This window comes from Enterobacter huaxiensis, assembly GCF_003594935.2.
Classification (GTDB): domain Bacteria; phylum Pseudomonadota; class Gammaproteobacteria; order Enterobacterales; family Enterobacteriaceae; genus Enterobacter; species Enterobacter huaxiensis.
The window spans coordinates 1,948,726-2,005,408 of record NZ_CP043342.1; the positions used below are offsets into that span (position 1 = coordinate 1,948,726).

General features: G+C 55.5%; 58 protein-coding genes, 1 pseudogene and 1 riboswitch (2 of these 60 running past the window's edge). Of the genes and pseudogenes, 31 read left to right on the forward strand and 28 right to left on the reverse strand.

What is annotated here, in order from left to right; translation table 11 throughout:
* Positions 1–108, reverse strand: partial view of a formate-dependent phosphoribosylglycinamide formyltransferase gene (gene purT / locus D5067_RS09275; protein ID WP_119937236.1) — the 5' portion only. It extends 1,071 nt beyond the left edge of the window; 108 of the gene's 1,179 nt are visible here — the first part of the coding sequence; the start codon lies at positions 106–108; its stop codon lies beyond the left edge, outside the window.
* A 171-nt stretch (positions 109–279) separates the two neighbouring features.
* On the opposite strand from purT, the gene D5067_RS09280 reads away from it, so the two are divergent.
* Entirely contained in the window at positions 280–933 is a 654-nt protein-coding gene (locus tag D5067_RS09280; RefSeq protein WP_119937237.1) for a tellurite resistance TerB family protein, read from the forward strand.
* A gap of 83 nt (positions 934–1,016) precedes the next feature.
* Entirely contained in the window at positions 1,017–3,077 is a 2,061-nt protein-coding gene (ptrB, locus tag D5067_RS09285; protein WP_119937238.1) for an oligopeptidase B, read from the forward strand.
* Here ptrB and exoX read toward each other — a convergent pair.
* From exoX to D5067_RS09300, 3 genes are all read right to left on the reverse strand, one after another.
* Complete coding sequence (gene exoX / locus D5067_RS09290; protein WP_119937239.1) at positions 3,074–3,736, reverse strand: exodeoxyribonuclease X; 663 nt, start codon at positions 3,734–3,736, stop codon at positions 3,074–3,076. The genes ptrB and exoX overlap by 4 nt on opposite strands.
* Positions 3,737–3,760: 24 nt before the next feature.
* On the reverse strand, positions 3,761–4,411 hold the full coding sequence (locus tag D5067_RS09295; RefSeq protein ID WP_119937240.1) for a carbon-nitrogen hydrolase family protein: 651 nt from the start codon (positions 4,409–4,411) through the stop codon (positions 3,761–3,763).
* 110 nt (positions 4,412–4,521) lie between these two features.
* On the reverse strand, positions 4,522–4,752 hold the full coding sequence (locus D5067_RS09300) for a DNA polymerase III subunit theta (protein WP_013096102.1): 231 nt from the start codon (positions 4,750–4,752) through the stop codon (positions 4,522–4,524).
* Positions 4,753–4,889: 137 nt separating this feature from the next.
* Here D5067_RS09300 and yobA point away from each other — a divergent pair, with 137 nt between their 5' ends.
* Genes yobA through D5067_RS09315 form a run of 3 tightly spaced genes read left to right on the forward strand, consistent with a single transcriptional unit; the run spans position 4,890 to position 6,487 of the window.
* The gene (gene yobA, locus D5067_RS09305) at positions 4,890–5,261 is read left to right on the forward strand and encodes a CopC domain-containing protein YobA (RefSeq protein WP_119937241.1); all 372 of its coding nucleotides are present in this window, start codon (positions 4,890–4,892) and stop codon (positions 5,259–5,261) included.
* 1 nt (position 5,262) lies between these two features.
* On the forward strand, positions 5,263–6,132 hold the full coding sequence (copD, locus tag D5067_RS09310; protein WP_119937242.1) for a copper homeostasis membrane protein CopD: 870 nt from the start codon (positions 5,263–5,265) through the stop codon (positions 6,130–6,132).
* Positions 6,133–6,148: 16 nt separating this feature from the next.
* A complete protein-coding gene (locus D5067_RS09315; RefSeq protein ID WP_119937243.1) occupies positions 6,149–6,487 on the forward strand; it encodes a YebY family protein in 339 nt (112 codons plus the stop codon).
* Positions 6,488–6,894: 407 nt separating this feature from the next.
* On the opposite strand, the gene D5067_RS09320 is transcribed toward D5067_RS09315, so the two are convergent.
* Positions 6,895–7,836: a VirK/YbjX family protein gene (locus tag D5067_RS09320; RefSeq protein ID WP_119937244.1), complete on the reverse strand. Its 942-nt coding sequence runs from the start codon at positions 7,834–7,836 to the stop codon at positions 6,895–6,897.
* Positions 7,837–8,005: 169 nt separating this feature from the next.
* Here D5067_RS09320 and pphA point away from each other — a divergent pair, with 169 nt between their 5' ends.
* Positions 8,006–8,650, forward strand: coding sequence for a protein-serine/threonine phosphatase (gene pphA, locus D5067_RS09325; RefSeq protein WP_119937245.1), 645 nt, complete (start codon positions 8,006–8,008; stop codon positions 8,648–8,650).
* A 34-nt stretch (positions 8,651–8,684) separates the two neighbouring features.
* On the opposite strand, the gene D5067_RS09330 is transcribed toward pphA, so the two are convergent.
* From D5067_RS09330 to yebS, 4 genes are all read right to left on the reverse strand, one after another.
* On the reverse strand, positions 8,685–8,924 hold the full coding sequence (locus tag D5067_RS09330) for a YebV family protein (RefSeq protein ID WP_119937246.1): 240 nt from the start codon (positions 8,922–8,924) through the stop codon (positions 8,685–8,687).
* Positions 8,925–9,028: 104 nt separating this feature from the next.
* A complete protein-coding gene (gene rsmF, locus D5067_RS09335) occupies positions 9,029–10,471 on the reverse strand; it encodes a 16S rRNA (cytosine(1407)-C(5))-methyltransferase RsmF (protein ID WP_210433801.1) in 1,443 nt (480 codons plus the stop codon).
* Positions 10,472–10,548: 77 nt separating this feature from the next.
* Positions 10,549–13,182, reverse strand: coding sequence for a PqiB family protein (locus D5067_RS09340; RefSeq protein WP_119937248.1), 2,634 nt, complete (start codon positions 13,180–13,182; stop codon positions 10,549–10,551).
* The gene (gene yebS / locus D5067_RS09345; protein ID WP_119937249.1) at positions 13,151–14,434 is read right to left on the reverse strand and encodes a membrane integrity lipid transport subunit YebS; all 1,284 of its coding nucleotides are present in this window, start codon (positions 14,432–14,434) and stop codon (positions 13,151–13,153) included. Before yebS ends, D5067_RS09340 begins: the two co-directional genes overlap by 32 nt.
* Positions 14,435–14,566: 132 nt before the next feature.
* On the opposite strand from yebS, the gene msrC reads away from it, so the two are divergent.
* From msrC to htpX, 4 genes are all read left to right on the forward strand, one after another.
* Positions 14,567–15,064: a free L-methionine (R)-S-oxide reductase MsrC gene (gene msrC, locus D5067_RS09350; RefSeq protein ID WP_119937250.1), complete on the forward strand. Its 498-nt coding sequence runs from the start codon at positions 14,567–14,569 to the stop codon at positions 15,062–15,064.
* 96 nt (positions 15,065–15,160) lie between these two features.
* Positions 15,161–15,847 carry an RNA chaperone ProQ gene (gene proQ / locus D5067_RS09355; RefSeq protein WP_119937251.1) on the forward strand — a complete coding sequence of 229 codons (687 nt, stop codon included), beginning with the start codon at positions 15,161–15,163 and terminating at the stop codon, positions 15,845–15,847.
* A gap of 19 nt (positions 15,848–15,866) precedes the next feature.
* Positions 15,867–17,915, forward strand: a complete 2,049-nt coding sequence (gene prc / locus D5067_RS09360; protein WP_119937252.1) for a carboxy terminal-processing peptidase — start codon at positions 15,867–15,869, stop codon at positions 17,913–17,915.
* Positions 17,916–18,108: 193 nt separating this feature from the next.
* On the forward strand, positions 18,109–18,990 hold the full coding sequence (gene htpX / locus D5067_RS09365; RefSeq protein ID WP_119937253.1) for a protease HtpX: 882 nt from the start codon (positions 18,109–18,111) through the stop codon (positions 18,988–18,990).
* A gap of 50 nt (positions 18,991–19,040) precedes the next feature.
* On the opposite strand, the gene D5067_RS09370 is transcribed toward htpX, so the two are convergent.
* Positions 19,041–20,414 carry an MFS transporter gene (locus D5067_RS09370; protein WP_119937254.1) on the reverse strand — a complete coding sequence of 458 codons (1,374 nt, stop codon included), beginning with the start codon at positions 20,412–20,414 and terminating at the stop codon, positions 19,041–19,043.
* Between the two features lie 178 nt (positions 20,415–20,592).
* Here D5067_RS09370 and kdgR point away from each other — a divergent pair, with 178 nt between their 5' ends.
* On the forward strand, positions 20,593–21,384 hold the full coding sequence (gene kdgR, locus D5067_RS09375; protein ID WP_119937255.1) for a DNA-binding transcriptional regulator KdgR: 792 nt from the start codon (positions 20,593–20,595) through the stop codon (positions 21,382–21,384).
* Between the two features lie 67 nt (positions 21,385–21,451).
* Here the strand turns inward: kdgR and D5067_RS09380 are convergent, their stop codons facing one another.
* Positions 21,452–21,691 (reverse strand): YobH family protein, encoded by a 240-nt coding sequence (locus D5067_RS09380; RefSeq protein ID WP_119937339.1) that lies wholly within the window; start codon positions 21,689–21,691, stop codon positions 21,452–21,454.
* 159 nt (positions 21,692–21,850) lie between these two features.
* Here D5067_RS09380 and mgrB point away from each other — a divergent pair, with 159 nt between their 5' ends.
* The 6 genes from mgrB (at position 21,851) to rlmA (ending at position 26,244) form a co-directional block, all read left to right on the forward strand.
* Positions 21,851–21,994: a PhoP/PhoQ regulatory lipoprotein MgrB gene (gene mgrB / locus D5067_RS09385; protein ID WP_119937256.1), complete on the forward strand. Its 144-nt coding sequence runs from the start codon at positions 21,851–21,853 to the stop codon at positions 21,992–21,994.
* A gap of 73 nt (positions 21,995–22,067) precedes the next feature.
* Complete coding sequence (locus D5067_RS09390) at positions 22,068–22,358, forward strand: YebO family protein (RefSeq protein WP_119937257.1); 291 nt, start codon at positions 22,068–22,070, stop codon at positions 22,356–22,358.
* A 701-nt stretch (positions 22,359–23,059) separates the two neighbouring features.
* Positions 23,060–23,203 (forward strand): DUF2627 domain-containing protein, encoded by a 144-nt coding sequence (locus D5067_RS09395; RefSeq protein WP_052302290.1) that lies wholly within the window; start codon positions 23,060–23,062, stop codon positions 23,201–23,203.
* A 12-nt stretch (positions 23,204–23,215) separates the two neighbouring features.
* Positions 23,216–23,425, forward strand: coding sequence for a transcription antiterminator/RNA stability regulator CspE (cspE, locus tag D5067_RS09400; RefSeq protein WP_001062678.1), 210 nt, complete (start codon positions 23,216–23,218; stop codon positions 23,423–23,425).
* 235 nt (positions 23,426–23,660) lie between these two features.
* The gene (gene ftsI2 / locus D5067_RS09405) at positions 23,661–25,361 is read left to right on the forward strand and encodes a peptidoglycan DD-transpeptidase FtsI2/PBP3(PARA) (protein ID WP_374208603.1); all 1,701 of its coding nucleotides are present in this window, start codon (positions 23,661–23,663) and stop codon (positions 25,359–25,361) included.
* Positions 25,362–25,428: 67 nt separating this feature from the next.
* Positions 25,429–26,244: a 23S rRNA (guanine(745)-N(1))-methyltransferase gene (rlmA, locus tag D5067_RS09410; RefSeq protein WP_119937259.1), complete on the forward strand. Its 816-nt coding sequence runs from the start codon at positions 25,429–25,431 to the stop codon at positions 26,242–26,244.
* On the opposite strand, the gene mntP is transcribed toward rlmA, so the two are convergent.
* The 5 genes from mntP to manX all read right to left on the reverse strand — a co-directional run bounded on the left by mntP (position 26,241) and on the right by manX (position 30,392).
* Positions 26,241–26,807: a manganese efflux pump MntP gene (mntP, locus tag D5067_RS09415; protein ID WP_133302823.1), complete on the reverse strand. Its 567-nt coding sequence runs from the start codon at positions 26,805–26,807 to the stop codon at positions 26,241–26,243. The two genes, rlmA and mntP, sit on opposite strands and share 4 nt — an antisense overlap.
* A 10-nt stretch (positions 26,808–26,817) precedes the next feature.
* Positions 26,818–27,007: riboswitch (yybP-ykoY riboswitch) on the reverse strand.
* A 197-nt stretch (positions 27,008–27,204) separates the two neighbouring features.
* A complete protein-coding gene (locus D5067_RS09420; protein WP_119937261.1) occupies positions 27,205–27,663 on the reverse strand; it encodes a DUF986 family protein in 459 nt (152 codons plus the stop codon).
* Between the two features lie 54 nt (positions 27,664–27,717).
* On the reverse strand, positions 27,718–28,569 hold the full coding sequence (locus tag D5067_RS09425; protein WP_119937262.1) for a PTS mannose transporter subunit IID: 852 nt from the start codon (positions 28,567–28,569) through the stop codon (positions 27,718–27,720).
* Between the two features lie 12 nt (positions 28,570–28,581).
* The gene (locus D5067_RS09430) at positions 28,582–29,382 is read right to left on the reverse strand and encodes a PTS mannose/fructose/sorbose transporter subunit IIC (RefSeq protein ID WP_119937263.1); all 801 of its coding nucleotides are present in this window, start codon (positions 29,380–29,382) and stop codon (positions 28,582–28,584) included.
* A 47-nt stretch (positions 29,383–29,429) separates the two neighbouring features.
* Entirely contained in the window at positions 29,430–30,392 is a 963-nt protein-coding gene (manX, locus tag D5067_RS09435; protein WP_119937264.1) for a PTS mannose transporter subunit IIAB, read from the reverse strand.
* A 462-nt stretch (positions 30,393–30,854) separates the two neighbouring features.
* Between manX and yoaE the strand changes: the two genes are divergently transcribed.
* The gene (gene yoaE, locus D5067_RS09440; protein WP_119937265.1) at positions 30,855–32,414 is read left to right on the forward strand and encodes a CNNM family cation transport protein YoaE; all 1,560 of its coding nucleotides are present in this window, start codon (positions 30,855–30,857) and stop codon (positions 32,412–32,414) included.
* 6 nt (positions 32,415–32,420) lie between these two features.
* Here the strand turns inward: yoaE and pdeD are convergent, their stop codons facing one another.
* The 4 genes from pdeD to pabB all read right to left on the reverse strand — a co-directional run bounded on the left by pdeD (position 32,421) and on the right by pabB (position 37,608).
* Complete coding sequence (gene pdeD, locus D5067_RS09445; RefSeq protein WP_119937266.1) at positions 32,421–34,019, reverse strand: cyclic di-3',5'-guanosine monophosphate phosphodiesterase PdeD; 1,599 nt, start codon at positions 34,017–34,019, stop codon at positions 32,421–32,423.
* A 129-nt stretch (positions 34,020–34,148) separates the two neighbouring features.
* On the reverse strand, positions 34,149–35,513 hold the full coding sequence (gene sdaA / locus D5067_RS09450; RefSeq protein WP_119937267.1) for an L-serine ammonia-lyase: 1,365 nt from the start codon (positions 35,511–35,513) through the stop codon (positions 34,149–34,151).
* A 184-nt stretch (positions 35,514–35,697) separates the two neighbouring features.
* Positions 35,698–36,276: a CoA pyrophosphatase gene (locus D5067_RS09455; protein ID WP_119937268.1), complete on the reverse strand. Its 579-nt coding sequence runs from the start codon at positions 36,274–36,276 to the stop codon at positions 35,698–35,700.
* A gap of 3 nt (positions 36,277–36,279) precedes the next feature.
* Positions 36,280–37,608, reverse strand: a complete 1,329-nt coding sequence (gene pabB / locus D5067_RS09460; RefSeq protein ID WP_119937269.1) for an aminodeoxychorismate synthase component 1 — start codon at positions 37,606–37,608, stop codon at positions 36,280–36,282.
* Positions 37,609–37,668: 60 nt separating this feature from the next.
* On the opposite strand from pabB, the gene D5067_RS09465 reads away from it, so the two are divergent.
* Positions 37,669–37,854 (forward strand): YoaH family protein, encoded by a 186-nt coding sequence (locus D5067_RS09465; protein WP_119937270.1) that lies wholly within the window; start codon positions 37,669–37,671, stop codon positions 37,852–37,854.
* A 6-nt stretch (positions 37,855–37,860) separates the two neighbouring features.
* Here the strand turns inward: D5067_RS09465 and D5067_RS09470 are convergent, their stop codons facing one another.
* Positions 37,861–38,205, reverse strand: a complete 345-nt coding sequence (locus D5067_RS09470; RefSeq protein ID WP_119937271.1) for a RidA family protein — start codon at positions 38,203–38,205, stop codon at positions 37,861–37,863.
* A 132-nt stretch (positions 38,206–38,337) separates the two neighbouring features.
* Here D5067_RS09470 and yoaA point away from each other — a divergent pair, with 132 nt between their 5' ends.
* The 5 genes from yoaA to rnd all read left to right on the forward strand — a co-directional run bounded on the left by yoaA (position 38,338) and on the right by rnd (position 44,717).
* On the forward strand, positions 38,338–40,248 hold the full coding sequence (yoaA, locus tag D5067_RS09475) for a DNA repair helicase YoaA (protein WP_119937272.1): 1,911 nt from the start codon (positions 38,338–38,340) through the stop codon (positions 40,246–40,248).
* Positions 40,249–40,314: 66 nt separating this feature from the next.
* Positions 40,315–41,010, forward strand: coding sequence for a tRNA (adenosine(37)-N6)-threonylcarbamoyltransferase complex dimerization subunit type 1 TsaB (gene tsaB / locus D5067_RS09480; protein WP_119937273.1), 696 nt, complete (start codon positions 40,315–40,317; stop codon positions 41,008–41,010).
* 37 nt (positions 41,011–41,047) lie between these two features.
* Positions 41,048–41,629, forward strand: coding sequence for a Slp family lipoprotein (locus D5067_RS09485; RefSeq protein ID WP_119937274.1), 582 nt, complete (start codon positions 41,048–41,050; stop codon positions 41,627–41,629).
* A gap of 203 nt (positions 41,630–41,832) precedes the next feature.
* The gene (gene fadD, locus D5067_RS09490; protein WP_125913490.1) at positions 41,833–43,518 is read left to right on the forward strand and encodes a long-chain-fatty-acid--CoA ligase FadD; all 1,686 of its coding nucleotides are present in this window, start codon (positions 41,833–41,835) and stop codon (positions 43,516–43,518) included.
* 71 nt (positions 43,519–43,589) lie between these two features.
* Positions 43,590–44,717, forward strand: a complete 1,128-nt coding sequence (gene rnd, locus D5067_RS09495) for a ribonuclease D (RefSeq protein ID WP_119937340.1) — start codon at positions 43,590–43,592, stop codon at positions 44,715–44,717.
* A gap of 74 nt (positions 44,718–44,791) precedes the next feature.
* Here the strand turns inward: rnd and minE are convergent, their stop codons facing one another.
* Genes minE through minC form a run of 3 tightly spaced genes read right to left on the reverse strand, consistent with a single transcriptional unit; the run spans position 44,792 to position 46,608 of the window.
* A complete protein-coding gene (gene minE, locus D5067_RS09500; RefSeq protein WP_010432714.1) occupies positions 44,792–45,061 on the reverse strand; it encodes a cell division topological specificity factor MinE in 270 nt (89 codons plus the stop codon).
* A 3-nt stretch (positions 45,062–45,064) separates the two neighbouring features.
* Positions 45,065–45,877, reverse strand: coding sequence for a septum site-determining protein MinD (minD, locus tag D5067_RS09505; RefSeq protein WP_089598218.1), 813 nt, complete (start codon positions 45,875–45,877; stop codon positions 45,065–45,067).
* A gap of 23 nt (positions 45,878–45,900) precedes the next feature.
* Positions 45,901–46,608, reverse strand: a complete 708-nt coding sequence (gene minC / locus D5067_RS09510; RefSeq protein ID WP_119937276.1) for a septum site-determining protein MinC — start codon at positions 46,606–46,608, stop codon at positions 45,901–45,903.
* A gap of 123 nt (positions 46,609–46,731) precedes the next feature.
* On the opposite strand from minC, the gene D5067_RS09515 reads away from it, so the two are divergent.
* The 3 genes from D5067_RS09515 to ycgN all read left to right on the forward strand — a co-directional run bounded on the left by D5067_RS09515 (position 46,732) and on the right by ycgN (position 48,247).
* Positions 46,732–47,007 carry a YcgL domain-containing protein gene (locus tag D5067_RS09515; RefSeq protein ID WP_119937277.1) on the forward strand — a complete coding sequence of 92 codons (276 nt, stop codon included), beginning with the start codon at positions 46,732–46,734 and terminating at the stop codon, positions 47,005–47,007.
* Positions 47,008–47,053: 46 nt separating this feature from the next.
* Positions 47,054–47,713 (forward strand): fumarylacetoacetate hydrolase family protein, encoded by a 660-nt coding sequence (locus D5067_RS09520; protein ID WP_119937278.1) that lies wholly within the window; start codon positions 47,054–47,056, stop codon positions 47,711–47,713.
* 93 nt (positions 47,714–47,806) lie between these two features.
* The gene (ycgN, locus tag D5067_RS09525) at positions 47,807–48,247 is read left to right on the forward strand and encodes a cysteine cluster protein YcgN (protein ID WP_119937341.1); all 441 of its coding nucleotides are present in this window, start codon (positions 47,807–47,809) and stop codon (positions 48,245–48,247) included.
* A gap of 125 nt (positions 48,248–48,372) precedes the next feature.
* On the opposite strand, the gene dsbB is transcribed toward ycgN, so the two are convergent.
* Together dsbB and nhaB are read right to left on the reverse strand one after the other, a co-directional pair.
* Entirely contained in the window at positions 48,373–48,903 is a 531-nt protein-coding gene (dsbB, locus tag D5067_RS09530) for a disulfide bond formation protein DsbB (RefSeq protein ID WP_119937279.1), read from the reverse strand.
* Between the two features lie 143 nt (positions 48,904–49,046).
* Complete coding sequence (gene nhaB / locus D5067_RS09535; RefSeq protein ID WP_119937280.1) at positions 49,047–50,585, reverse strand: Na(+)/H(+) antiporter NhaB; 1,539 nt, start codon at positions 50,583–50,585, stop codon at positions 49,047–49,049.
* A gap of 201 nt (positions 50,586–50,786) precedes the next feature.
* Here nhaB and fadR point away from each other — a divergent pair, with 201 nt between their 5' ends.
* Positions 50,787–51,506, forward strand: a complete 720-nt coding sequence (fadR, locus tag D5067_RS09540) for a fatty acid metabolism transcriptional regulator FadR (RefSeq protein WP_119937281.1) — start codon at positions 50,787–50,789, stop codon at positions 51,504–51,506.
* A gap of 110 nt (positions 51,507–51,616) precedes the next feature.
* Here fadR and D5067_RS09545 read toward each other — a convergent pair whose 3' ends face one another.
* On the reverse strand, positions 51,617–53,149 hold the full coding sequence (locus D5067_RS09545; protein WP_119937282.1) for a SpoVR family protein: 1,533 nt from the start codon (positions 53,147–53,149) through the stop codon (positions 51,617–51,619).
* Positions 53,150–53,470: 321 nt separating this feature from the next.
* On the opposite strand from D5067_RS09545, the gene D5067_RS09550 reads away from it, so the two are divergent.
* From D5067_RS09550 to D5067_RS24210, 3 genes and pseudogenes are all read left to right on the forward strand, one after another.
* On the forward strand, positions 53,471–54,769 hold the full coding sequence (locus tag D5067_RS09550) for a D-amino acid dehydrogenase (protein ID WP_119937283.1): 1,299 nt from the start codon (positions 53,471–53,473) through the stop codon (positions 54,767–54,769).
* A 9-nt stretch (positions 54,770–54,778) separates the two neighbouring features.
* Positions 54,779–55,849 carry a catabolic alanine racemase DadX gene (dadX, locus tag D5067_RS09555; protein ID WP_119937284.1) on the forward strand — a complete coding sequence of 357 codons (1,071 nt, stop codon included), beginning with the start codon at positions 54,779–54,781 and terminating at the stop codon, positions 55,847–55,849.
* A gap of 14 nt (positions 55,850–55,863) precedes the next feature.
* Positions 55,864–56,007 (forward strand): annotated as a pseudogene (locus tag D5067_RS24210) (hypothetical protein); the annotation flags it as partial.
* Here D5067_RS24210 and D5067_RS09560 read toward each other — a convergent pair.
* Positions 55,945–56,683 carry the 3' portion of a potassium/proton antiporter gene (locus tag D5067_RS09560; RefSeq protein WP_119937285.1) on the reverse strand. Its footprint extends 995 nt past the window's final position, so the window shows 739 of its 1,734 coding nt (coding positions 996–1,734); its start codon lies beyond the right edge, outside the window; the stop codon is at positions 55,945–55,947. The pseudogene D5067_RS24210 and the gene D5067_RS09560 sit on opposite strands and share 63 nt — an antisense overlap.

Here is a 56,683-nt window from a genome sequence, read left to right on the forward strand (position 1 = left end):
AACGCCTAAACGCTGGCACTCAATGGCGACCTCTTTTCCCAGCTCTCCCGATCCCAACAGCATTACGCGCGTCGCTGCAGGTCGCAGCGCGGTTCCTAAACGAGTCATAACAATCCCCCTGAAAAAGTTGCGCGCAGTATAAACGAAAACGTTTGCGTCTGTCTTGCCACGGGAGAAGGAGACCGGCAAGAAATTTGCGCTTCTTTAGTGCAGCCAGACATTTCCTGACGTCCGCTCGCTTAGGCTGTGAAGCATACGCACTGTTAAGTGAGGGAAATCATGTCAGGTTGGTTGAATCAATTGCAATCCATGCTGGGCCAGAAAGCCGGTTCGACAGGCGAACAAGGCCTGAGCAAGCTGCTGGTGCCGGGCGCGCTCGGCGGGCTGGCAGGCCTGCTGGTAGCGAATAAATCATCCCGGAAGCTGCTGGCAAAATACGGTACCGGCGCGCTGCTGGCGGGCGGAGGGGCCATTGCGGGTACGGTTCTGTGGAACAAATATAAGGACAAAGTGCGCACCGCGCATCAGGATGAACCCCAGTATGGACAGCACGTCTCGCCGCTGGATATCCGCACGGAGCGGCTTATTCTGGCGCTGGTGTTTGCCGCGAAAAGCGATGGTCATATCGACGATAAAGAGCGGTCGGCAATTGAACAGCAGCTGCGCGAAGCGGGTGTGGAAGCGCAGGGCAGAACGCTGGTTGCGCAGGCTATCGAGCAGCCGCTCGATCCCCAGCGTCTGGCGCTCAGCGTCAAGAACGAGGAGGAGGCGCTTGAGCTCTACTTCCTGAGCTGTGCCGCCGTTGATGTCGATCACTTTATGGAGCGCAGCTACCTCAACGCGCTGGGCGATGCGCTGAAAATTCCTCAGGATGTCCGGGAGGGCATTGAAAAGGATATTCAGCAGCAAAAACAGACGTTACAGGGCGTGTAATTACGCCGGGTTGCCACGTTTCGCTTGCATCATGCGTGGGTTTTGCCAACCTTATAGGGTGTAAAACTCAAAAGAAAAGTGACATGCCACCGAAAGCCCGACGTACTCCTTATGCGATCACCACGCATGGCGATACGCGTATAGACAACTATTACTGGCTGCGGGACGATTCTCGTTCCCGGCCAGACGTGCTCGACTATCTGAACCAGGAAAACGACTATGGTCGTAAGGTCATGTCCAGCCAGCAGGCGCTGCAGGATCGGCTGCTGAACGAGATGGTACAGCGTGTTCCCCAGCGCGATGTCTCCGCGCCCTGGACCAAAAATGGTTACCGCTATCGCCATATCTATGAACCAGGCAATGAATATCCTGTCTATCAGCGACAGTCGGTGCTAAGCGCCGAATGGGATGACTGGGATGTTCTGCTTGATGCCAACCAGCGTGCTGCCCACAGCGAGTTTTATACGCTCGGCGGAATGTCCATCGCCCCGGACAACGCCATTATGGCGCTGGCGGAAGATTATCTCTCACGTCGCCAGTACGGCCTGCGTTTCCGCAATCTGGACACGGGGAACTGGTATCCGGAGATGCTGGAGAATGTTTCTCCGGACTTTGTCTGGGCAAATGATTCCGAAACGGTTTACTACGTCAAAAAGCACGCCTCCACGCTGCTGCCGTATCAGGTCTGGCGGCATACGGTGGGTACAGCATCGGCCGACGATGAACTGGTTTATGAAGAGAAGGACGAGACGTTTTACGTCAGCCTGCACAAAACGTCATCACGCCACTATGTGATTATCCACCTCGCCAGCGCAACCACGTCAGAAGTTATGCTGCTGGATGCAGAGCTGCCCGATGCGCAGCCGCTGTGCTTCCTGCCGCGCCGCAAAGATCACGAGTACAGCCTGGATCACTTCCAGCACAGCTTCTACCTGCGCTCTAACCGGGAAGGTAAAAACTTTGGTCTGTACAAAACCAAAGTGCGCGATGAGCGCAAATGGGAAGTGCTCATTCCCGCCAGGGAGCAGGTGATGCTGGAAGGCTTTACGCTGTTTACCGACTGGCTGGTGGTGGAAGAGCGCCAGCGAGGGTTAACCAGTATTCGGCAAATCAACCGCAAAACGCGGGAGGTGGTGGGGATTGCGTTCGATGACCCGGCGTACGTGACGTGGATTGGGTTTAACCCTGAGCCCGAGTCGTCCCGTCTGCGCTACGGTTATTCGTCCATGACCACGCCGGACACCCTGTTTGAGCTGGATATGGATACCGGGCAGCGTCAGGTTATTAAGCAGGCGGAAGTGAAAGGGTTTGAGTCCGATAACTACCGCAGCGAACACCTGTGGGTTGCCGCCCGGGACGGTACCGAAGTGCCGGTATCGCTGGTCTATCACAAAGCGTATTTCAATAAGGGTAAGAACCCGCTTCTGGTGTATGGCTACGGCTCATACGGGTCCAGCATGGATGCCGACTTCAGCGGCAGCAGGCTGAGTCTTCTCGATCGCGGCTTCGTTTACGCCATCGCCCATATCCGGGGCGGGGGCGAGCTGGGCCAGCAGTGGTATGAAGACGGTAAATTCCTGAGAAAGAAAAATACCTTCCACGACTACCTCGACGTGTGTGATGCGCTCATCGATCAAGGTTATGGCAACCCTGAACTCTGCTTCGGCATGGGGGGAAGCGCGGGCGGCATGCTGATGGGCGCTGCGATCAATCAACGTCCGGACCGTTTTAAAGGCGTGGTAGCGCAGGTGCCGTTTGTAGATGTGGTCACCACCATGCTGGACGAATCTATTCCGTTAACGACCGGGGAGTTTGAGGAGTGGGGGAATCCTCAGGATGAGACCTACTACCGCTACATGAAAGAGTACAGCCCCTACGATAACGTGGAAGCTAAAGCGTACCCGCATATGCTGGTGACGACCGGCCTGCATGATTCGCAGGTGCAGTACTGGGAACCGGCGAAGTGGGTGGCGAAGCTGCGCGAGCTCAAAACCGACGATAATCTGCTGCTGCTCTGTACCGATATGGATTCCGGGCACGGCGGCAAATCGGGCCGCTTTAAATCCTATGAAGGTGTCGCCCTGGAATACGCGTTTCTGATTGGCCTGGCGCAGGATACGCTGCCAGGCCAGGCGGCGCGTTAAGCGTCACCGAGGTAGTGCTTCAGCGTCAGGCGCAGTTCCGGGCTCATTCTGTCGAGGTTGTTATACAGCCAGCGCAGGTAGCCCGGATCTTTATCGGCGACTTCAGATACCGGTTTTCCACGATATTTGCCGAAGGTAAAGGTCGTCAGCAATGCAGGGCGTCCGGTGATGGTCGCCATGTCGTCTGGCGTCCAGCCGGAGGTATTCATGATATCAATCAGCAGCGCGGCGGTGATATAGCAGTCATATAGCGCGCGGTGATGATGCAGCCCCTCCGGCGTCCGGACGCTGAGCTTACGGGATTTATACAGCGCCATATTGCTGTATTTGATGCCCGGCCACAGACGACGCGCCAGCTTCATGGTGCAAATCCACTCACCGGGCATTTCCGGCAGGACGCGTCGGTCAAAGCTGGCATTATGCGCCACGTACCACGGGCTGCCGTAATAGTGCGGAATGACCTCTTCGATCCAGGGTTTGTCCACCACCATCGATTCCGTAATGCGGTGGATGGCCATCGCCTGCGGGCTGATGGGACGATCGGGCCGCACCAGATGACTCATCGGGTTGACTATTTTTCCGTCCACCACGTCCACAGAGGCCACTTCTACTATTCCGCCCTGCAGATCGCAGGTTTCGGTATCGATGACGCGCAGCATTGATCGCTCCTGACCATAAAACGCTTAGCCTAAAGGAATGATATCGCCTTGCCAACCCTGGCGACCAAGAGAACCGGTCAACAGGAGCTCCCCTTTATCGGCACGAACGATGAGCTGTCCTTTCTCGTCCCATAATGCGCTGCCGCTGCGGGCATTGGCCATAAGCACCGCGATGGCGTATCTGTGCGCGAAGCGCTGCAACGTACTGATGGACTGCCGCCATCGGTTCTCTCCCACCGCCTGGCAGCTGGTAAATAGCGTTGCCTGCGGATCAAGGCTGCAGGCGTCAGCCTGGCTATCGATGATGGTTAGCTGCTTATCCCCGGGGATTACGCTTGCCCCGCTTCCTTGAGGATAACGCAGTATTGCCTCACGGTTTGGCGAGAAAAGCGCGATCCCTTTATGACGCTGGCCGCGCTCCTCCAGCGTCAGCCCCGCGATAACCGTGATGCGGTAAGTATGTGCGGCGTGAAGAAGAGGGGAGAGCTGAAGATCGTCCGGTGGGGCAGGCAGGATAGCCTCGCCCGGTCCTGTTAATGAGAGTTCAGGAAACACCAGTAGCTCACACTGCAGCCTGGCGGCTTCCTCGATAAAGCGGAGGTGGTGTTCGACATGATCTTCAACGCTGATTTGCTGCCGGGCGTACTGGGCAGCCGCTATATTCCATCGTGACATCGTGACTTCCTTTTACACTGAGTCGCTGGGATTTAAGAATACACCTAAGTTAATCAGGGTTTTCTTATCCTGCCATAATCAGCGTAAGGAAGTGTAACGAGATATTAAGCTTATTTAACTTTAGGCTCGTACGGTAACCGGGACAGGTTCACCGAGGCGAGGCGATGCGCAATCAGCCGTTCGCGGAACCAGTCCCGCAGGTGGGCAGGCTGCTCACGCTCGACGACTTCCGCCACGATGGGCATGTTGTAGCGCTCTTTGAAGGCGACGCCAGCGGCAGCGAGATCAACATTCACTTTGTCCATCTCGTCCTGAGGAAGGGCGGCCAGATTAATCTTCATTTCCTTCTCCTTTTTGTGCGGCGGCAACGTTACCGCGATTATATGACGATGACAAGCGGGCGCAGGATGATCCTCGACTCGGTTATTATACAGAGTTATTCTTTACCAAACAGGCATAACAAAAAGGAATGATTGCGATGGGTTTATCCTCTTCCCGCGCGGTATGCGCACTGGCTTTTCTGCTCTCGTCGGCTATGGCGCCCGCCGCCCTGGCGCATGCTCATCTTCAGCAGCAATCACCCGCGGCTGATTCCACCGTGGCGGCTCCGGAGACCCTGACGCTGAATTTTTCTGAAGGCATCGAACCGGGGTTTAGCGGCGTAGTGGTCACCGATGCACAGCAGCGGACGATCGAAACCGGTGCGGCGAAGCGTGATGATAAAGACAAGGCGCGGCTCATTGTTCCCCTTGCACAACCGTTGACGGCGGGTACCTACCGGGTCGACTGGCACGTGGTCTCGGTAGACGGCCACAAAACCAAAGGCAGCTATCACTTCAGCGTGAAATAACATGCTGGCGCTTTTGTATGTGGTGCTGCGCTTTATTCATTTTGGCGCGCTGATGCTGATTTTTGGCAACGCGCTCTACAGCGTCTGGTTTGCACCGACGTCACTGCAGCGCCTGATGTCGCGACGGTTTCAGTCCCGGCAGCAGGTTGCCGCGCTCATAAGCTTGATGGCTGCGCTCCTCATGTTTGGCGTACAGAGTGGGCTGATGGGGAATGGCTGGGGCGACGCGCTGCGTCCGGCCGTCTGGCACAGCGTGCTGGGCACGCAGTTTGGCAGCGTCTGGCTGTGGCAAATTATTCTGGCGACGCTCACGGCGGGGGCTGCATGGCTGACACCACAGAAAGGGGCGCGTCTGCTGCTGCTGGCGATGGGGCAGTTTGTACTGCTGGCGGGCGTTGGGCACGCGGCGATGAACGATGGCGCGCCGGGGGCGCTCCAGCGTCTGAATCATGCGCTTCACCTGCTGTGCGCTGCGGCCTGGCTGGGCGGCCTGCTGCCGTTACTGTTTTGCATGCAGCTGGCAAAGGGGCGCTGGCAAACGGCAGCTATCTACACCATGATGCGTTTTTCCCGCGTGGGGCATTATGCGGTGGCAGGCGTACTGCTCACCGGGGTTCTGAACTCGCTTTTCATTCTCGGCTTCAGGCTTCCCTGGCAGACAGATTACGGACAACTTCTGTTGTTCAAATGTGCGCTGGTGGCAATGATGGTGGTAATTGCGCTGGCGAATCGGTATTTTCTGGTGCCACGTTTTCGCCCGGAGGCCGGGCGGGAACAACAGATTTTTATCAGGATGACGCAGGCAGAAGTGGTGCTGGGCGCGTTGGTACTGGCAACGGTCAGTCTGTTTGCGACCTGGGAGCCCTTTTGACAAGGTTAAATAACATATGAAAAAGACACTACTCTCTCTTTTACTGCTGGCCTGTACCGGAAGCGCGCTGGCGGCACCGCAGGTCATTACCGTAAGCCGTTTCGAAGTGGGTAAAGATAAATGGGCATTTAACCGCGAAGAGGTGATGCTGACCTGTCGTCCCGGCCACGCGCTGTACGCCATTAACCCGAGCACGCTGGTGCAGTATCCGTTAAACGACGTCGCACAGCAGCAGGTTGCCAGCGGCAAGAGTAACGGTCAGCCTATTAGCGTGATCCAGATTGATGACCCGTCCAACCCGGGGCAGAAGATGAGCCTGGCACCGTTTATCGAGCGAGCCGACACCCTCTGCTAGCCTTTGGTTTCCAATAAAAAACCGCAGTAGCTTGTGAAAGCTCTGCGGTTTTTTTTCGTTTAATGATGTTCTGACGCTTTTTTTCAGGCCACTTTTACCGTGGACTGGAAAACCTGGCGTCGTCATCTATTCTTAAAGGGCAAGGCGATTTTAGCCTGCATTAATGCCAACTTTTAGCGCACGGCTCTCTCCCAAGAGCCATTTCCCTGGACCGAATACAGGAATCGTATTCGGTCTCTTTTTATCTGCAGGAAAGTAAACGATAAAGTCCGGTTATCGACCTTCTGTGCAGGCACACTTCCTGTGCACGTGCTTCAACCATACCACAACACGGCAGGCGAAAGTCCAGCCCTTTTTGACTGTTTTGTTAAATTCTTGTGTGTAGCTGGCGAAAGACCGTATAGCCGCTAAAAGCGGGACGTGATCGACGCCGCAAGGGTATCTAACAGCTCGAAACGGCGGCGATATTCGGCCCGTTTTTTACTGGCAATCTCGTCCAGCGATTTACGCTCCATTTCAAGCGGCAGCTGCCAGCAGAAGGGGGAGAGTTTTTTACCGTTGAGCGAGTCCCAGAATTCATCGTAGCTGGCGTGGAAATGACGACCTTTGCTCAGGCGGTAGCGCAGCGCGCGGAAAACGTGCCCCTCGTCGCTGACGGCAAACAGCGCTTTGATGTTCGAGCGCGCGGCCAGCTGGAAAATCACCTCCATCAGCACGCGTTTGGGGAACAGGCCGTGGCAGGCGCGCGTGGCTTGCTTAATCACCTCGCGTGAAACGTTGCGGCGTGGGCCCTGAAGGCCGCCAATCACTAACACTCGCTGACCATGGCTGCACGCGACGCTGAAGGTCAGGCTTGCAAGCACGGTGTCATCACTGTCGCGCAGCCACAGCGTACTTTCCCCTTCACGTTCAGCCTTGCAGGCAGACGAGGCGTTGACGGTGTAAAGGGCATCGTTTTTGGCCTGAAACTGCACAACAAGCTTTTCTTGCGGGCTGGTGAGCGCATTCGCCAGCGCGGCGTCCTTCAGACCGTCGATCCAGTGATAATGGCTGATGATGGCGTCTGCACGATCGCTCGCGTTCAGGCCCCGCATCAAATACTGGCGATGGGTTTTGCTTGGCAGGGTAATTTGAGAGGCCAGCAGCCGGTCAAAATCATCACGACCGGAAAGTGCATCCAGCATGCGGTGCGTGGAGGACCAGAAGAGAAGCGAGCGGATTAAAAACTTCAGCCGATAGTCGCGTTTTTGCCAGATTGGGCCCGGAACGAGTTTTCCTTTCACCAGCTCGGAAATGATATTTGTACGATGTGGATATAACACATCGTTTTGCAGGTGGATGTTTGACACGTGAAGACCTCTCTTTTTATTTAGCATCTATTCTAAGGGGCCGCTAAAAAGGGAGTAATAGCGCGGCTATCTTTATTTCCGTTTGGTTTACCGTTTGTTTGGCTTTGTGAATTCCCGGCATCGTTGGATGCCATTTTCGGCTGCAGCTATACTCCTTAAAGGAGGCGTTATGTATCAGCGAATAGAAGGTGGACACTGGCGCCACGTCTGGGTTGTCAGCGACATACACGGCTGCTACCAGTGGCTTATGGACGAACTCAAGCGCCGCCATTTTAACCCTTACGACGATCTGCTGATCTCCGTCGGGGATATTATCGACCGCGGGCCGGACAGCCTGAAATGTTTAGAACTGTTACATGAAAAATGGTTTCGGGCCGTACGCGGAAACCACGAGCAAATGGCACTTGATGCGGTTAAATATAATGACGTTGCGCTCTGGACGATGAATGGCGGTATTTGGTTTACGAAGCTTGACCCCGATCGGCAAAAAAGGGCGCTGACGTTACTCGAAAAATGTCAGGGCTTACCGCATATTATTGAAATAACCTGCGCTAACGGCCTGAACGTGGTGGCGCATGCGGATTATCCGGCTAATTCGTATAAATGGAATAAGCCGGTGAGTGCCCAGCGCGTACTCTGGGATCGCGACCGTCTGATGGGGTTTATGGTCGGTAAAGGGCAGGGCATCAAGGGAGCCGACCACTTCTGGTTCGGCCATACGCCTGTTGATAAACGGTACGATTTTAACAACCTGCACTATATCGATACCGGTGCGGTGTTTGGGGGCGTGCTGACGTTTGCACAGCTCCAGTAATTAATAACCCGCCTTCGGGCGGGTTCTCTTTAGGTCAGGCAAGGCGCAGGACCCAGGCATCGGTTTTACTGTCGTAATGCTCGCGGTAAAGGACTGAATGCTCCCCATCAAGGATCGCCGGGACGCTGGTATCAGCATCCCAGGCATCAAGCTGCATGCACAAATCCGGGTCGGATTTGCAGGGAATACTTAACGTTCGGTCACCTTGCGCTTCGCCGCGCAGCTCTGCGTCGTCGATTTCAAAAGCGCCAATACGCACGTTGGTTTTCGTCATAATGCTCTCCGGGTTCGTTGCGAAATCTGGTATGACCAGTACAGTCATCCATTTTTGATCGTAGACAAGGAGAGCAAAACCGCCAGTAAAAAAATGCGCTTTTTTCAGTCAGCGCGATCGTTACCGGTAAACAGGCGGCCGTCGCGGACCAGTTCGCGCGGGTAGCTATTCTTCAACCGAGAGCCAATTTTTTTCGCCAGCCCCAGCGGATACCCCTGATACGTTACGATGACTTCATCCTGCGACGGCGCGTTTTCCGGATAGACGTCGCGGCCACGATACCACTCTTCGGCCTCCTGATGCGTCAGAGCAAAGGTGTTGTCGCTCGCGGCCAGCGCGATGACGGCCTCGTGCTGCCAGCGATAGCCTTTGTTGTGGATCTCCGCGAGGCGGATACCGAGACGCGAAAAGCGAACTTTACCAATTAGCGGCTCGATATTGGCAGGGAAAAGCCAAATCTCTTTGTCGCGGATCCACAGGTGCAGGCTCTCGTCCCACGCCAGCCCCACGTTGCGGGCAGCGGCTTCGGCCAGGGCAGCCTCGCGGCCTTTAAGAGGCGAGAATGGGAAATTGCCGACTTTAAACTTCGGCGCGGGCAGGGGATCGACGGCGCGGGTTTTACGCAGACGCGCCACAAAGAAACCTTCACAATCATAAATCTGCGGGAATACGTGCAGGAAACCTTCAGGCGTGACGGCCTCCTTTGCTGAGGTGAATAAATCACCCAGCGGCAGGAACTCGACGGCCTCTGGATAGCGCGCCTTCAGCCAAAGACAAACGTCTTCGTTTTCATCGCGGTTTAACGTGCAGGTGGAGTAGACCAGCGTGCCGCCGGGGCGCAGGGCATGGAACGCGCTGTCGATCAGTTCACGCTGGGTTCCCGCAATCTCCAGATTACTGTCAACCGACCAGTTTTTTAATGCATCCGGATCTTTACGCACCACGCCTTCACCCGAACACGGCGCATCGAGCAGGATGGCATCAAACGCTTCCGGCAGGGCCGCACCGAACACGCGACCGTCGAAGTGCGTCAGGGCGACGTTATGGATCCCGCACCGGCTGACGTTGGCGTGCAGCACTTTAACGCGGCTTGCCGAAAACTCGTTGGCGAGAATGGCCCCGCGATTGCCCATGCGTGCGGCAATCTGCGTGGTTTTTGAACCCGGCGCGGCGGCGACGTCCATCACGCGCTCTGGCGCGTTGTCATCCGCAAACAGCGCCGCAACGGGCAGCATGGAGCTGGCCTCCTGAATGTAAAAAAGTCCGCTCAAGTGTTCTGCAGTACTGCCCAGCGGCAGGGAATCTTCGTCATCTCGCTCGATCCAGAACCCTTCTTCGCACCATGGCACCGGCGTAAGCTGCCAGCGGTAGGGCGACACCAGAGCAAGAAATTCGGTCACGCTGATTTTAAGCGTATTGACGCGGATGCTGCGACGCAGAGGACGCTGGCAGGCAGCGACGAAATCATCGAAGGACAGATGAGCAGGAAGGGCCTCGCGCATTTGCGCCAGGAAAAGTTCAGGAAGAAAAACGGAGTTTTGAGCCACGGGCACACCACAGGGAAACATTCAGGCGCGCAGTGTAACATAAAGGCTCCGGTGCGTTGACACCGGAGCCGTTGAGATTAGCGCGGCAGGGCGGTTCCCCACTCGCGCCACTCTTTCGGTTCGCTTTCGAGCAGAAGGAAGTGTTTCCCCGGCTGCGCTTTTGGCGCCAGCGGCGTGCCCGGCGGCGTCGCAAAGGCGATACCGCCGCGAATGAACTGGTTGAAGGTACCGGTTTTCACCACGCCGCCCGTAAGACCAAAGTCCAGCGAATAGCCGGAGGCGAGCCAGAACACCGAGTTGTTACGAACCAGGTGCTGGTATCGCTCGCTGATGCGCAGGCCGACCATCACGCGGTCAGACAGCGTGCCCAGCGTCAGGCCCGTCACCGTACCCACTTCGATACCGCGGAACAGCACCGGGGTACCGATGGCAAGACCGCCCGCTTCAGGCACTTCCACCACAATGCTCAGACCGTCCAGATAGCGTGAATCGGTAATGGTGGCTTCCTGCAGTTCAAATTCGCGACGCGCGCTGCCGCGGCCCGGCTCAACGTTAATGTACGGCTGCAGAATGGTATCAAGATGCTCAACGCCTGCGGCGGAGATCTGCGGCGTGACCACGGAGAAGCGCGAGCCCGTACGGGCAAACGTCTGCACGTACTCCGGGTAGAGCACGGCGGTAGCCTGGACTTCATTCCGCGCGGTGATCAGCGTCAGCTTCTGGATCTGCCCGATATCAATTCCGAGATAGCGGATCGGCATACCTTCCGCCAGCTTACCGGCATCAAAGGCATGCAGCGTAATCTGTCCGCCCACGGCGCGCGCTGCGGTTTCGGAAGGGAAGAGGATGCGCTTGTCACCCTTACGCATATTGCCGCCTGCACCCGTCAGGTTATCGAAGCTAATCGCGCCACGCAGCGCGCGGGAGAGCGGGGAAGCCTGGACGGTTAATCCGCTGCCGTTAAGCTGAACCTTCGCACCGCCTTCCGCCCAGAATACGCTGTTTGGGGTCAGCAGCTTGCGGTATTCCGGCTTGATATGCAGTTCAATATCAAAGGCGTCCGCGCGAGGGCGCACGGTGATGACTTCGCCCACCTCAAACTTGCGGTAAAGCACGACGGAGCCCGCCTGCACATCCGGCAGCGTTTCGGCGCTCAGCGTCAGCGTTGTGGTAGGCATGTCGCTCAGGCTATTTTCAATCGCCTTGTCCAGATTGGCATACAGCGGATAGCTGTCGCGCAGCGGGCCTTTGTCGCCCGGCAGAATGCGGATCCCGCCGTTGACCCATTCGCTGGCGCTGGCCCCGAGGAATTCGACACCGTCCAGACCGACCTTAACGTCGACGCGGCTGTTGACGACAAACTTGCTGTCGCCGTGCACCAAATCGCTGTACTGCGGATCGATGGCCGCAGAGAAGGAGACCCCTTTCTCCGAGAGCTTACGCTCAAGCACCTGTCCAACCTGTACCCCGTGCAGGATGAGCGGCTGTCCGGCGTCAATGCCGTAACTTTCCGGGGCGGTGAGGGTGACCGTCAACACGCCAGGCTTTTGCAGAAGCGCTTTGTCCGCCGGGGCAATGACAAAATTATTGCTCGGCTGGCCTTCGCCCGGAATCAGCTCAAAGGTACTGCCGGTCAGCAGGCTGCTGATGCTGGCGTCGCTCAGGGAAAGTTTCGGGTTGCGCATCTCAATGCGCGTTTTCTCGCGCAGCAGATCGACGACGCTCGGGTCAACGGTCATTTCACCGGTAACCGACCCACCCGGGTTGAGCGTCATTTTCGTGAGCTGTCCCACCTCTAAGCCCTGGTACATCAACGGCGTCGAACCCGCTTTCAGGCCTTGAGCGCTGGGCAGCGCCAGCTTCACGATCACGCCGCGCTGGCTGTGGGCCAGGTCTGCATACAGCCCAAAGGTGTCGTCAGCGGTAGCGGGATTTGACCCTTCCGGAGAGTCGAAGGCAATAGCGCCGTTGACCAGCGCCGCCAGGCTTTCCAGCTTCACTTTGGCGCCGCTCAGACTCACGTCAGCATCCACGCCGGACACGTTCCAGAAGCGGCTGCCTTTTTTCACCAGGTTGGTAAAGCGGCGCTCAATCAGCACGTCGATGGTGACGCCCTGTTTATTCGGGTTAATCGCGTAATCGTATACCCGGCCTACCGGAATTTTACGGAAGTAGACGAGCGAACCGCTGTTCAGGGAGCCGAGGTCCGGTGCCTGAAGATGGATCATCAAATCCCCGTTATTGAGGCGGTATTTGGGCTGCGTATCCAGCGCGACAAAGTGATCCTGTGGCTCACCCTTGCCCGGCATCATGCCGATATAGTTACCGCCCACCAGCGCGTCCAGCCCGGAAACACCTGCCAGCGAGGCTTTAGGCGTAACCAGCCAGAACTGCGTTTCGCTGCGTAAGGCGTCCTGCATGTCAGATTTTATGCTGACGCGCACCTGAATTTTGTTCAGACCTTTTCCCAGCGAGATGTCCTGAACCGTGCCGACTTCGACCCCCTGGAAGCGAACGGGGGTCCGCCCGGCGACGATGCCGTCGGCGGTCTGGAAATCAATGGTGACGGTACTTCCGCGATCCTCATAGCTCGTCCAGATAAGCCATCCTGCAATCAATAATGCGATAACAGGCAGCAGCCAGAATGGCGAAATGCGGCGTTTAGTTTTAATTCTCGCTTCAGTCGGCGAAGCGGGCGTTTCCTGACTCATGTGCGTCCCAAAGTAAGCGGCTGTCCAGCCATTCCACTGCAAGAATAGTCAATATCACCGCAGAGCCGAAATAAAAAGCTGCGGGTCCCATTGTAAAAGCAAGTAACTGATCGCGGTTAATGAGCGACATCATCAACGAAATCACGAACAAATCCAACATCGACCAGCGGCCAATCCAGGTCACAAAGCGCAGGAGCAGGATACGGGTGCGTAGCCCCTGTTCGCATTTGAAGTGAATGCTGATGAGCAGCGTAAACATCACCACCACCTTGGTGAACGGCACCAGGATACTGGCGATGAAGACAATTGCCGCCACCCCAACGTTGCTGTGGGCGAGGGAGATAATTCCGGAAAGGATAGTATCTTCCTGGCGAGCGCCGTTCACGTATATCACCGAAATCGGCAGCAGGTTAGCCGGGATCAGAAATACCAAAGAGGCAATCAGCGCGGACCAACACTTTTGCATGCTGTTGTTGCGTCGAAACCTCAACGGAATATGGCAGCGCGGGCAGCGTCCGCGCGCGTCGGGCAGCCCGGTGTAGTGGCACCCCAGGCAGACGCGCAGGTTTTCATCCGGCCGCGTCGCCGGGCGCTGCGGGTAAAACCGCTCCCAGAGCTGTTCCACATTGAGATGAATTAGGGTCAGGATGCTCAGCAGCACCAGAGAGATAAAGGCAAAAAGGCCAATGCCGGGCTGTAAAAAAGCATAGTCCTGGACTTTGATTGACGCGACCCCCACGCCAACCAGATAGATGTCCAGCATCACCCACTCTTTCAGCTTGTCCAGCATCAGCAGAACGGGGCGCAGGTTCATCCCGAGGATATTGCCAAACCATAAATAGGCAATCGCCGCGACCAGCACCAGCGGCGCGCCGACGGTGCAGAAAAGGACCATGGCCGCGGTGAGCGGATCGCCCTGACGCGTCATCTGCCAGATACCCTGCAGCACGTTAGCATCGATACGGACGCCAAGAAGATAGAGTTTCAGCAGCGGCTCGCTCCATGCAAAGGGCATGAGCAGCAGCATGGTCACCGCCATGGCCGCAAGGCGCGTTAAAGACCAGTCGCGTCCGTCACGGATTTTGGCGTTGCAGCGAGGGCAAAAGGCGCTTTGGTGCGATTTCATCTTCGGCAACATAAAAAGCGTATCGCACTGCGGGCAACGCTGATAATGTGCACGAGGCAATGCGTCGCTCACCGTATGGACGGTGATCTTTTTTGTCGGCGTAATCTTGTGTGTTTTTAAGGCCATCGGCTGCGCACGAAAAAGTATAGTTAGAAGTTATATTAACTCATGAATGGATTCATCTTGAGCATGAGCGCATTTAATGCTTATTTTAATAGGCTAAGCAGTCAATGTGTAAGACAACTAAGTGATTGAATAATGAACAAAACAGAATTCTACGCGGATCTTAACCGCGATTTTAAGGCATTGATAGCGGGTGAGACCAGCTTCTTAGCCACTCTGGCAAATACAAGTGCGTTACTGTTTGAACGTCTGTCCGGTGTGAACTGGGCCGGTTTTTACCTTCTTGAAGGTGAAACGCTGGTGCTCGGGCCATTCCAGGGCAAAATTGCCTGTGTGCGTATTCCCGTCGGACGCGGCGTGTGCGGCACGGCGGTCGCCACGCGTGAGGTTCAGCGCGTAGAAGATGTCCACGCCTTTGATGGTCACATTGCCTGCGATGCGTCCAGCAATTCTGAAATCGTACTGCCGCTGGTGGTGAAAAATCAGATTATTGGCGTGCTGGACATCGACAGTACGGTCTTCAGCCGCTTTACAACCGAGGACGAGCAGGGGCTGCGCGAACTGGTTGCGAACCTGGAAAAGGTACTGGCAGCAACCGATTATCACAAATTCTTTGCGAGCGTCGCAGGATAATCAACGGATAACGTAGCATTTACTGATAGCGTCATTATAATGTCGCCTGTTCATGCCTGCGCTTGTTGGCAACGTCCGTTGTAATCAGGAAATTTCATGGAAAATCAACCTAAGTTGAATAGCAGTAAAGAAGTTATCGCATTTCTGGCCGAGCGTTTCCCACAGTGCTTCAGCGCTGAAGGTGAAGCTCGCCCCCTGAAGGTCGGTATCTTTCAGGATTTGGTCGCGCGTGTTGAAGGTGAGATGAACCTCAGCAAAACTCAACTTCGCTCCGCCTTACGTCTTTATACCTCAAGCTGGCGTTACCTGTACGGTATCAAAGCAGGCGCAACCCGTGTCGATCTTGACGGCAACCCTTGCGGTGAGCTGGATGAGCAGCACGTAGAGCACGCCCGCAAGCAGCTTGAAGAAGCCAAAGCGCGCGTTCAGGCACAGCGTGCTGAGCAGCAGGCGAAAAAACGCGAAGCCGCAGCGGCAAACGGTCAGGAAGACGCGCCTCGTCGCGAGCGTAAACCGCGTCCTGCACCGCGTCGTAATGAAAATAACGACCGCAAACCGCGTGCTGACAAACCCGCAGCGAAAGCCCCGCGTGCGCCGCGTGAAGAGCAGCGCCATACCCCTGTTTCTGATATCAACGCGCTGAGCGTAGGTCAGGCGCTGAAGGTTAAAGCGGGCAACAACGCGATGGACGCCACCGTACTGGAAATCACCAAAGATGGCGTTCGTGTACAGCTGACTTCTGGTATGTCAATGATTGTACGCGCAGAACACTTGTTGTTCTGAAACGGAGGCCAAGCCTGGCATGAACACTTTTTTTAAGCTCACCGCGCTGGCGGGTCTGTTTGCTATAACAGGCCACGCTTTCGCAGTGGACGATATCACGCGTGTTGATCAAATTCCGGTACTTAAGGAAGAGACGCAGCACGCGACGGTGAGTGAACGTGTGACGTCACGTTTCACCCGTTCGCACTATCGTCAGTTCGATCTCGATCAGGCCTTTTCGGCCAAAATCTTTGACCGCTATCTGAACTTGCTGGATTACAGCCATAACGTACTGCTCGCCAGCGATGTCGAGCAGTTCGCAAAACGCAAATCCGACGTAGGCGACGAGTTGCGTTCCGGCAAGCTGGATCTGTTCTACGATCTGTACAATTTATCGCAAAAGCGTCGTTTTGAACGTTATCAATACGCGCTGAAAGTGCTGGAACGTCCTATGGACTTCACCGGCAACGACACCTTTAATCTGGACCGCAGCAAAGCGCCCTGGCCGAAAGATGAAGCCGAGCTGAATGCTCTGTGGGACGGAAAGGTCAAATACGACGAACTGAGCCTCAAGCTCACCGGCAAAGACGAGAAAGAAATTCGTGAGACGTTGAACCGTCGTTACAAATTCGCTATCCGTCGCCTGGCGCAGACCAACAGTGAAGATGTCTTCTCACTGGCAATGACCGCGTTCGCCCACGAAATTGACCCACATACTAACTATCTCTCTCCGCGCAATACCGAGCAGTTCAATACTGAAATGAGCCTGTCTCTGGAAGGTATCGGCGCGGTGCTGCAGATGGACGATGATTATACCGTGATCAACTCCATGGTTGCCGGTGGTCCTGCATCCAAAAGCAAAGCGATTAGCGTTGGCGATCGCATTGTGGGCGTGGGTCAAACCGGACAGAACATGGTGGATGTGATCGGCTGGCGTCTCGATGACGTCGTTGCGCTGATCAAAGGGCCGAAAGGCAGCAAGGTTCGACTGGAAATCCTGCCTGCCGGTAAAGGCACCAAAACCCGCATCATTACCCTGACCCGCGAACGCATCCGTCTGGAAGACCGCGCGGTGAAAATGTCGGTGAAAACCGTGGGTAAAGAGAAGGTGGGTGTGCTGGATATCCCTGGCTTCTACGTTGGCCTGACGGATGATGTAAAAGTCCAGCTGCAGAAGCTTGAGAAGCAGAACGTCAGCAGCGTGATCATCGATCTGCGCAGCAATGGCGGTGGGGCGCTTACCGAAGCGGTTTCCCTGTCTGGCCTGTTTATCCCGTCTGGCCCGGTCGTACAGGTCCGTGATAACAACGGCAAAGTGCGTGAAGATGCCGATACCGATGGCGTGGTTTATTACAAAGGCCCGCTGGTGGTGCTGGTCGATCGCTTCAGTGCTTCAGCATCTGAAATCTTTGCTGCCGCAATGCAGGATTATGGCCGTGCGCTGATCGTCGGTGAACCGACCTTTGGTAAAGGCACCGTTCAGCAGTACCGTTCGCTGAACCGGATTTACGACCAGATGCTGCGTCCGGAATGGCCTGCTCTGGGCTCCGTACAGTACACCATTCAGAAGTTCTATCGCGTGAACGGTGGCAGTACGCAGCGTAAGGGCGTCACGCCGGATATCATGATGCCGACGGGCACTGAAGAGACGGAAACGGGCGAGAAGTTTGAGGATAACGCGCTGCCGTGGGATAGCATCAATGCCGCGACGTTTGTGAAGTCTGGCGACATGACGCAGTTCGGCCCTGATTTGCTGAAAAAGCATAACGAGCGTATCGCGAAGGATCCTGAATTCCAGTACATCGTGAAGGACATTGCGCGTTTCAATGCCCTGAAGGAAAAACGGAGTATTGTTTCTCTTAACTACGCTCAGCGTGAGAAAGAGAACAACGAAGACGACGCAACGCGTCTGGCGCGTATCAACGATCGCTTCAAGCGTGAAGGCAAGCCTCTGCTCAAAAAACTGGACGATCTGCCGAAAGATTACCAGGAGCCCGATCCGTACCTGGACGAGACGGTGCATATCGCTCTCGACCTGGCAACGCTCGAAAAAGATAAGCCAGCCGTGCAGCCCGCACCGGCGAAATAAACCCCTGACAGGCACAAGAAATTGTGCCTGTTTTTTTTAGTTCTGCATCCTCTCGTCAATCTGAATTTCAATTGTGTAAAGTTGTGTCTTTCTGGTGACTTACGCACGTCGAATCCTTGAAAATAACCGCAATACCCATACGATGTGGGTAATCGCATAGTGCGTTTTGTTAAACTGAGGTTAAAAGAAAATTATGATGCGAATCGCGCTCTTCCTGCTCACCAACCTGGCGGTTATGGTGGTTTTCGGGCTGGTGCTAAGCCTGACGGGAATTCAGTCGAGCAGCGTTCAGGGTCTGTTGATTATGGCGCTGCTGTTTGGTTTTGGCGGCTCATTCATCTCTCTGCTGATGTCCAAATGGATGGCACTGAAATCAGTCGGCGGAGAGGTTATTGAACAGCCGCGTAATGATATGGAACGCTGGCTGATGAATACGGTTGCTCAGCAATCTCAGCAGGCCGGGATCGCTATGCCGCAGGTTGCTATCTATCATGCGCCGGATATCAACGCTTTCGCAACAGGCGCACGCCGTGACGCATCGCTGGTTGCGGTCAGCACCGGGTTGCTGCAGAACATGAGCCGTGATGAAGCCGAAGCGGTAATTGCTCACGAAATCAGCCACATCGCCAACGGTGATATGGTCACCATGACCCTGATCCAGGGCGTAGTTAACACCTTCGTGATCTTCATTTCCCGTATCCTGGCGCAGATTGCGGCTGGCTTTATGGGCGGCAACCGTGATGAAGGCGAAGAGAGCAACGGCAACCCGCTGATCTATTTTGCGGTGTCAATGGTGCTGGAACTGGTGTTCGGCATCCTGGCAAGCATCATCACCATGTGGTTCTCCCGTCACCGTGAATTCCACGCCGACGCGGGCTCCGCGAAGCTTGTAGGCCGTGAGAAGATGATCGCTGCGCTGCAGCGTCTGAAAACCAGCTACGAGCCGCAGGAAGCATCCAGCATGATGGCATTCTGCATCAACGGTAAGTCGAAATCGCTGAGCGAGCTGTTTATGTCGCACCCGCCGCTGGATAAGCGTATTGAAGCGCTGCGTAACGGTGAATACCTGAAGTAACGCGTATGCGTCAAATGAAGCCGGGCGGAGAAACTCACCGCCCGGTTTTTTTATGCCTGAACGCGGGGCTGCGTCACGCGAAGCCCGCTGATGATGGCCGCGACGGTGGCCAGGGCTCCAGCGGTAAATAGCGCGACATGGGTTGCATTCTGCCCCGCAAGGTTAAACATCAATGCCACCAGTGCGGCACCGGTGCTTTGTCCTAACAGCCGGGCGGTACCCAGCATGCCGCTGGCCCCGCCGCTGCGATGGCGCGGCGCCGAGGTAATAATGGTGTGGTTGTTGGGGGACTGGAACAAACCGAAGCCAGCGCCGCACAAAATCATTCGCCAGATAATGTCCACGTCGCCTGGCGAGGCGGGAAGCAATGCCAGCGCGAATAGCCCGATAGCCATTACCACCAGCCCAATGCCCCCCAGCAGTCCGGCATGCACACGCTCAATCAGATACCCTGCCAGCGGCGCCATCACCATTGTGGCCAGCGGCCAGGGCGTGAGCAGCAGCCCGGTTTCCACCTCGGTACGACCAATCACGCTCTGTAAAAAGAAGGGAAGAGAAACCAGCGCCAGCATCTGGGCGCAAAAAGAGCAGATTGAGGTACAGATTGAAAGCGAGAACAACGGGATGCGTAACAGATCAACCGGCAGCAGCGGCACTGGCAGGGCCAGCTGGCGTCGCACGAAGAAAAAGCCGATCGCCAGCATTGCGACGACTTCGGCAGCAATTAACGTTATCGACTGCCCCTGCGCAAAGCCGCTCAGCGCGGTGATAAGCAGGCCAAACGTCAGGGCATTCATCACGGCGCTTGGCAGATCGAAACGTGGCATGGTGCTTTTGGGACCATTCGCCGGCAGATAGCGTAGCGCGAAAAGGAGGGCCACGACGCCCAGCGGTACGTTAATCGCAAACAGCCATTGCCATGACGCGACGGATAAAATCGCCGCGGCAATCGTCGGCCCGGCGGCCGATGAAACCGCGACGATAAACGAGTTAATCCCCATGCCGCGCCCAAGGTGGCGCTGCGGGTAGATGAGCCGAATCAGGGCCGTATTCACGCTCATCAGCGCTGCGCCGCCAAAACCTTGCGCGATACGCGCCAGCGTCAGGGTATGCAATGAATCGGAAAGGGCGCAGAAGAGGGACGTCAGCGTAAAGACCGCCAGGCCGCACTGGTAGACCCGACGGTAGCCAAACATATCCCCAAGAAAGGAAAACGAGAGCAGTGAAACCACAATGGCAATCTGATAGGCATTAACGATCCAGATTGAACTGGCCGGGGAGGCGTGGAGGTCGCTGGCGATGGTCGGAAGGGCGACGTTGGCGATAGCGCCATCAAGCACTGCCATCGAAATACCGATGATAATGGTGGCGATTGCCCCGTACCGCTGCGGTAAGGGCAAGCCATCAGAAGGTTTTTTTTCCATGGGAGATGAAAGGCTCAACGTGAAATTATTCTCAGAGTAACTATTTTAGCATCGTTAATTCGGTTTTATGTCGCAGATTTGTAACGAAGTAAACGCAGAACGATTGCAGGGAACATGACTCGAATTTATAATAAAAACCAGTTCTGATTTTTATAAAACACTCTCCATGAGGTGATAAATGGCAATTGCAGATTTGGATAAGCAGCCAGATTCTGTTTCTTCCGTGCTGAAGGTGTTTGGCATCTTGCAGGCGCTCGGAGAAGAGCGTGAAATTGGTATTACAGAGTTGTCTCAGCGCGTGATGATGTCGAAAAGCACCGTTTATCGCTTTTTGCAAACCATGAAGTCGTTGGGGTATGTCGCTCAGGAAGGCGAGTCTGAAAAGTACTCGCTGACGCTAAAACTGTTCGAACTGGGCGCCCGCGCGCTGCAGAACGTCGACCTTATCCGCAGTGCGGATATTCAGATGCGTGAACTCTCTCGCCTGACGAAAGAGACGGTGCACCTGGGCGCGCTGGATGAAGACAGCATTGTTTATATTCACAAAATTGACTCCATGTACAATCTGCGCATGTATTCGCGCATTGGTCGTCGCAACCCGCTGTACAGTACCGCTATTGGTAAAGTACTGCTGGCCTGGCGTGACCGCGAAGAGGTGAAGCAGATCCTCGAAGGCGTTGAATATAAACGCAGTACCGACCGTACCATCACCAGCACAGAAGAATTATTAACCGTGCTGGATACCGTGCGTGAGCAGGGTTACGGTGAAGATAATGAAGAGCAGGAAGAGGGCCTGCGCTGCATCGGCGTACCGGTATTTGACCGCTTCGGCGTTGTCATTGCAGGCCTGAGCATCTCGTTCCCGACGCTGCGCTTCTCGGAAGAGCGTTTACACGAGTACGTCGCGATCCTGCATACCGCAGCGCGTAAAATCTCCGAGCAGATGGGCTATAACGAGTATCCCTTTTAAACACTGTTTAGAATAAAAAACGCCGCAATGATTGCGGCGTTTTTTTGCGAACGGGTTTAGCGGGTGATTATCCGTTATCAATCACAACGGATGTCTTACGCAGCACCGGACAGTTGGTTAACCCGATAATCCCGCTGTCTGAATGCAGATACTGGGCGGTACTCATGCCCTGGGCAGTGAGGTACTTACACTGAATGCCTAATCCTGCAGCGTTTTGCGTGCTTCCCACAAGCACGCCATAGCCGGTTAACAGCAGGCCAATCCAAATAATGGCCAGCGCAATAATAGTTCGAATGACGTAATGCATCATTGCCTCTTTCTCTTTGTTGTCATGGGGTAAGCGTAACGGGTTTACCCTGTGAAACAAGTGCACGATTCCGAAAAGAACTGGATGAGGGTACAGTTAGCCCCTGTTTAAGATAACCGTGATAACCTGGTTGCATCAGGTCAAAAGGCGGAGTGTGGAGTGAAAAAAATACGCTGGGTACTTCTGGTTATCGTACTGATAGCATGCGTGGCGCTGTGGACGCAGACGATCAATGTGATGTGCGATCAGGATGTACAGTTCTTTAGCGGCATTTGTGCAATCAATAAGTTTATCCCCTGGTAGAACGCATTTTCCTCCGGGGTGATGCCCTTCTCGCGCACCAGTGGTAAAATAGCGTTTTTATTGAGGTGGTGAAATGGGTGAGTTAGTTAATTCGGGGCTGCTTAGCATGGCATCCCTGGTGGTCTCGTTGGTTATCCTGGTCGTCGGTTTGGTGTTGTGGTTCTTTGTTAATCGCGCCAGTTCCCGTACTAATGAACAGATCGAACTGTTGGAGGCGCTGCTGGACCAGCAGAAACGTCAGAATGCGCTCCTGCGCCGTCTGTGCGAGGCCAACGAGCCGGAAGAGAAAGTAACGCCAAAAGAACCGGTCGTTGAAAACAAAGAAGACGAAGACGATTTCATTCGCCTGGTGGCAGAGCGCTAGTCCACCCAGATTTTTGATGGCGGTTATCACGCCCTCTGGCTTCTCATTAAGGTGGGAGAGTCGGGGGGCGAACCTTTCGTTAAGCCCGTTCAGGCGCTAACGCACGTGCTAAATAATTTAGCATCAGTTAATCATTCATTCAGCTCACTGAAAACTGGTGAATATTTATCCTTTAAACACCGCACCGTTTTGTTGCATATATTCTGTATTTAAACCCGTTAACGCGCGTTTTATTTTTATCGAAACGTTTTGCTTGCCTTCTTTTGAAGCGAAGTCATAAAAATTTCATTATTTTAGTGCAGAGTGGTGTTTATTAAACGGTGAATTTTAATACAGTTTGCAGCGGGCGTTTTGGCGGCATATTTACATTGTGGGATACCGTTGCGTTGCAATGATTTCAGCATAAGTTTTCACAATTTGTTCTAACTCAATCATTGTATTCAAGAATCTTTACTTTGTGAGTGGACGCTTTGAAATGATTGAGCTATGGTAAAAATGTCTTAGATTACAGGGGGTGTGGAGACGACCTCCGGCTGCGACAACTTGTATTGTTTCCTTTAGCGGCACGCATATTTTTGCACAGTGCCGCGAGGTAGCGACAGAATGTGTGCGGCGGATCGAGACACGTTTAAAAATGGCTTGCCATATTAAACGTTGTATGTGATAACACGGTTTGGGTCAAACGAGGTACAGTTCTGTTTATGTGTGGCATTTTCAGTAAAGAAGTCCTGAGTAAACACGTTGTCGTTGAATACCGCTTCTCTGCCGAACCTTATATTAGTGCCTCATGCAGTAATGTCTCAGTTTTATCTCAGTCAAGCCTGCGGGCTAAGAAAACACTCTAAGGAATTTTGCAAATGGCAAAGATTAAAGGTCAAGTTAAGTGGTTCAACGAGTCTAAAGGTTTTGGTTTCATTACTCCTGCTGACGGCAGCAAAGACGTGTTCGTACACTTCTCTGCAATCCAGGGTAACGGCTTCAAAACTCTGGCTGAAGGCCAGAACGTTGAGTTCGAAATTCAGGACGGCCAGAAAGGCCCAGCTGCAGTTAACGTAACTGCTATCTGATCGAACCACTGCTGACTGAAGTGCTTTGCACTTCGATCTCAGATATAAAGCCTCGCACATGCGGGGCTTTTTTATTCTCTTATCTTTCAAATTATTACCAATCATCCTCTTGTTAGTAACTTGTTGCAAAGCTACGAGGTTATTAGCATTGTTTTTCCACCAGGCTGTCGGCTTTTCCCGTTAAATCAGGGCGTTGTTTAACTGTCCTGGGGTTCAGGTGAAAAAGAAAACGATAATGACCACCGGAAACTTTACTCCGGCACGTTTTGCTCTGCTGTGTCTTGCCATCTTTTGTAGTCTCGCTTTCCTGCTTGGTCGCGTTGCCTGGCTGCAAATCATCAAGCCCGACAATCTGGTTAAGCAGGAGGATATGCGCTCCCTGCGGGAAGTGGCTATTGACGCCCCGCGCGGCATGATTGTTGACAGGCAGGGCAGGCCGCTTGCCGTCAGCGTCCCCGTTCGCGCCGTCTGGGCCGATCCTAAAACGGTACTGGCGAAAGGCGGAGTAGGGTTTGACGATCGCTGGCAGGCGCTGGCGAACGCGCTGCATATTTCCCTCGGCACGCTTGCGTCGCGAATTAACGGCAATCCTCAGGGACGGTTCATCTATCTGGCGCGCCAGGTGGACCCCGCGCAGGCGCAGTGGATCGACAAACTCAATTTGCCGGGGATTAACCTTCGCGATGAGTCCAGGCGCTTTTATCCGGCCGGGCACGTAGCCGCAAACCTGATTGGCTTTACCAACATTGACGGCCAGGGCATAGAGGGCGTTGAGAAAAGCTTCAATAGCCAGCTGACGGGCAAGTCAGGGGTAAGGCAGGTGCGTGAGGATCGCTATGGGCACGTGGTCGAAAATCTGACCGAAGTGGCACCGGTGCCTGCGCATAACATTCAGCTCAGCATCGACGAGCGCCTGCAGACCATTACCGAAGATGCGCTTGATAACGCGGTGGCCTGGAACAAAGCCGAGTCGGGTGCGTCTGTGCTGATTAACATTCAAACGGGCGAAATTCTGGCGATGGCGAATTTCCCTGACTTCAACCCCAACAACCGGGAAGGGGCAACGCTGAATGATTTCCGCAATCGCGCCATTAGCGACACCTTCGAGCCGGGGTCTACCGTAAAACCCCTGGTACTGATGACCGCCCTTCAGCAGGGGCTGGTCCAGCCGGACAGCGTCATTGACACCCATCCCTACACGTTGGACGGGCACCGGATCCGCGACGTAGGCTACTACCCGGAGCTCACCATGACCGGGATCCTGCAAAAATCCAGCGATACGGGCGTGTCCCGCCTGTCGCTGGCAATGCCCATTCAGCGCCTGCTGGACACCTATAAGAACTTCGGCTTCGGGACCAGCACCGGGCTTGGACTAACGGGCGAGAGCGCCGGGCTACTGCCACAGCGTAAATTCTGGAGCCAGCTCGACCGCGCGACCTTTGCCTTCGGTTACGGCCTGATGGTGACGCCATTACAGCTGGCGCATGTCTACGCCACCATAGGCAGCTACGGGCTGGAGCGTCCTCTGTCGATCACGCGCATTGACCCCCCGGTCATTGGCAAACGTGTCATGCCAGAGGAGATTGCCCACGAGGTGGAGCACATGATGGAGAGCGTGGCGTTACCTGGAGGCGGGGGCGTTAAGGCCGCCGTGCGTGATTATCGCGTGGCGGTAAAAACCGGAACGGCTAAAAAAATCGATGATAAGGGACAATACGTCGATAAATATGTCGCCTATACCGCAGGTGTCGCACCCGCCAGCGATCCGCGTTTTGCGCTGGTGGTGGTCATCAACGAGCCGCAAAACGGCGCGTATTACGGCGGCGCTGTCTCTGCGCCCGTATTTAGCGAGATTATGGGTAACGTACTGCGTCTTGAAAACGTGAAGCCTGACGGCCTGGCGGCAGATTCTGACCACCTGATCGTGATGCGATAAGCCAGGCGTTTATAACCCGTGCGAATAGCGTTACACTTCGCACTTTGGTTTATGCCCCGGAGTCGCCATGTCCTTCAGCTGTCCTCTTTGCCACGCGCGCTTAACGCGCTCTGATAAAAGCTTTATCTGTCCGCAGGGACATCAGTTTGATATGGCGAAAGAAGGGTATGTGAATCTGCTTCCCGTGCAGCACAAGCGCTCCCGCGATCCGGGGGACAGCGCGGAAATGATGCAGGCACGCCGCGCGTTTCTGGACGCCGGACATTATCAGCCCTTGAGAGATACCGTCGCGGCGGTTCTGGGTGAAAAACTCACGGACAACGCTACGGGTATGCTTGATATTGGCTGCGGAGAAGGTTACTACACCGCAACCTTTGCCGAAATTGCCCGCGAGAAGGGAGCAGAAACCTTTGGCCTGGATGTGTCGAAAGTGGCGATACGCGCGGCGGCAAAACGCTATTCCTCGGTTACGTTCTGCGTAGCGTCCAGCCACAGGCTACCGTTTGACGATGCCAGCATGGATGCCGTGGTGCGCATTTATGCGCCCTGCAAGGCCGACGAGCTGGCTCGGGTGGTGAAACCGGGGGGATGGGTCATCACCGTCACGCCAGGTCCGCGTCATCTGATGGAGCTAAAAGGACTGATCTACGACGACGTGCGTCTGCATGCGCCACACTCGGAGCAGCTGGCGGGTTTTACGCTGAAGCAGGAGCAGTCGGTGGCGTATGAGATGAGGCTTAAAGGGGATGAGGCCGTGGCGCTTCTGCAAATGACGCCGTTTGCATGGCGAGCAAAACCAGAGGTGTGGGAAACGCTAGCGGCGCAGTCAGAATTTCGCTGCCAGACGGATTTTAGTATCCACTGCTGGCAGCGCGAGGATTAACCGGCGAAGTGTGCCCAGAGGATTTGGGCACCAATGCCGATCAGCACAATACCGCCCAGGATTTCGGCTCGCTTACCCAACAGCGGGCCGATAAACCGACCGACCATCATTCCCAGCGTTGACATAATCAGCGTCGCGCAGCCAATCGCCAGCGCGGTGGCAATGATATTGACCTGCAAAAATGCCAGACCGACCCCGACCGCCATTGCGTCAAGGCTGGTGGCAATCGCCGTAGTGACCAGCAGCCAGAAGCCGTGACGGTGCAACGGCGCTTCTTCTTCATCGCTATTACCGCGAAAACCTTCTATCACCATTCGCCCGCCGAGGAACACCAGCAGTACGAACGCAATCCAGTGGTTCCATTCAAGAACAAACTGGCTGGCAAGCATGCCAAGACCCCAACCGAGAAGCGGCGTCAGCGTTTCGATAGCGCCAAAAATGAGGCCAGTGCGGAGTGCTTCAGAAAATTTAGGTTTGTGGAGCGTGGCGCCTTTTCCGATGGAGGCAGCAAATGCGTCCATGGACATGCCAAAAGCGAGAAGGATCGTAGCGGAGATATTCATAACAGCGTCCAGACCGGGGATATCCATATGACACATCACTGCCCCCAGTAAACAGCAGTTGATGTATCTATGGTCTCGCCTGATCACGATGCACACTGAATGTGCTGAAAGCGATCCGTACGTGCCACGTTTTTCAACGAGTATGTTGACACGTACATTTCCTGAAAACAGGAAATCGGCTACTCCCCAACGACGGGCGCAACCTTAACATATTTTGAGAATATAAAACAACAACAGGGGCGTATTAATTTATTAACTTGTTGATAACGATTTTCATTTAGGTTTAAGCGTAAAGATATCGTTAATAAATATAAGTGAAAAATTAAAGCGGATATAGCTTTGGCTATATTGTTTCCATGACAATATTACACAATATAGCCAGTGCTATATATCTAACTCACTGAACTTTAACGAGTAGTTTGTATATGCTTTCCAGATCTTCAATATTCTTGACCCGGATGAGAAGGCGGCGTTGTTCTAATTGCATCACCAGGACGCCATCTTCCGATAAATTCATCTCTTTAATGCGGTTATATTCTATCCATACATTGGCGAAGAAAAACCCACGCTGTTTAAAGATGATTTTCGGGGTACGGATCCAGAACAGGTAAATGGCCATTAATGCCAGCGCACATAATAACCATGTGGTTAATATTGCACCGTGGCCGGTCACGTTGTTGTAAATAAGGATGGCGACAAGGCCCGCAAAGATAAACGCATCCACGCGTCCTCGGCGCAGGAGGGGGAGAGAGAGTAGCGTCTCGCCGTGGCGGCGGGGCATGATGAACTCGTCATAGATCGCGTAAGCCAGAAGGGCAACAACAAATAAAATTAGTACGATGTCCGTGACAGTCATTCATCCTCCAGATAAAAAAAACCGGGGGCAAGCCCCCGGTACAGTACTGATGTATTACAGGCCCAGCAGGCCGATTGCGTAGCCAACGATACCGATGACGAAGAAGCCAACGATGATCCACAGCGCGTTCACTTTCTTACGCAGCAGCCACATGCAGGCGAAGGTCAGCAGCAGTGGCACCAGGCCAGGCATCAGCTGGTCCAGGATGGTCTGCACGGTGGTCACGCGCGTTTGTCCATCCTGACCGGTGATGGTTGACACCACCAGCGGGATGTTCACGTGTGTCCACTTGTTCACCAGTGCCCCCATGACAAACAGGCCGAGGATTGACGCCCCCTCGGTCAGTTTCTGCAGGAAGCCGCCGCCCATATCCTGAACGATATCAACACCTTTTTTGTACCCGTACGCCACGCCGTAATAACGGGTCAGCAGACGCACCGCATTGAACAGGATGAAGAACAGCAGAGGGCCGAGCAGGCTGCCGCTCATGGCGATACCCGCGCCCAGCGCCGCGAAGACCGGACGCACGGTTCCCCAGAAGATCGGGTCACCAACGCCCGCCAATGGGCCCATCAGACCGACTTTGATACCGTTGATGGCGCCATCGTCGATCTCTGCGCCGTTAGCGCGCTGCTCTTCCATCGCCAGCGTAACGCCCAGAACCGGAGCGGCTACGTAAGGATGGGTGTTAAAGAATTCCAGGTGACGCTTAATCGCCTGACGACGCGCTTCGTTGTTTTCCGGATACAGGCGTTTGATCGCCGGTACCATGGAGAAGCAGAAGCCCAGCGCCTGCATACGTTCAAAGTTCCATGAACCCTGGAACAGGTTAGAACGAATGAACACGCCACGAATATCACCCGGAGTGAGTTTCTTCTCAGTGGTAGTTTTTGTCATATCAACCATTTCGCTCACCTGCTAGTCCAGTTCGTTATCGAGATCGTTTTTACCAGCTGCCTGCGCTGGAGCACCCGCGACGCGGTTATATTTCGGGCTCAGCTGGATGTAGAGAACTGCCATTACCGCGCCAATCACACCCAGCGCAACCAGGTTGAACTCAGTGAAAGCAGCGGTAACGAAGCCGAGGTAGAAGAACGGCATCAGGTAGCCTGCACGCATCATGTTGATGACCATTGCATAACCTACCACCACGATCATACCGCCCGCGATGTTCAGACCGCCGGTAACCACTTCTGGAATGGCGTTCAGCATGCTCTGTACTTCACTGGTACCGACAGAGATAGCAACGATAACCGCCGGGATTGCGATACGCATCGCCTGAAGGAACAGGGACGATACGTGTATCCAAGACAGGGCCGTGAGGTTGCCGTTTTCGGCCGCCTTATCTGCCGCGTGCTGGAAGGCAACGGTGATGGTACGAACGATGATGGTCAGTACCTGGCCTGCGGCTGCCAGTGGAATAGCAAGGGCAATACCGGCGCCGATGCTTTGGTGACCCGCAATAACCAGAACGGTCGAAATAATGGACGCCAGCGCGGCATCAGGCGCAACGGCCGCACCGATGTTCATCCAGCCAAGGGCGATCATTTCCAAAGTACCACCGATGATGATACCGGTTTTCATATCACCGAGAACGGCACCGATCAACGTACAGGCCACCAGAGGGCGGTGGAACTGAAATTCATCAAGTACGGATTCCATACCCGCAATACATGCGACGACGAACACCAGCACAATCTGAAGAGTGGTAATCTCCATTGTACTTCTCCTATTACATAAGCTTTATGTGAAAAACCGGCGCGGACTTATTTCCCCACCTTGCCGATCAAATCCATCATTTTCAGTCTCTGATCCGTGGAAACCTTACGGGCTTCCAGCTCAATACCGCGCGCATTCAGCTTGTTGAATGCCTCGATATCTTTCGCATCGACTGAAATCGCATTGTTGACCTGCGTCTTGCCCTGACGGAAAGCCATCCCGCCGATGTTAACGGAGGTGATTTTCACGCCGCCCTCAACAATGCGCTCGACGTCTGTCGGGTTTGTGAACAGGAGCATCACGCGCTCACCCGCATATTTCGGGTTGTTATAAACGCGGATCATCTTGGCGACGTCCACCACGTGCGCGGTCACGCCCGGCGGTGCCACCTGAGTCAGAAGGGTACTGCGCACCTTGTCGGCGGCGACGTCGTCGCTGACCACGATAATGCGCTTAACGTTGGTCTCTTTGGTCCAGCGTGTTGCCACCTGGCCGTGGATCAGACGGTCATCAATACGCGCGAGGCCAATAACCATGTAATCATTTGGCCCCATTGGTTTCGCTGGCGCGGCGGCTTTTGGCGCGGCAGCGGCCGGTGCAGGCTTCTCAACCGGCTGTGCTTTCAGCGCTTTCACGCCTTCGCGACCGGTTTCGACCGCCAGCGCGACCAGCTCATCGAAACCTGGGTTGTCGTCGCGCGCCATGAAGGTTTCCACCAGCATCGGGATATTTACCCCTGCGACAACTTCGTAATGCTCTTTATCGACGACAATGCGGCTGGCAGCATTGAACGGACTGCCACCCCACGTATCAACGAGAAACAGCACGCCTTTGCTGGTATCCAGCTTCTCAAGCTGAGCGTTGTATTTTTCTATCAGCGTCTCGGCATTTTCACCGGGAACGAAATCGATCCAGCCGACGTTTTCCTGCTCGCCCAACAGCATCTCTGCCGTTTTGAGTAACTGCTCTGCAGCCCAACCATGTGTGCCTATGACAATAGCAATGGTCACTTGCTACCTCCTTTTATTATCATTTATACGCCTGCCAGGCAGTCGTACTGAGAATCGTATTGGCGTACCGAATCGATTCAGATAAGGGTTAGAGTTCAATAAACTAAGACTTCCGCGATTTATTTTAGATAGTGAAAAAATAATTTATGTGATGAAGATCCGTAATTTAGCTACGCATTGCAGAATTTTCTGTAATGTAAAACACATGTGTTACAGAAGTTTGCAAAGGAACGTAAATCTTTGCTAAAAACCTGTTGTCTCTGATATGTTTAGCCTCCGTTTAATCGATCAGGAGTATAGGGCTACAGCCCACTATATGGACCGTCACCGACGTCAGTCATCTACAAGGCCATTTCGCGCCACTTTCACCGGCTATCCACGCCACGCATCGACTCTGTCATCCTTTGATTTGCCCAATTTGCTTGCGGCACCGTTTCGTCATTCCTTTAGCAGGAGCTTGTCATGGAATTCTTAATGGACCCGTCAATCTGGGTAGGATTGCTCACGCTGGTCGTACTTGAGATCGTTCTCGGTATTGATAACCTGGTGTTTATCGCCATCCTTGCGGATAAGCTGCCGCCAAAACAACGTGATAAAGCACGTTTGATTGGCCTCTCGCTGGCGCTGATTATGCGACTCGGGCTGCTCTCCGTTATCTCGTGGATGGTCACGCTGACCAAGCCGCTGTTCTCCGTTATGGACTACACCTTCTCCGGGCGTGATTTAATCATGCTTATCGGGGGTATATTCCTGCTCTTCAAAGCGACAACGGAGCTACACGAACGGCTTGAGAACCGTCAGCACGATGATGGTCACGGTAAGGGCTACGCCAGCTTCTGGGTTGTTGTCCTGCAGATTGTAGTGCTTGATGCGGTCTTCTCGCTGGATGCGGTCATTACTGCTGTAGGTATGGTGAACCACCTGCCGGTGATGATGGCGGCTGTTGTCATTGCCATGGCGGTCATGCTGCTGGCCTCGAAACCGCTGACGCGTTTCGTAAACCAACATCCGACGGTCGTTGTGCTGTGTCTGAGCTTCCTGTTGATGATTGGTCTGAGCCTGGTTGCAGAAGGCTTTGGCTTCCATATTCCGAAAGGCTACCTGTACGCCGCGATTGGCTTCTCGATTCTGATCGAGCTGTTCAACCAGATTGCGCGTCGTAACTTTATCAAGCAGCAGTCGAATCAGCCGCTGCGCGCCCGTACCGCAGATGCTATTTTGCGTCTGATGGGCGGCCGCCGTCAGGTTAACGTGCAGTCGGATAGCGAAAATCGTAACCCGGTTCCGGTGCCTGAAGGCGCGTTCGTTGAAGAAGAGCGCTACATGATTAACGGCGTGCTCTCGCTGGCCTCCCGCTCCCTGCGCGGAATTATGACCCCGCGCGGTGAAATCAGCTGGGTGGATGCCAACCTGAGCGTCGATGAAATTCGTCAGCAGCTGCTCTCTTCGCCACACAGCCTGTTCCCGGTATGTCGCGGCGAGCTGGATGAGATCATCGGCGTGGTGCGCGCGAAAGAGATGCTGGTGGCGCTGGAAGAGGGCGTCAACGTTGAAGCCATCGCCGCCGCTTCGCCTGCTATCGTGGTACCGGAAACGCTGGATGCTATCAACCTGCTTGGCGTCTTGCGCCGCGCACGCGGAAGCTTCGTTATCGTCACCAACGAGTTTGGCGTGGTGCAAGGCCTTGTGACGCCGCTGGACGTGCTGGAAGCGATCGCCGGTGAGTTCCCGGATGCGGATGAAACCCCGGAAATCGTTGCCGACGGTGACGGATGGCTGGTGAAGGGGGCGACCGATTTGCATGCGCTTTCCCATACGCTGGGGCTGGAAAACGTCATTAACGATGAAGAAGACATTGCCACCGTTGCCGGTCTGGTGATTTCGGTCAACGGTCAAATCCCGCGCGTCGGGGACGTTATCGAACTGCCGCCGCTGCACATTACGATTGTTGAAGCCAACGACTATCGCGTGGACATGGTGCGTATTGTTAAAGAGCAATCAGTGCACGACGAAGATGAGTAAATCGTCTTAACGCAGCGGCATTAAGGGCACAATGTGTCCGTTGTGATGCGCTGGCGGGGGAGAGCTCCCCGCCAGCCATACTGGAAAGTCCCGCAGCGGCATGGGCCGCGCAAAGAAAAATCCCTGCAGTATGGACACGCCGTGTCGGCGCAAATACAGTGACTGCTCCTCTGTTTCAACCCCTTCCGCAACCAGTTCGATATTCAGCCGCTGACCCAGCGCGATAATGATATCCGTCACCGTTGAGTTAACCGCATCCGTACCAATGGCGGTGGTGAAGGATTTATCGATTTTCAGCACGTCCGGGTGGAGCTTCTCGAGCCATGAAAGCGAGCTGTTTCCGGTGCCAAAGTCGTCAATGGCGAGCTTAACCCCTTTGCGGTGCAGCTCGCGAACAACCCGGTAATCCACGTCCAGCAGGGCATCACGCTCTGTCAGTTCAACGATCAGCTGCTGTACAGGGCTGGCGCTAAACCACGCGCGATTAAGATCCTGTATCAGTGTGGCGCGACGGAAGTGGCTGGCGGCAACGTTGATACCGATGTGAAAGCTGGAGCTAGCGGGAAAATAGCCTATCTGGCGTACGGTTTCGCTGATGACATAGCGGGTGAGCGGGACGATCAGGTTATGTTCCTCCGCCAGCGGAATAAACACGTCTGGCGAAATCCAGCCCTGGCGAGGATTATTCCAGCGCAGCAGGATCTCGACGCCGACGCAGTCCTGGGAGCGGGCGTTCATCAGCGGCTGACAAAAAAGCTCAAACTCACCTGCCGCGAGCCCCATGTTGATTTCCCACGTAAAGCTCATTCGCCGGGCGGTCGCAAGCCAGGCAATATAGCCCAGCAGTAAGCTCAGCATCAGTGCCAGCGGCAGCTGCGTGGGCAAATTCTTTAACGCCATCCTGCCGGGGCCGGGCCCGCTCACCGTAATGCTGAAAGGGTAATGCGTTGAGGCCTGGTGAAGACGTGAATCGCCGTCATCGAAGGTCATGATATCCGTCACCTGTTGGCCGTATCGCAGGAAATTATCCCCCACGGTCAGTACGACATCGGCGATCAGCGGCCGCTGCGGCTCAAGAATCATTTTGGTGATGAGGTCGATATTGACGATCTCCATCACCCCATCCTCGCCGTCTGGCGATACGGGATACCACTGGATGAGGATTGGGCTGCCTTTAAGCAGAGAGTGATCGGTGGACAAGAGCAGCTTAGGTTCTGCGGCGGGGAGATGTGGCTGTAAATTTTTGACTGGAACATCGCGGCTGCCGAAGATGCTCGAACAGAAAAGGATACCGTCTTTGACCAGAGCAATGGAGCGGACGGTTTGCAGGATCGCCGCCTGCTTACGCAGCAGGAGATGGGATTGTTGGCAGGGTTGTCCGACGAGCGGCTGCAGAACGTCAAGGCGATTTTCCAGCGAAAGGAGAATCTTATCAAGCGAACGTACGGTGTGGTTAGTAAAGTCGAGGATCCTTTCCTGATTTAAATTACGTTGTGAAATAAAGCGAATACCCAACGTCAGGACGAGCGTGACGAGCGCAACCGTCACACAGACGATAACGCGTTTTCGGCGATAGTCTTTGATGATCGTTTGTGCATTTTGCATGAACGGTCGCTCGGTAAGCTACCGGCCCCAAAAGCCGGACGCAACAGAGAAAGTGTAGTGGGGAATGCGTAATGAGACGAGACGTGAGGGGAAAATCGCCCATCCGTTGCAGATGGGCGAAAAGAAGTATTAGTCGCACTGCACCTTAATGGCCAGGCCGCCGCGCGAGGTTTCACGGTACTTCGCGTTCATGTCCTTGCCGGTTTCGTACATGGTCTCGATAACCTTATCCAGCGAGACGCGAGGTTCGCTGGTACGACGCATGGCCATACGAGAGGCGTTGATCGCTTTCACGGAGGCAATCGCGTTACGCTCAATGCACGGCACCTGCACCTGGCCCGCAACCGGGTCGCAGGTAAGGCCGAGGTTATGCTCCATGCCAATTTCCGCGGCCACGCACACCTGCTCAGGGCTTGCACCCAGCAGTTCCGCCAGGCCAGCCGCCGCCATCGAACAGGCCACGCCCACTTCACCCTGACAGCCTACTTCTGCGCCGGAGATGGAGGCGTTCATTTTATACAGCGCACCGATCGCACCCGCGGCCAGGAAGTAACGAATATAAATATCCGGCGTTACAGGCTCGATAAAGTGGTCATAATAGGCCAGAACGGCAGGAACAATCCCGCATGCGCCGTTGGTTGGTGCCGTAACGACGCGCCCACCGGCTGCGTTTTCTTCATTCACGGCCAGCGCGAACATGTTCACCCAGTCGACCACGTTCATCGGGTCGTTGGAGAACTTATCCGTTGTCACCAGCATACGGCGCAGCGCGGAGGCACGACGCGGAACGCGCAGTGGGCCAGGCAGCACGCCTTCGGTGTTCATTCCGCGATCGATACAGGCCTGCATGGTTTGCCATACGTTCGCAAAATAGTCTTCAATCTCTTTTTTACTGTGCAGCGCCAGTTCGTTCTGCATCACCATGCCGGACAGCGACAGGCCGGTCTCCTTGCAATAGGCCAGCATCTCAGAGGCGAACTTGAAGGGATACGGCACGCTGACATCACCGACGCTCTCTTTGCCAAAATGCTCTTCGTCAACGATAAAACCGCCGCCGATGGAGTAGTAGGTTTTGCTGTAAATCTCTTTTTCGCCGTTCCAGGCGTGGATGGTCATGCCGTTTTCATGCAGCGGCAGGTTGTCACTGCGAAAACGCATGCCGTCATCCTGCGGGAAATCCACTTCGCGCTGGCCGTTAGCCAGCAGCAGGCGACCGCGCGTTTCCACGTCACGGATGAATGCCGGAATGGCATCAATATCAACAGTGTCCGGCATGTTTCCTGCCAGACCCATAATTATGGCGATATCGGTGTGGTGGCCTTTACCCGTTAATGACAGCGAGCCGTAGACGTCCACGGCAACACGGGTAACGCTTTCCAGTAATCCTTTTTCGACCAGATCATCGACGAACTGTTTACCGGCCTTCATCGGCCCTACAGTGTGGGAAGAAGAAGGACCAATCCCCACTTTGAACATGTCGAATATACTAATCACTTTTACACTCCTGACAGGGTTACCGGGGTTCCAGTAACGATGTTATAACTGCGCATAGTGTAAGAGGGAACACCCACCGCGGCTTAACTATTCACATGAATTAAACTAATGGTTAACGATGGTTTTGCTAATAGCGCGACAGCGATCGCAAACCTGATTAAAAAGCGCGGAATGTAAAGTATAGTCAAGGTTTCAGGCCGATTTGCAGCGCCAGCTCACGAATGATGCCAGCAGTCATGCCCCAGACAAAATAATGCTGATACCACGACAGCCAGACCCGATGATCGTGTCCGCGCCGGTGAATATCCAACGGGTGATAACGGCTCAGGCGCAGCGCCTCTTCCAGCGGCATTTCAAACACCGCTGAGACTTCGTCAACGCTGGCGTGATAATGAAGGTTTGGCGGAATGATCCCCACCACCGGCGTCACCTGAAAACCGGTAACGCTGTCGACCGGAGGGAGTACGCCAACGATCTCAACGGACTCAGGCGGAATGGCCACCTCTTCATGCGCTTCGCGCAGTGCGGCTGCAATCAGCGAGGCGTCGGTACTGTCCACCGCGCCGCCCGGAAAGGCGACCTGACCCGCGTGTTTACGCATATGCGGCGAGCGCTGCGTGAGCAGCAGGCCCGGCTGTTCGCGGCGCACCACCGGGATCAGCACTGCCGCCTGGCGCTGATTCAACGCCTCACGGTTGACCTGGGGGCGCAGTAGCTGAAAGCGCGACAGAAAATTATCCAGCGTCAGGTTCTCTTTCTCCACCCGTTATGTCTCCAGCTGTTGAAGGATACGGTTTACTTTATCAAAAGTTTCCTGATATTCCGCGTCAACCTGACTGTCGGCAACAATGCCGCCGCCTGCGGAGCAGTACAGGCTGCCGTTACAGGCCGTCAGGGTGCGGATGGTGATGCTGGTATCCATGGTGCCGCACAGGCTCACGTAGCCGATGCTCCCGCACCAGGCGTTACGGCGGTGCGGCTCCAGCTCATCGATGATCTCCATCGCCCGTACTTTTGGCGCGCCCGTAATGGACCCGCCCGGGAACGCGGCGCGCAGCAGATCGCAGGCGGTGCGCGATGCCGGAAGGCGTGCGGTAATGGTGCTCACCAGATGGTGAACGGCCGGGAAGGGTTCCACCACGAACAGTTCGGGAACGCGCACGCTTCCTGGCTCAGCAACGCGGCCAATATCATTACGCATCAAATCGACAATCATCAGGTTCTCGGCGCGATCTTTCGGTGATGCAGCCAGCTTTTCGGCCTGCTGACGGTCAGCAAGCGGATCCGCCAGGCGCGGCAGCGTGCCTTTTATGGGGCGTGTCTGAATGGTGCGGTCAGCAAGATGGATAAAACGCTCCGGTGACAGGCTCAGAATGGCACCCTGCTGCAGGCGCAAAAACGCGCTAAACGGGGCACGGTTGCTGGCGTTGAGGCGAGTGAATGCCTGCCATTCATCTCCCTGATAGGTTGCCTGGAAACGCTGGGCGAGATTGACCTGGTAACAATCGCCGCTTTGCAGATAGGCCTGAACGCGGGAGAACTTTTCGGCATACGCCTGCGCCGTCATGTTCGAACGCCAGCCGGAGTTCAGCTTGAAATCTTTCGCCGATACAGGCTGCTGCGCGTGCAGCCAGTCCAGACGCGCATTAACGTCCCCATGGCTAAGCAGGGAAACGACCTGCTTGTGGTGGTCAACGATGATAGCCCAGTCGTACAGCCCCACCGCCATATCGGGCAGCGGGATATCCGCTTTCGCCAGGGTCGGCAGGGTTTCGAAACGGCGACCGAGATCGTAACCAAACAGGCCCAGCGCGCCACCCTGAAAAGGCAGATCCGGATCCGGCGTCGCCGTTAAGCCCAGCGCGTCAATCGCTTGCTGAAGCAGCATCAGCGGATCGTCCGCTAAGGCCAGGCCGTCAGTCGTCAGGGTTTGTACCGGATCGGCCACCAGAATATCAAAGCGGCTGTAGGGATGGTCAGCGTGGCCCGAGTGCAGAAGCATCGCAAAAGGCAGGTGGCTCAGGCGAGCAAACCAGAACTCCGCGGCGTCAGTACGCCAGGGCAAGGTAATAACAGTGGGGAAGCGCATGTTCATGTGTGGCATACTACCGGGAGCGTGAAATAATTAGCGCGAATAATTTAGCAGGAGTTGACGATGTTTGCAGGTTTACCTTCTCTTAGCCACGAGCAGCAGCAAAAAGCGGTAGAGCGGATCCAGGAGCTGATGAGCCAGGGGATGAGCAGCGGAGAAGCGATCACCGTTGTCGCTCAGGAAATTCGCGCCAGCCATACCGGGGAGCGGATTGTGGCGCGATTCGAAGATGAAGATGAAGAGGAATAAGCGGACTTAGACCGCCGCGATAATCTTAATCTCGACCTTGTATTCCGGTTTCATCAGCGTGGCCTGTACGGTACAGCGTACAGGCGCGTGTCCCGCAACGACCCACGCATCCCAGGCTTTGTTCATCGCCGCAAAATCTTCTTTATTGGCCAGGAAAATCGTCGCATCCAGAATGCGGGATTTATCGCTGCCTTGCTTGACGAGTACCGCGTCAATCTGCGCCAGGGTGTTTGCGGTTTGCTCGAAAGCGTCTGCATCCAGGTTTTCCGGCACGCCGGTGTAGTAGAGCGTCTGGTTGTGGATCACTACGTCAGACCAGCGGGCTTCGGCATCAATGCGCACAATTGTCATAAACCTTTCCTCGTTATTTTTTATCTCAGGCGGCAAGACTGCCATATTGTGCTGCCGTCGTCACTATTTGGGGTGGCACAGGACGTGATGGACTGACATAATCCCTGTGCAAAAATACAGTGAGAGAGCACAGTGGCAGACGATTTTTCCCCTGAAGGTCAATTAGCAAAGGCGATCCCCGGCTTTAAGCCGCGTGAGCCTCAGCGACAGATGGCGCACGCCGTTGCCCGCGCCATCGACAAGGCTCAGCCGCTGGTGGTTGAGGCCGGAACCGGCACGGGTAAAACCTATGCTTACCTGGCCCCGGCGCTGCGTGCAAAGAAGAAGGTGATCATCTCGACCGGGTCGAAAGCGCTGCAGGACCAGCTCTACAGCCGTGATTTACCCACGGTGGCGAAGGCGCTGAAATACAAGGGCCGTCTGGCGCTACTGAAGGGGCGCTCTAACTATCTCTGCCTTGAGCGTCTTGAGCAGCAGGCGCTGGCGGGCGGCGACCTGCCGGTGCAAACCCTGAGCGACGTCATTATCCTTCGGTCATGGGCGAACCAGACCGTAGAGGGTGATATCAGTACCTGTGCGAGCGTGGCGGAAGACTCGCCCGCCTGGCCGCTGGTCACCAGCACCAACGACAACTGCCTCGGCAGCGACTGCCCGCTGTATAAAGACTGTTTTGTGGTGAAAGCGCGTAAAACCGCCATGGATGCGGACGTGGTGGTAGTGAACCACCATCTTTTCCTCGCCGACATGGTGGTTAAAGACAGCGGCTTTGGTGAACTCATCCCCGAAGCTGACGTGATGATCTTCGATGAAGCGCACCAGCTCCCGGATATTGCCAGCCAGTATTTCGGCCAGTCGCTTTCCAGCCGCCAGCTGCAGGATCTGGCGAAAGATTTCACCATTGCCTATCGCACCGAACTCAAAGATACCCAGCAGCTGCAGAAGTGCGCTGACCGTCTGGCGCAAAGCGCGCAGGATTTTCGCCTGCAGCTCGGCGAGCCGGGCTATCGCGGCAACCTGCGCGAGCTGCTGGCGGACAAAAATATCCAGCGCGCGCTGCTGCTTCTCGATGATGCGCTCGAGCTTTGTTACGACGTGGCGAAGCTGTCGCTCGGACGCTCCGCGCTGCTGGATGCCGCCTTCGAGCGCGCCACGCTCTATCGCGGGCGCCTCAAGCGGCTGAAAGAAATTAACCAGCCGGGCTTCAGCTACTGGTATGAATGCACCTCGCGCCACTTCACGCTGGCCCTGACGCCGCTGACGGTGGCGGATAAATTTAAAGAGGTGATGGCGCAAAAGCCGGGCAGCTGGGTTTTCACCTCCGCCACGCTGTCGGTGAATGACGATCTGCACCACTTTACCGAACGTCTGGGCATTGAGCAGGCGGAGTCGCTGCTTCTGCCAAGCCCGTTTGATTATGAAAAGCAGGCGCTCCTCTGCGTTCCGCGCAACCTGCCGTTGCCGAATCAGCCCGGCGCGGCCCGCCATCTGGCGGCGATGCTAAAACCGATGATCGAGGCCAACAATGGCCGCTGCTTTATGCTCTGCACCTCGCACGCCATGATGCGCGACCTGGCCGAACAGTTCCGCGCCACCATGACGCTGCCGGTACTGCTGCAGGGGGAAACGAGCAAGGGCCAGCTGCTACAGCAGTTTGTCACCGCCGGAAATGCCCTGTTAGTCGCAACCAGCAGCTTCTGGGAAGGCGTAGACGTGCGGGGGGATGCGCTCTCCCTGGTGATCATCGATAAACTGCCGTTCACCTCGCCTGAAGATCCGCTGCTGAAGGCGCGGATGGAAGACTGCCGTCTGCGCGGCGGCGATCCGTTCGACGAGGTCCAGCTGCCGGATGCGGTCATTACCCTTAAGCAAGGGGTAGGGCGCTTGATCCGTGACGTCACCGATCGCGGCGTGCTGGTGATCTGCGACAACAGGCTGGTCATGCGCCCCTACGGCGCCACCTTCCTGGCAAGCCTGCCGCCCGCCCCGCGCACGCGGGACATTAAACGCGCGGTGCGTTTCCTGGCGAACCCAACGGCGGAGTAATTTGCCCCGGAGTGTGCTAAGATGCGCGCCATTTTGTGACTGACCATTGCGAGAGCGCGACGACTGATGCGAATTCTGGCTATTGATACCGCTACAGAGGCCTGTTCCGTAGCCCTGTGGAACGACGGTGCTATCTCTGCTCATTTCGAAGAGTGCCCACGGGAACACACCCAGCGTATTCTGCCCCTGGTGAAATCTATCCTGACCGAGGGCGGCACCGCCTTAACCGACCTTTACGCGCTGGCCTATGGCCGCGGCCCCGGCAGCTTTACCGGCGTCCGTATCGGGATCGGCATTGCGCAGGGGCTGGCCCTCGGCGCAGCGCTGCCGATGATCGGCGTCTCTACGCTGGCGACCATGGCGCAGGGTGCCTGGCGCATGACCGGGGCGACCCGCGTGCTGGCGGCTATCGATGCGCGCATGGGAGAAGTTTACTGGGCGGAATATACCCGTGATGAAAACGGCGTCTGGCACGGCGAAGAGACCGAAGCCGTGCTCAAGCCCGAAGCGGTCACCGAACGCCTGAAGCAGCTTTCGGGCGAGTGGGCGACGGTAGGCACAGGCTGGCCGGCGTGGCCGGATATGGCGAACGACACGGGCGTCACGCTGACAGACGGCAACATGCTTTTGCCCGCTGCGGAAGATATGCTCCCGATAGCGTGTCAGCTGCTTGCGGCGGGAAAAACCGTGGTGGTTGAACAGGCTGAGCCAGTTTATTTGCGAAACACGGTTGCCTGGAAGAAACTTCCGGGCCGCGAGTGAATCTCAGTAACAGGAACTGAGAAAAAGGAGTCGCATCATGGCGGTTCAGACTAAAGTTGTACGCCTTTTATTGGCAGGCGCCGTTGCCATAGCACTGAGCGGGTGCGTTACCGTTCCTGATGCGATTCAGGGCAGCAGCCCTACGCCACAGCAGGATCTGGTGCGCGTAATGAATGCGCCTGAGCTGTACGTGGGTCAGGAAGCGCGCTTTGGCGGTAAGGTACTCGATGTACAAAACCAGCAGGGGAAAACCCGCCTGGAGATTGCGACAGTGCCGCTGGACAGCGGCGCGCGTCCCGTACTGGGTGAAGCCTCCCGTGGGCGCATTTATGCGGACGTGAGCGGTTTCCTTGACCCGGTCGATTTCCGCGGGCAGCTGGTGACCGTCGTCGGACCCATTACCGGAACGGTGCCGGGCAAAATTGGCAATACGCCGTATAAATTTATGACCATGCAGGTGAACGGCTACAAGCGCTGGCGGATAGCACAGCAGATTGTGATGCCACCGCAGCCTATCGATCCGTGGATGTGGGGCCCTCATCCCTATCGTTCCGGCTATCCCGGCTGGGGCTGGTATAACCCAGGTCCTGCACAGGTTCAAACAATCGTAACTGAGTAACTTACTGTTATTGTTAGGAAAGAGACAGCGGCTCAGCCGCTGTCTCTGTTTTTTTACGGATAGAACGAAAAAAAAGAGTGACGCGCTTCGCAACCTGTAATCTGAACAATTAATAAACTGGTACGCTGAGTTAATATAATGTTAACAAACTGTTTATTATCGGGGCTGTGATGACGACGAACACTCATTTCAGAGGTGATGCATTGAAGAAGGTTTGGCTCAACCGTTATCCCGCAGATGTGCCTGCGGAGATCAATCCTGACCGTTATCAATCCCTGGTTGAATTATTTGAACACTCGGTTCGGCGCTATGCTGACCAGCCCGCATTCGTGAACATGGGTGAGGTCATGACCTTCCGTAAGCTGGAAGAGCGCAGCCGGGCGTTTGCTGCTTATCTACAGGAAGGGCTGGGGCTGCAAAAAGGGGACCGCGTCGCGCTGATGATGCCGAACCTGCTGCAATACCCGGTCGCGCTGTTTGGCATCCTGCGAGCGGGCATGATCGTTGTCAACGTTAACCCGCTTTATACGCCGCGTGAGCTTGAGCACCAGCTCAACGACAGCGGGGCGGCCGCCATTGTCATCGTTTCGAACTTTGCCCACACGCTGGAAAAAGTCGTCGACAAAACCCAGGTTAAGCACGTTATCCTGACGCGCATGGGCGACCAGCTCTCCACGGCCAAAGGCACGCTGGTGAACTTCGTCGTGAAATACGTTAAGCGTCTGGTGCCTAAGTATCACCTGCCGGATGCCATTTCCTTTCGCCGCGCGCTGCATGCGGGATACCGTATGCAGTACGTCAAACCGGAAGTGGTATCAGAGGATCTGGCGTTCCTGCAGTACACCGGCGGGACGACGGGCGTCGCCAAAGGCGCCATGCTTACCCACCGCAACATGCTCGCCAACCTTGAGCAGGTAAACGCGACGTACGGCCCGCTGCTGCATCCGGGAAAAGAGGTGGTGATTACCGCGCTTCCGCTGTATCACATTTTCGCGCTGACCATGAACTGCCTGCTGTTTATCGAGCTTGGCGGCCAGAACATCCTGATCACCAACCCGCGTGATATCCCGGGTCTGGTCAAAGAGCTGGCAAAATACCCGTTCACTGCCATGACGGGGGTGAATACCCTGTTTAATGCGCTGCTCAACAACAAAGAGTTCCAGCAGCTTGATTTTTCCTCGCTGCATCTCTCCGCGGGCGGCGGCATGCCCGTTCAGCAGGCGGTAGCCGAGCGTTGGGTTAAGCTGACCGGCCAGTATCTGCTCGAGGGCTACGGCCTGACGGAGTGTGCTCCGCTGGTCAGCGTTAACCCGCATGACATCGACTACCACAGCGGCAGCATCGGCCTCCCGGTGCCGTCAACGGAGGCGAAGCTGGTCGATGATGACGATAACGAGGTCGCGCCGGGTGAGCCTGGCGAGCTGTGCGTCAAAGGGCCGCAGGTGATGCTCGGCTACTGGCAGCGTCCGGATGCAACCGACGAGATTATCAAAGACGGCTGGCTGCACACCGGTGATATCGCCGTGATGGATGACGAAGGCTTCCTGCGCATCGTTGACCGCAAGAAGGACATGATTCTGGTGTCCGGCTTTAACGTCTATCCGAATGAAATCGAGGACGTGGTCATGCAGCACAGCGGCGTGCTCGAAGTCGCGGCGGTGGGCGTGCCGTCCGGCAGCAGCGGTGAAGCGGTGAAGATTTTTGTGGTCAAGAAAGAGCCTTCGCTGAACGAGGAGGAGCTGATAACCTTCTGTCGCCGTCAGCTGACGGGCTATAAGGTGCCGAAGCTGGTGGAATTCCGCGATGAACTGCCAAAATCCAACGTCGGAAAGATATTACGACGAGAATTACGTGACGAAGCCCGTGCCAAAGTAGACAATAAGGCCTGAGCTTCACGTTAATCGCCCAGACGCCGGTTAAGCCGGCGTTTTTTATGGGCGCAAACAAAAGAGAATATGATTTGAATTACCAGATGATCACTACCAACGACGAGCTGGCTTCGCTGTGCGAGGTGACGCGTGAGTATCCCGCCATCGCCCTGGATACGGAATTTGTCCGTACCCGGACGTACTACCCGCAGCTGGGTCTGATTCAGATGTATGACGGCAAACATGTCTCGCTGATCGATCCCCTCGGCATCACCGACTGGTCTCCGATGCGCGACCTGCTGCTGGATACTGCCGTAACGAAATACCTGCACGCGGGCAGTGAAGATTTGGAAGTGTTCCTCAATACCTTTGGCATTATGCCGCAGCCGCTGATTGATACCCAGATCCTCGCCGCGTTCAGCGGACGCCCGCTCTCCTGGGGCTTTGCCGCCATGGTGGAGGAGTACACGGGCCTGGCGCTGGACAAAAGCGAATCTCGCACCGACTGGCTGGCCCGTCCGCTGACCGAGCGTCAGCTCGACTATGCGGCCGCCGACGTCTTCTATCTGCTGCCGATTGCCGGACAGCTGATGAAAGAGGCAGAAGCGTCCGGCTGGCTGTCCGCCGCGCTGGACGAGTGCCGTATGACGCAGCAGCGCCGTCAGGAAGTGGTCGATCCGAAAGACGCCTGGCGCGATATCACCAATGCCTGGCAGCTGCGCACCCGCCAGCTGGCCTGCCTGCAGCTGCTGGCCGACTGGCGGCTGCGTAAAGCCCGCGAGCGCGACCTGGCGGTGAATTTTGTGGTGCGAGAAGAGCATCTGTGGGCCGTCGCGCGTTACATGCCGGGCAGCATGGGCGAGCTGGACAGCATCGGTCTCTCGGGTAGCGAAATCCGCTTCCACGGCAAAACGCTGCTCGCACTGGTGGCAAAAGCGCAGCAAACGGCCGACGAAGACCTGCCGGAACCGCTGCTGAACCTGATGGATATGCCGGGCTATCGCAAGGCATTCAAGGACATCAAAGCGCTGGTGCAGGAGGTGGCGGCTGAAAGTAAGCTGAGCGCGGAGCTACTGGCGTCACGTCGTCAGATTAATCAGCTGCTGAACTGGCACTGGAAACTGAAGCCACAGAATGGGTTACCGGAGATGGTGGCGGGGTGGCGCGGCGATCTGATGGCCGATCGTCTGAATACGCTGCTGGAAGGGTATCCGCGATAAAAAATATGCCGGGCGATATACCCGGCATATTCCCCCGGTGGCGCTGCGCTTACCGGGGCTACGAAATCACAAACCTACGGACGCGACTCTTCCGCCTCTGGCAGCGTGACGTTCAGCTCCAGAATCGAAATATCCCCGTCTTTTTGCTCCAGCTGTACTGTGACCATTTCCGGGTCAATCTGCACGTACTTACAGATCACTTCCAGAATGTCTTTGCGCAGCTGCGGCAGATAGTGCGGCTCGGCGTCGCTACGACGACGCTCCGCGACAATGATTTGCAGACGTTCTTTTGCGATGTTGGCGGTGCTTTTTTTCCGCGAGAGAAAAAAGTCCAGTAATGCCATAACTTATCCTCCGAACAGGCGTTTGAGGAAACCTTTCTTCTCTTCTTCAATGAAGCGGAAAGGACGTTCTTCTCCCAGCAGACGGTCAACGGTATCGGCGTAAGCTTTACCTGCATCTGCCATCGTATCCAGAATAACCGGCTCACCCTGGTTAGAGGCGCGTAACACGGACTGATCTTCCGGGATAACGCCAACCAGTTTGATGCGCAGGATCTCCAGCACGTCTTCCATGCTCAGCATGTCACCTTTGTTCACGCGGCCCGGGTTGTAGCGGGTCAGCAGCAGGTGCTCTTTAATCGGTTCCTGACCATTTTCCGCACGGCGGGATTTGGATGCCAGGATACCCAGAATACGGTCCGAGTCACGAACGGATGAGACTTCAGGGTTGGTGGTGATAATGGCTTCATCAGCGAAGTAGAGCGCCATCAGTGCCCCGGTTTCGATCCCGGCAGGGGAGTCGCAGACGACGAAGTCGAACTCCATCTTTTTCAGATCGTCGAGGACCTTTTCCACGCCTTCACGGGTCAGGGCATCTTTATCACGGGTCTGAGAGGCCGGGAGAATGTAGAGATTCTCGGTGCGCTTGTCTTTAATCAGCGCCTGATTCAGCGTGGCGTCGCCCTGAATGACGTTCACGAAGTCATACACAACGCGACGTTCACAACCCATAATCAGGTCCAGGTTACGCAGGCCGATATCGAAATCAATAACGACGGTTTTCTTTCCCTTCTGGGCCAAACCAGTAGCGATGGCCGCGCTGGAGGTGGTCTTGCCAACGCCTCCTTTACCCGAAGTCACAACAATAATGCGTGCCATAGAAATTCCTTGTTAAAAAGGGATCAATTCAACGGTTGAACAGTCAAAGCGTCGTCTGCCAGTCGCAGGCGTGCCGCTTTGCCATAAAATTCGGCTGGGATCTTGTCGCTCAGCCAATATTCCCCTGCGATGGACACCAGTTCCGCCGTCAGGTGAGAACAAAAAATTTGTGCATCCCTGTCGCCACTTGCCCCAGCAAGCGCGCGCCCACGCATCATACCGTAGACGTGAATATTACCGTCCGCAATCAGTTCCGCACCCGCGCTGACGTGGTTTGTAACAATCAGATCACAGTTTGGCGCATAAATACGCTGACCGGAACGAACCGGCACGTCAATCAATCGCGTTTTTGTGACAGGTATAACGTTTTGCGCCGGAGGCGGGGGCGTTTGAGCGGCCGCAGGCGCCTGACGCGGGGCTTTTTCTTTGCCCTCAGTCAGAATCGGCAGGCCTGCCCGATCGATTTCTGCTTTCAATTCAGCATCTTTACAGCCGCTGATACCCACAATGCGCAGCCCGGTAGAAGAGACGGCTTTCTGAAGAAGTTTCCAGTTTACCGGTGCTTCCAGGCCGCTGACGTTGACGACAACAGGGGCATGTTTCAGAAAGGCGGGTGCCTGCGCGATTTTGTCTTCTAACGCCTGACGAATAACCTCGGGTTTTGCATCATGCAAATGAACCACTGATAAGGTGAAGCTACTGCCTTTAAGCTCGATGGGCGTGTTTGACATCCTGGCCTTACTCAATTTGCTATTAACCGCAACAAGTCGATGCGATATTCCGAAGAGTATCAGGCATGTTATAGTCAGGAGTATATTGAGGCAAGCAACCACCCATTAATTCAGAGTAAAAACATGTTTTGTGTGATCTACAGAAGTACAAGCCGTGACCAGACCTATCTTTATGTCGAAAAGAAAGACGATTTTTCCCGCGTACCCGAAGAATTAATGAAAAACTTTGGTCGTCCTCAGCTGGCGATGCTGCTGCCGCTGGACGGGCGTAAAAAACTGGTGGGTGCCGATCTGGAAAAAGTGAAAAAGGCATTAACCGATCAGGGCTATTATTTACAGCTTCCACCACCACCCGAGAATTTATTAAAACAGCATCTTGAGGTGAACGGAAAGAAATAATCCGGACAAGTCCGGGAACAACACATCAACCGTTTAGGGGTCGACCATGTATCAACATCATAACTGGCAAGGTGCATTACTGGATTATCCCGTCAGCAAAGTGGTCTGCGTAGGCAGCAACTATGCAAAACACATTCAGGAAATGGGCAGCGCGACGCCAGAAGAGCCGGTGCTGTTCATTAAGCCGGAAACCGCACTTTGCGATATTCGCCAGCCGCTGGCGCTGCCGCAAGGGCTGGGCTCGGTTCATCACGAAGTTGAGCTTGCGGTCTTGATTGGCGCCACGCTGCGCCAGGCCTCTGAAGAGCATGTGCAAAAGGCGATTGCCGGCTATGGCGTTGCGCTGGATCTTACCCTGCGTGATGTTCAGGGTAAGATGAAGAAAGCGGGGCAGCCGTGGGAAAAAGCCAAGGGCTTTGACAATTCATGCCCGATTTCCGGTTTCGTTCCTGTTGCCGAATTTACCGGCGATCCGCAGAACACGACGCTTAGCCTCACCGTAAACGGCGAGATCCGCCAGCAGGGCTCAACGGCGGATATGATCCACAAAATCGTTCCGCTTATTGCCTACATGAGCCGCTTTTTCACCCTTAAACCGGGCGATGTGATCCTCACCGGTACGCCTGAAGGCGTTGGCCCGCTCAGCGGCGGAGATGAGCTGGACGTCAGTTTTAACGGCCTGTCGCTGAAAACTCGCGTGCTGTAAAATCATTTTGCCGCCCTTAATGGGCGGCAAAACTTGCATCATCGTGCCAGACTCGTTATAAGGTGCGCTTTCTTTTGACGTGTGGACATCCTGATGAACGACATCCCTTTCTGGCAAAGCAAAACGCTCGACGAAATGACCGACGTGGAGTGGGAGTCGTTGTGCGACGGCTGTGGACAGTGCTGTCTGCACAAGCTGATGGATGAAGATTCCGACGAAATCTATTTCACCAACGTCGCCTGCAAGCAGCTGAACATCAAAACCTGCCAGTGCCGCAACTACGAACGCCGCTTCGAGTATGAGCCGGACTGCATCAAACTCACCCGCGAAAACCTGCCGACGTTTGAATGGCTGCCGCACACCTGCGCGTATCGCCTGCTGGCTGAAGGGAAGGATTTGCCGAAATGGCACCCGCTGTTGACCGGCTCAAAAGCCGCGATGCACGGCGAGCGGATTTCCGTGCGCCATATTGCGGTGAAAGAGTCAGAGGTGCGGGACTGGGAAGATCATATTATGAATCATCCCAACCGTTGATAATAAAAAACCCGCCGAGGCGGGTTGTTTATTGTGTTTGTGCGGCCTGATGCCCTCACCCCAACCCTCTCCCACGGGAGAGGGCGGAAACACTAAAAACGGCAACCGAGGTTGCCGTTTTGTTTTTACCTTCCGAACAAATCGCGCTTCTTCGGCTTAAACGGCTGGGCAATCAGCACCAGCAGCGCCACAGCGAAGTAGGCCACAAAAATGCCGACCAGCCACTGCGGCATCTCCAGCGTCAGGAATTCCCACTGGCGAACGGAGCAGTCGCCGGAGGCGACAAACACCTGCGGCAGCCATTTGTCCAGCGGCAGCCAGCTCGGGAAGCGGGCGGCGAAATCGCAGGTCATAAACGGTGACGGATGCAGCTGCATCATGGTGTGCTGCCAGGACAACTCAATACCTTTCCACGCGCTGTACAGCCAGATGGCGATCCCCACGTAGCGAAGCGGCGACTTAGGGGCAATCGCACCGACCAGGCCCGCGCCCATAATGCCGAACAGCGCACAACGTTCATAGATACACAGTACGCAGGGTTTCAGCCCCATCACGTGCTGGAACCACAGCGCGACCATTTCCAGCGCGAAGGCGGTCAGGGCCATTAACAACCACGCTCCGCGACCGCGGGAGCACTGGTTCAAAAATCTCAACATAATCATTTCCCTGGAACATGCTTAGAAAGCGCAGTGTAAACGAATTCGTTTTATGCGCCACCGGAACCTGACGAAATAAAACGTAATCGGATGTTTATCACGCGAAAAGGCAAACGAGCAGCGAACTGCCCGAGAGACCTGTTTTATTGCGCCGCAAGTATACCTGCTTGTATTAACCATTGCGTATAAGGAATGAGGGTAAATTTGACGCACAGCAAGCCCACGATTGTCAGCACCAGCGTATAGGGCAGCGCCATCCACACCATTTTTCCATAAGAAAGCCGTATGAGCGGCGCGAGGGCAGAGGTGAGCAGGAACAGGAAGGCGGCCTGACCGTTTGGCGTTGCCACCGAAGGCAGGTTGGTCCCGGTGTTGATTGCGACCGCCAGCAGCTCAAACTGGCCCGCGCTTACGGCACCGTGCTCCATGGCCGCTTTAGCCTCATTGATATACACCGTACCGACAAAAACGTTATCTGAAATAGACGACAGCAGGCCGTTAAACAGATAAAAGAGCGTCAGCTGCGCGTCGGCGTCTGCCTGCAGCACGAAGGCAATAATCGGCGAGAACAGCTGCTGGTCGATGATAACCGCCACGACTGCGAAAAATACCGCCAGCAGGGCAGTAAACGGCAGGGCCTCGGTAAAGGCTTTGCCGATAGCATGTTCATCCGTCACGCCGGTAAAGGTGGTGGCCAGAATAATAACGGAGAGGCCAATTAAACCCACTTCAGCAAGATGGAACGCCAGCGCAGCGATAAGCCAGACGCCAATAATTCCCTGTGCGATAAGACGCAGCGTATCTTGCCGGGTGCGCTGGCTTCGGCTCTGCTGGTCGAATTTATGCAGCTCCTGACGCACGGGATTGGGCAGCAGTGCGCCGTAGCCAAACACCCTGAATTTCTCTACCAGAAGACAGGTGATTAACCCGCAAATCAGCACCGGCACGCTCACCGGTGCCATGCGCAGGAAGAACTCGCCGAAGTGCCAGCCCGCGGCTTTGGCGATGATCAGGTTTTGCGGTTCACCTACCATGGTCATGACGCCGCCGAGCGCCGTACCTACGCCTGCATGCATCATCAGGCTTCGCAAAAACGCGCGGAACTGCTCCAGCACCTCACGGTTGTGCGCGTCTACATGGCTGTCGTCCTGCAGGTCCTCCCCCGGACGCGAAGAGGCCACGCGGTGATAAATACCGTAGAACCCGACGGCAACGCTGATCACGACCGCAACAACCGTCAGCGCATCCAGGAATGCAGACAGGAACGCGGCTGCAACACAAAAAGCCAGCGACAGGATCGTTTTCGAGGGAATGCTCAGCAGCAGGCGGGTGAAGATAAACAGCAGGAGCTGTTTCATAAAGTAGATACCCGCCACCATGAACATCAGCAGCAAAAGCACCTCGAGGTTTGATGCCAGCTCTTCTTTGACATGTTCGGCGCTGGTCATGCCGATGGCCACCGCTTCAAACGCCAGCAGCCCTCCGGGCAGCAGCGGGTAGCACTTCAGCGCCATCGCCAGGGTAAAGATAAACTCAGCGACCAGCATCCACCCGGCGATAAAGGGGTTCACGAAAAACAGGATGGGATTAACGACCAGGAATACCAGAAGTGTCAGTTTGTACCAGTCAGGCGACTGGCCTAAAAAATTGCGCCACAGCGCGCGGCCAAATGAAATTTCCACGACAGACGTCCTTCCCCGTCAGATGAATCAAAACATCAGTATACGCAAAAAAGCCGCTCGAGAGGGGCACAACGCCATTTTGTAAATTTCATGAAAATGAAACGGCGATCCCTCTTTTCTCTCTTTGCTGCGCTACCTGCGTCTGCGAGCCTCTGGTATGATGAGTCCAATTTGCTAAAGCTGTGTAATGGAAATCTCACTATGGTCATTAAGGCGCAGAGCCCGGCGGGTTTCGCGGAAGAGTACATCATTGAAAGCATCTGGAATAATCGTTTCCCTGCAGGATCCATTCTTCCGGCTGAACGCGAACTCTCTGAACTGATTGGCGTCACCCGCACTACGTTACGCGAAGTGTTACAGCGTCTGGCTCGCGATGGCTGGTTGACGATTCAGCACGGCAAACCCACTAAAGTGAACAACTTCTGGGAAACGTCCGGGCTGAATATTCTTGAAACGCTCGCGCGTCTCGACCACGAAAGCGTGCCGCAGCTGATTGATAACCTGCTCTCCGTGCGCACCAACATCTCCACGATCTTTATCCGTACCGCGTTTCGTCAGCATCCTGAAGACGCGCTTGCGGTTCTGGCCAGCGCGAACGAAATCGAGGACCACGCCGATGCGTTTGCCACCCTCGATTACAACATCTTCCGTGGCCTGGCGTTTGCCTCCGGCAACCCGATTTATGGCCTGATCCTGAACGGCATGAAAGGGCTGTACACCCGCATTGGTCGCCACTACTTCGCTAACCCGGAAGCCCGCAGCCTCGCGCTGGGCTTCTACCACAAGCTGAGCAAGCTCTGCACCGAAGGCCTGCACGACCAGGTCTATGAAACCGTGCGCCGCTACGGCCACGATTCCGGCGAAATCTGGCACCGCATGCAGAAAAATCTGCCGGGCGATTTAGCCATACAGGGCCGCTAAAAGAAAAAACCTCTCGTACGAGAGGTTTTTTTTCGCCCGGTGGCGCTTCGTTTACCGGGCCTGCAAAACCCGTAGGCCGGGTAAGGCGTAGCCGCCAACCGGCAAAAAAACTACAGCGTATTCATTCGCGGCGGGGTGCGTTCCAGCAGCTCTACGCTGCCATCCTCATTCTGCTGCTCCAGCAATACGTCAAACCCCCACAGGCGATGCACATGCTTCAGCACTTCCTTGCGCCCCTTGTCCAGCGGCGCGCGGTTATGCGGGACGTAGCGCAAGGTCAGGGAGCGGTCGCCGCGTAAATCCACGTTCCAGACCTGAATATTAGGCTCAAGATTGCTCAGGTTGTACTGAGAAGAGAGGCGAGAGCGGATCTCGCGGTATCCCTCTTCGTTGTGGATGGCGGATATCTCCAGGAAGTTATTCCGGTCATCGTCCAGCACGGTGAAGAAGCGAAAATCTCGCATGATTTTCGGCGACATAAACTGGCTGATAAAACTCTCGTCCTTAAAGTCGCGCATCGCAAAATGCAGCGTTTCCAGCCAGTCAGAGCCGGCAATATCCGGGAACCAGTATTTGTCCTCTTCCGTTGGCGACTGGCAGATGCGCTTAATGTCCTGGAACATGGCGAAGCCAAGGGCGTACGGGTTGATGCCGCTGTACCACGGGCTGTTATACGCCGGCTGGAATACCACGTTGGTATGGCTGTGCAAAAACTCCATCATAAACCGTTCGGTCACTTTTCCTTCGTCATACAGGTGGTTAAGAATGGTGTAGTGCCAGAACGTTGCCCAGCCTTCGTTCATCACCTGCGTCTGTTTTTGCGGATAAAAATACTGGCTTACCTTGCGCACGATGCGCAGGATCTCGCGCTGCCACGGCTCAAGCAGCGGCGCGTTCTTCTCCATAAAGTAGAGCAGGTTTTCCTGCGGCTCGGACGGATAGCGACGCGCTTCGGCAACCGTTTTCTCCTCCTCGCGCTTCGGCAGGGTACGCCACAGCATATTCACCTGGCTTTGCAGATACTCTTCACGGCTTTTCTGCCGGGCTTTCTCCTCCTGCAGGGAGATTTTCTGCGGGCGTTTGTAGCGGTCAACGCCGTAGTTCATCAGCGCGTGGCAGGAGTCGAGCAGCTTTTCCACTTCGTCCACGCCGTAGCGCTCTTCGCAGTCGGTAATGTATTTACGGGCGAAGATGAGGTAATCGACGATGGAGCTGGCGTCGGTCCAGCTGCGGAACAGGTAGTTATTCTTGAAAAAGGAGTTGTGGCCGTAGCAGGCGTGCGCCATCACCAGCGCCTGCATGGTAATGGTGTTCTCTTCCATCAGATAAGCAATACACGGGTTGGAGTTGATGACGATTTCATACGCCAGGCCCTGCTGTCCGTGCTTGTACAGGCGTTCCGTCTCAATGAATTTTTTACCAAACGACCAGTGCGGATAGTTAATGGGCATCCCGACGCTGGAGTAGGCGTCCATCATCTGTTCGGAGGTAATGACTTCAATCTGATGTGGATAGGTGTCCAGGCGATACAGTTTTGCTACCCGGTCGATCTCGGCCAGGTAGACATCCAGCAGCTCGAAGGTCCAGTCGGGTCCATCGCTCAGACGTGTGTTGTCCTTGGATATGGAATCAATTGTAGCCATTAGCGCGCCCTCGTTGTGGGTGCTCTCTCTGTCTGGAGAGCCTCCTTTCAAGCATAGATCAACGCGTTAAAAAGCGTGCTGGAGCAGAAATTTTTTCTTTGCGATTTCCCGTTTTTGAAACGGCAAAAAAAGCGGGCATCACAGAATTTTATACTGGCTAAAAATAACGCGCAGCAGGAGATCCCAAATTCATGCTATCCCCTGATACGGGGGGAGATGTGAGATAAGTCACCATAAAAAAGTCGTATGTTGAATAATATTTTCAACTAGGTTATCAATCTGTAATTAGAAGATTGTTCTTTTGCACATAATGGAGTGGCTATGCGTGTTGTCATACTGGGAAGTGGTGTGGTTGGCGTAACCAGCGCCTGGTATTTAAGCCAGGCAGGACATGAGGTTACCGTCATCGATCGTGAACCCGGCCCTGCGCTTGAAACCAGTGCGGCGAACGCCGGACAAATCTCGCCGGGTTATGCCGCGCCGTGGGCAGCCCCCGGTGTTCCACTGAAAGCCATCAAGTGGATGTTCCAGCGCCATGCGCCGCTGGCCATCAGCCTTGACGGCACGCCGTTCCAGCTTAAATGGATGTGGCAGATGCTGCGCAACTGCGATACCCGTCATTACATGGAAAACAAGGGACGCATGGTGCGTCTGGCGGAATACAGCCGTGACTGCCTTAAGGCACTGCGCGCCTCGACCGGCATTGAGTACGAAGGCCGCCAGGGCGGTACGCTGCAGCTTTTCCGCACCGAACAGCAGTATGAAAACGCGACCCGCGACATCGCCGTGCTTGAAGATGCGGGCGTGCCGTACCAGCTGCTGGAGTCCAGCCAGCTGGGGCAGGTAGAGCCCGCGCTGGCCGAAGTGGCGCACAAGCTGACGGGCGGCCTGCGTCTGCCGAACGATGAAACCGGAGATTGCCAGCTCTTCACCCAGCGTCTGGCGCAGATGTGCGAGCAGGCCGGGGTAAAGTTCCGCTTTAACACCCCGGTCGACAAGCTGCTGTCAGAAGGCGAAAAAATTTACGGCGTTAAGTGCGGGGAAGAGGTGATCAAAGCCGATGCGTACGTGATGGCGTTTGGGTCTTACTCCACGGCGATGCTGAAAGGCATTCTTGATATCCCGGTGTACCCGCTGAAGGGGTATTCCCTGACCATTCCGGTGAAAGAAGAGAACGGCGCACCGGTATCGACCATTCTGGATGAAACCTACAAAATCGCCATCACCCGCTTCGATAACCGCATTCGCGTCGGCGGCATGGCGGAGATCGTTGGCTTCAATACCGAACTGCTGCAGCCGCGCCGCGAAACGCTGGAAATGGTGGTTGGCGATCTCTTCCCGCGCGGGGGAGTCATTGAACAGGCCACGTTCTGGACGGGTCTGCGCCCGATGACCCCAGACGGCACGCCGATCGTGGGGCGCACGCCGTTTAAAAACCTGTGGACCAATACCGGGCACGGCACGCTCGGCTGGACAATGGCCTGCGGGTCGGGTCAGCTGTTGAGCGACCTGCTGTCCGGGCGAACCCCGGCAATTCCGTTTGACGATTTAAGCGCCGCCCGCTATCAATCAGGGTTCACCCCATCGCGCCCGCAGCACCTGCACGGCGCGCATAATTAAGGAGTCGTCATGTCCCGTCCTATTCTGGCTCAGCTGGATCTGCAGGCCCTGAAGGATAACCTGCAGATTGTTCGCCGTGCTGCGCCAGGTTCACGCGTCTGGTCGGTGGTCAAAGCGAACGCCTACGGCCACGGTATCGATCGCATCTGGAGTACCCTGAGCGGCACAGACGGTTTTGCGCTGCTGAATCTGGAAGAGGCTATTTTGCTGCGCGAGCGCGGCTGGAAAGGGCCAATTTTGCTGCTGGAAGGCTTTTTCCACGCTGACGACCTGCCATTGCTCGATAAATATCGTCTGACCACCAGCATTCACAGCAACTGGCAAATTAAAGCCCTGCAGGATGCGAAGCTGCACGCCCCGCTGGATATCTACCTCAAGGTGAACAGCGGCATGAACCGCCTGGGCTTCCAGCCTGAGCGCGTGCATACGGTCTGGCAGCAGCTGCGCGGTCTGAAAAACGTGGGTGAAATGACGCTGATGGCGCACTTCGCCGACGCCGAAAGGCCTGACGGCATTGCCGATGCGATGGTGCGGGTCGAGCAGGCGGCAGAAGGGCTGGACTGCCCGCGCTCGCTGTCGAACTCGGCGGCCACGCTGTGGCATCCGCAGGCCCATTACAGCTGGGTGCGCCCCGGAATTATCCTGTACGGCGCATCGCCTTCCGGGCAGTGGCAGGATATCGCCAACAGCGGTCTGAAGCCGGTGATGACGTTACGCAGCGAGATTATTGGCGTGCAGACGCTGAAGGCCGGTGATGCGGTTGGCTACGGCAGCCGCTATCGGGCCTCGGGCGAACAGCGCATCGGGATTGTCGCCGGAGGGTATGCCGATGGTTATCCGCGCATCGCCCCAACCGGCACGCCCGTGTGGGTGGATGGCGTTCGCACGGGGACCGTCGGCACGATATCGATGGATATGATGGCGATTGATTTAACCCCCTGCCCGCAGGCCGGTATCGGCACAACGGTTGAGCTGTGGGGCAACGAAGTCAAAATCGATGACGTGGCGGCCGCGGCGGGGACGGTGGGGTATGAATTGATGTGCGCGCTGGCCCCGAGAGTGCCGGTTGTGACGGTGTAACCTTTGTTCGCCGGGTGGCGCTAACGCTTACCCGGCCTACGTTCGAGGGTTTTGTAGGCCGGGTAAGGCGAAGCCGCCACCCGGCAAAAAAACAACTACTCGGTTTCCTCTTCCATCGGCCTGACGCCGACCTTGCGAACCGCGTTATCTTCTTTCTCCGCAACCGTCCAGATCATCCCGGCAAACTCAACCTGGTCGCCGACTACCGGCGCAGCGCCCAGCAGCTGCTGAATAATTTCGCCCAGCGTTTGCTGCTTATCGCGGTTTTCCATACCTTCGTCCAGGCCGTAAATCAACGCTACGTCGGCAAATTTCGCGCTGGCTTCCAGAATAAAATCGCCGAAGAAACGCTGATCCAGCGCAACGGGCGGAGACTGGCTGAACAGCTTGCCGAGCGCGGGCAGATCGCGCTCGCGGCCAATCACGCAGAGAATATCGCCTTCGCGCAGGCGGGTGCTGCCGGTTGGATGCAGCAGGACGTTATCGCGGAACAGGGCGGCAATGCGCGTTTCGGTGGGCATGTGCAGGTCGCGCAGCGAGGCTCCCACGCACCACTTATCAGCGCTCAGCTGATAGACAAACTGCTCCCACGGGTTCTCCGGGTGAATATCCAGCCCCACGCGCGAAACCGGCCAGCCGACGGGCGGCACCACCACTTTGGCTTTTTTAGCCGCCCAGCCCAGCGATGTTCCCTGGAACAGGAGTGATATCAGCACCACGAAGAACGCGACGTTGAAGAACAGGCGGGCGTTATCCAGACCGGCCATCATCGGGAAGACAGCGAGGATGATCGGCACCGCGCCGCGAAGCCCCACCCAGCTGATAAAGATGCGC

Coding starts and splice junctions, on each gene's coding strand:
- htpX (WP_119937253.1), top strand. CDS start 18,109: ATGATGCGAATCGCGCTCTTCCTGCTCACCAACCTGGCGGTTATGGTG.
- D5067_RS09550 (WP_119937283.1), top strand. CDS start 53,471: ATGCGTGTTGTCATACTGGGAAGTGGTGTGGTTGGCGTAACCAGCGCC.
- dsbB (WP_119937279.1), bottom strand. CDS start 48,903: ATGTTGAGATTTTTGAACCAGTGCTCCCGCGGTCGCGGAGCGTGGTTG.
- D5067_RS09545 (WP_119937282.1), bottom strand. CDS start 53,149: ATGGCTACAATTGATTCCATATCCAAGGACAACACACGTCTGAGCGAT.
- dadX (WP_119937284.1), top strand. CDS start 54,779: ATGTCCCGTCCTATTCTGGCTCAGCTGGATCTGCAGGCCCTGAAGGAT.
- D5067_RS09425 (WP_119937262.1), bottom strand. CDS start 28,569: ATGGTTGATATGACAAAAACTACCACTGAGAAGAAACTCACTCCGGGT.
- minE (WP_010432714.1), bottom strand. CDS start 45,061: ATGGCATTACTGGACTTTTTTCTCTCGCGGAAAAAAAGCACCGCCAAC.
- fadR (WP_119937281.1), top strand. CDS start 50,787: ATGGTCATTAAGGCGCAGAGCCCGGCGGGTTTCGCGGAAGAGTACATC.
- D5067_RS09330 (WP_119937246.1), bottom strand. CDS start 8,924: ATGACGAAAACCAACGTGCGTATTGGCGCTTTTGAAATCGACGACGCA.
- D5067_RS09300 (WP_013096102.1), bottom strand. CDS start 4,752: ATGAAGATTAATCTGGCCGCCCTTCCTCAGGACGAGATGGACAAAGTG.
- D5067_RS09520 (WP_119937278.1), top strand. CDS start 47,054: ATGTATCAACATCATAACTGGCAAGGTGCATTACTGGATTATCCCGTC.
- ptrB (WP_119937238.1), top strand. CDS start 1,017: ATGCCACCGAAAGCCCGACGTACTCCTTATGCGATCACCACGCATGGC.
- D5067_RS09295 (WP_119937240.1), bottom strand. CDS start 4,411: ATGTCACGATGGAATATAGCGGCTGCCCAGTACGCCCGGCAGCAAATC.
- yobA (WP_119937241.1), top strand. CDS start 4,890: ATGGGTTTATCCTCTTCCCGCGCGGTATGCGCACTGGCTTTTCTGCTC.
- D5067_RS09380 (WP_119937339.1), bottom strand. CDS start 21,691: ATGCATTACGTCATTCGAACTATTATTGCGCTGGCCATTATTTGGATT.
- ycgN (WP_119937341.1), top strand. CDS start 47,807: ATGAACGACATCCCTTTCTGGCAAAGCAAAACGCTCGACGAAATGACC.
- msrC (WP_119937250.1), top strand. CDS start 14,567: ATGAACAAAACAGAATTCTACGCGGATCTTAACCGCGATTTTAAGGCA.
- minD (WP_089598218.1), bottom strand. CDS start 45,877: ATGGCACGCATTATTGTTGTGACTTCGGGTAAAGGAGGCGTTGGCAAG.
- D5067_RS09465 (WP_119937270.1), top strand. CDS start 37,669: ATGTTTGCAGGTTTACCTTCTCTTAGCCACGAGCAGCAGCAAAAAGCG.
- D5067_RS09340 (WP_119937248.1), bottom strand. CDS start 13,182: ATGAGTCAGGAAACGCCCGCTTCGCCGACTGAAGCGAGAATTAAAACT.
- D5067_RS09395 (WP_052302290.1), top strand. CDS start 23,060: ATGTGTGGCATTTTCAGTAAAGAAGTCCTGAGTAAACACGTTGTCGTT.
- D5067_RS09470 (WP_119937271.1), bottom strand. CDS start 38,205: ATGACAATTGTGCGCATTGATGCCGAAGCCCGCTGGTCTGACGTAGTG.
- D5067_RS09390 (WP_119937257.1), top strand. CDS start 22,068: ATGGGTGAGTTAGTTAATTCGGGGCTGCTTAGCATGGCATCCCTGGTG.
- ftsI2 (WP_374208603.1), top strand. CDS start 23,661: ATGACCACCGGAAACTTTACTCCGGCACGTTTTGCTCTGCTGTGTCTT.
- kdgR (WP_119937255.1), top strand. CDS start 20,593: ATGGCAATTGCAGATTTGGATAAGCAGCCAGATTCTGTTTCTTCCGTG.
- D5067_RS09280 (WP_119937237.1), top strand. CDS start 280: ATGTCAGGTTGGTTGAATCAATTGCAATCCATGCTGGGCCAGAAAGCC.
- pabB (WP_119937269.1), bottom strand. CDS start 37,608: ATGAACATGCGCTTCCCCACTGTTATTACCTTGCCCTGGCGTACTGAC.
- pphA (WP_119937245.1), top strand. CDS start 8,006: ATGTATCAGCGAATAGAAGGTGGACACTGGCGCCACGTCTGGGTTGTC.
- tsaB (WP_119937273.1), top strand. CDS start 40,315: ATGCGAATTCTGGCTATTGATACCGCTACAGAGGCCTGTTCCGTAGCC.
- pdeD (WP_119937266.1), bottom strand. CDS start 34,019: ATGCAAAATGCACAAACGATCATCAAAGACTATCGCCGAAAACGCGTT.
- exoX (WP_119937239.1), bottom strand. CDS start 3,736: ATGCTGCGCGTCATCGATACCGAAACCTGCGATCTGCAGGGCGGAATA.
- yoaE (WP_119937265.1), top strand. CDS start 30,855: ATGGAATTCTTAATGGACCCGTCAATCTGGGTAGGATTGCTCACGCTG.
- rlmA (WP_119937259.1), top strand. CDS start 25,429: ATGTCCTTCAGCTGTCCTCTTTGCCACGCGCGCTTAACGCGCTCTGAT.
- mntP (WP_133302823.1), bottom strand. CDS start 26,807: ATGAATATCTCCGCTACGATCCTTCTCGCTTTTGGCATGTCCATGGAC.
- D5067_RS09370 (WP_119937254.1), bottom strand. CDS start 20,414: ATGGAAAAAAAACCTTCTGATGGCTTGCCCTTACCGCAGCGGTACGGG.
- D5067_RS09315 (WP_119937243.1), top strand. CDS start 6,149: ATGAAAAAGACACTACTCTCTCTTTTACTGCTGGCCTGTACCGGAAGC.
- D5067_RS09515 (WP_119937277.1), top strand. CDS start 46,732: ATGTTTTGTGTGATCTACAGAAGTACAAGCCGTGACCAGACCTATCTT.
- D5067_RS09420 (WP_119937261.1), bottom strand. CDS start 27,663: ATGACTGTCACGGACATCGTACTAATTTTATTTGTTGTTGCCCTTCTG.
- copD (WP_119937242.1), top strand. CDS start 5,263: ATGCTGGCGCTTTTGTATGTGGTGCTGCGCTTTATTCATTTTGGCGCG.
- minC (WP_119937276.1), bottom strand. CDS start 46,608: ATGTCAAACACGCCCATCGAGCTTAAAGGCAGTAGCTTCACCTTATCA.
- cspE (WP_001062678.1), top strand. CDS start 23,216: ATGGCAAAGATTAAAGGTCAAGTTAAGTGGTTCAACGAGTCTAAAGGT.
- yebS (WP_119937249.1), bottom strand. CDS start 14,434: ATGGCCTTAAAAACACACAAGATTACGCCGACAAAAAAGATCACCGTC.
- D5067_RS09485 (WP_119937274.1), top strand. CDS start 41,048: ATGGCGGTTCAGACTAAAGTTGTACGCCTTTTATTGGCAGGCGCCGTT.
- prc (WP_119937252.1), top strand. CDS start 15,867: ATGAACACTTTTTTTAAGCTCACCGCGCTGGCGGGTCTGTTTGCTATA.
- D5067_RS09430 (WP_119937263.1), bottom strand. CDS start 29,382: ATGGAGATTACCACTCTTCAGATTGTGCTGGTGTTCGTCGTCGCATGT.
- proQ (WP_119937251.1), top strand. CDS start 15,161: ATGGAAAATCAACCTAAGTTGAATAGCAGTAAAGAAGTTATCGCATTT.